Here is a 57671-nt window from a genome sequence, read left to right as displayed (position 1 = left end):
ATCGCGAACGGCTCCGCCAGATGGAACATCCGAACCCCTGCCGAAAGCGGCTCCCACGTATTGTGCTGAACCCGAAACGCGTCGCCCGCCGGGGCCGGGCAATCGTCGAGGAAATGACCGATCATTTCGTTAAAGCATGCCGCGTAAATTTCGTCGCCCGTCAGGGCGTAAGCGCGGGACAAAAACTTCGCGTACGCAAATCTCGTCAAATGCAGCTGGTACTGCGAGCTGTCGTAAAGCCAGCCGTTCCAGTCGAACGCGCCGCGGGGGAAAACCGCCCTTTTTCCCTTGAACAGCGGAATGTCGCCCGAAACGATCCGGTCCGCTTCCGCAATGACCGCCAGCGCCTCTTCCCCGCCGCCGTAAGCTTCGCGAGCCGCCTTCATCAGCTTCGGCACGTCCCGAAAGGCGAAATAATACCGCCCTCCCTCGTCGGACCCGATCAGCCGCAAGTAGGCGTCCCGCGCTCCCGCCGCGTCCCCTTCGGCCGCAAGCCGCCGAACCTCGGCAAGCTCCGGCCGGTCAAGATCGAGCTCCCGCGCGAAAAAATCCCCGTCGGCCGGCAACGGCACCGTAAAGCGCGGATCCTTCCGCAGTTCCTTGTAACCCAGCGTCTTCGTTTGCGTCATCCCAGACTTGCTCCTTTATGCATGCTCACGGGCGCAAAGCCCGCTCTATTCCTTGATCGAGCCCAGCATGGCTCCTTTGGCGAAATACTTTTGCAAAAACGGGTAGACGATAACGATCGGCAGCATGGCCAGCAGGATCGCGGCGTTTTGCACGTTGGGGCCGAGATTGGCCGCAAGCTGCGCGTCGACCGCGGCTTCCGCCGAAATGTTCGAGGACCCGATCGCCACCATCTGCCGCAGCAAAGGCTGAATCGGCCACTGCGTCGTATCGTTCAGATAGATGATCGCCGAGAAAAACTCGTTCCAGTATTGCACCATGAAAAACAGGGTGAACGTCGCGATAATCGGCTTGGATAGCGGAATGACGATCGAAAACAAAATGCGGAATTCCCCCGCTCCGTCGATTCGCGCCGCCTCGTCGAGACTTTCCGGCAAGCTCTGAAAAAACGTCCGGATGACCATGATGTTGAAGGCGCTCGTCGCGGCCGGCAGCACGATCGCCCAAAGCGAATCGATCAGTCCCAGGCTTTTGACGACGAGATAGTTCGGGATGAGCCCTCCGTGAAAAATCATCGTGAAAAAGATGAACAGCAGCAGAAACCGCCGGCCCGGCACGAATTTTTTCGACAACGCGTAAGCGAGCGTAATCGACACGACGAGATTGACGCACGTTCCCAGCACCGTGATGACGACCGAGTTTTGCAGCGACTTCAGAAAGGTCGGCGCCTGCAGCAAATAGTCGTAAGCGGCGAGCGTCCACGTTTTCGGCCACAAGTAGAAATTGCCGGCAAGCGATTCGGACGGAGGGCTGAACGAGACGGCGATAATGTACAGGAACGGCAGGATCACCGTTAAGCAAAACAGAACAACGAGCAGCGCGTTCAAGCTGTCGAACCATGGAATTTTGATTTTCATCCGGCGCCCCTCCTAGAAAATCCCGTCTTCGCCGAGCCATCTGGCCGCATAATTCGCCGCAACCACCAGAATCAGGCTGACGACCGATTTGAACATGCCGACCGTGATCCCGAAGCTGTAGTCGAACTGCTCCAGGCCGACGTGATAGACGTACAAGTCGAATACGTTGGAGACGTCCAGATTCAGGCTGTTCGTCATCAGGAAAATTTGCATGAAGTTCGAATCGAGCGACGATCCGAGCCGCAGCAGCAGCAGGATGACAATCGTCGATTTCAGGCTCGGCAGCGTAATGTGCCAAATATTTTGAAAGCGGTTCGCACCGTCGACCTTGGCCGCCTCGTACAGCTCCGGGTTAATGCCGGCCAGCGCCGCGAGGAAAATGATCGTTCCCCACCCCGCGTCCTTCCAGATCGCCTGGAACACGACGAGCGGACGGAACCATTCGTTGCTGACGAGGAACATTGCGCTCGTCCCGAACCAATCCTCGAGCAGGTTGTTGATGACTCCGGAAGGACCGAAGAAGGAGATCGTCATCCCGTAGATGACGACCCAGGACAAAAAGTGGGGAAGATAAACGACCGTTTGCGAAACGCGCTTGAACGGACCGAATTTAATTTCGCTCAGCATGATGGCCAGAATGATCGTCACCGGAAAGAACACGATCAAATTGTAAAAGCTCAGCAGCAGCGTGTTTCGGAGCAGCATGAAAAAATCGTCCGTACTGAAAAAATCCCGGAAATGCTGAAGCCCGACCCAGGGGCTGTCCCATATGCCGATAAACGGGCTGTAATCCTTGAACGCGAGCAGCAGTCCCCACATCGGGGCGTAATGAAAGACGACGAAATAAAGAATTCCGGGAGCGGCCAGCAAATAAAAGGGCCACAACCGCTTCATATGGCTCAGACGAAACGCTCCTGTCACGCTCGTTCCCCTCCTGTCCGGATCAAAAAAAGGGGCTTGAAACCCCTCTTTTCGATCTCTCTTTTCTAAAAACTATTGTTGGTCCGCATTGTATTGGTCGAGCAGCTCCTGCTTGATTTGCGCGCCGACTCCGCCGGCCCAGGCGTCGATTTCGGCCTGAACGGCCGGCCATTCGGCTTCGCCTAGCACGTACTGCGTCATGACCGCGCTCATCTTCTTGAAGCTGTCCGGATTTTTGGCCGCGGTCGGCGAGTTGTACGGCAGGAACGGGTTGGCAATGCCGAACTGGCTGATCGTATCCAGCGACTTCTTCTGCATTTCCAAAATTTCCGGCACCTTCGAGTTCGCGTACACGTACGGGTCGACCCGGTTTTCCAAAATGAACTGCGACGGCTTGTCGAGGTCGTACTGCTTCTTCTGTTCCTCCGTCTGCACGGCGATGCCGTCCTTGAATTCGCTCGAATGCACGCCGATGATGCCTGCCTTCGAGAAGGCGACGTTCTCCTCCGAGGCGGTGAAATCGAGGAAGTCGACGATTTTCTGCACCTTCTCCTCCGGCACGGAGCTCGGAATCGCCCACAGGCCGTAATAGCCGCCGAGAACCGCTACCCCTTTGTCGCCGTTCGGGCCTTCGAGCACGTCAATGATCGCGACTTCCGCGTTCGGGTCGGCTTGCTTGAGCTTTTCCATGTTCGTTTCCAGCATGTCGGAGACGTTTCCGGCGAACACGCCCGCGACGCCGGCCAAAAACTTGTTTCTGGACTGCTGCTGGTTTTTCAGCACGGGAGCGTCTTTGTCGATCAGGCCCTTGCTCCAGGCCTCCCGCAGCCAATCCAGGTACGCCTTTTGCTCCGGCGTTTCCGCGTCGCGGACCGCCTGGCCGTTCTCGACCGCCCAATCGTACGGCATGCCGAGCGCGAACTTGATCGGCAGCGTGCCGGCGAACGGTCCCGGGGCGCTTGCGCCTTCCGCTCCGAACAGGGCGAGCGGGACGGTTTTGCCGCCGCCGGCCGGATCGTTCTCCTTGAACACCTCGAGCGCATGGGTCAGTTCGTCCAGCGTCTTCGGAACGGCCAGATTGTATTTGTCCAACCAGTCCTTGCGGATCAGGAAGCTCGCCTCGCCGCCGCCGTACAGGCCGCGCGGGCGGGGAATGCCGTATACCTTGCCTTCCACCCTGACGTTGTTCCATACCTTTTCGTCGATCAGCTTGATGTTTTCGGTATTTTCCAAATAAGGGGTCAAATCGTGGAACGCGCCCATTTGCACCAGATTGACGAATTTGTCGTCCTTCCCGCCCTCCATCAGCAGAAGATCGTACGAATCGCCCGCCGACACGGCTACGGACAGCTTATCCTTGTAGGCTTCGGAAGGAACGAACGAGATGTCCAGCTTGACGTTCGCGCGCTTTTCCAGATCTTCCTTCGCCTTGTTGCCTTCCGTCACGGGCGGATCCCCGAACAAAATCGTCATCGCCTTGATTTCGGTCGGCGCCGCTCCTGCCTGCTGGGACGAACCCGGCTGCGCGGACGAACCGCCCGCGGAAGAATTGCCGGCCGCTCCTCCGTTATTGCCGGAACATCCCGCAAGCGCGGCTCCGGCCAGCGTAAACGCCGCCAAAGAGAGCAAAAGCTTTTTTTTCCCTTTCATGTTGTTCCCCCGTTTCAATGTAGTTCGGTTCGGTTGACTTCGGCTTACATATCGGATTATAAAAAAAGCGGTAAAGCGTTTACATGACAGATCCGAGCGAAAGTGTCGCCGTTTTTAACATTTGCTCGGCAGACTATACCCCGGCAATGGGCAGTGTACTATAATCGAATTACTTAAACCAACCTCCCAAAACGGAAGGGGTCCGCAAATGGCATCCCCGTTTTTTCATTTTTTGACCAAAAGCTTTTACGCAAAAATGATTGCCGTCATGTTCGCCGTGTCTATCGTACCGTTAATCGTATTGTCCGTCATCTCCATCTCGGTATCCAGCACGACCGTCGAAAGCCAGGTCAACCGGCTGAACGCGCAGCTGGTCAACCAGATCGTCGACCGGGTCGAGCTGACGATGACGAGGCTCCGCGAGCTCAGCGGCCAATACTCGTCGATCTCGTCCATCCAAAGCGCGCTCGTCGCGCCTTCCGCCCAATATTTCGACGACGTCGTGCGAAAGAGGGATCTGATCTCCGTCCTGGGCACGGCGTCCGCCGTCATCGGCAACGTGGAAGGGCTGCAGGTGTATTCCGCCGTGACGGGCGAGGTGCTGTCTTCGGCGGACGCCCCGAGCGCGCTCGGGGATTCGCCCTACAAGCCGGTGTTCGATCTTTTTCTCGCTTCGGGCGAAAACAACCTGTTCCTCGACAAGGAGTCGTTTCCCGGCCTCGAATTGCTCGACAATTCGACGTATTACGTCAGCCGCCTCCCGATCGAGCCCTACGAGGACATGAAAGGCGCGCTGCTCATTTCCATGAGCAATGCGGAATTTTTGCGCCAGATTCAAAATATCCAGCTGGGGTCCCGGGGCTCGGTGTCCTTGCTGACGCAAAACGGGGCCACGGTCGCCACGACAAGCAAGCTCGGCGCGGAAGAGGATGCCGAGCGCATCCGGCATATTTTGCGGCAATGGCAGGACGCCGGGAAGCCGGACCAATTCGCGATGGACGCTTCGATCATCTCGGTCAAGCAGACGTCCACCTACGACAAATGGATCGTCGTTTCGGAAATTCCGTCCGGGGAGCTGAATCGAAGCTCGGACATCATTCGCAAAACCGTGACGTATTTCCTCGTCGTTCTCATTCTGGTCGGCCTGCTCGCCATCGTCGGCTTCGGCTACCAGCTGTACCGGCCGCTGCAGGCGATCAAGCGCCAGGTGGCCGCCTTCAAAAAAGGGCGCTTCGACGCCCGCGTCACCCGGTTCGCGAATAACGAGATCGGGGAGCTCGGACGGATGCTGAACGCGATGGCCGGCCGGATCCAGGAATTGCTTGCGGACCTGCAGCAATCGGAGGATTTGAAGCGGAGGCTGGAAATCCGGGCGCTCCAGTCCCAGATCAACCCGCACTTTATGTACAACACGCTGAACACGATCCGCATGTTCGCCATGCTGAAGGATTACGACAAGATCAATGCGATCATGGGGCGGCTCGTCTCGATGCTTCGCTACTCGATGGAAAATGTCGACCAGACCGTTCCGCTGCGGCAGGAGCTGGATTACGTCCGCGACTACATCGAGCTGCTCAATACGCGCTACAAGTGCCGGTTGACGCTTCGCGACGAAATCGAGCCGGAGCTTGCGGACATGGAAGTTCCGAAGCTGAGCCTGCAGCCGCTCGTCGAAAATTCGGTATTTCACGGGATTTTGCCCAGGAAGGCGGAGGACGGCCATATCGACGTCCGGGTACGCGCGGTTCCGGAAGAAGGGAGCATCCTGCTGGAAATCGAGGACGACGGGATCGGCATGGAGAAAAACAGCCTGGAAAAGCTGAAGCTGCATTTGCTGCGCGAGCAACTGGGGGAAAATATCGGACTGCTGAACGTCTGGTTGCGGCTGCGGCTCCTGTTCGGCAAGGGGACGCATTTCGAGCTGGACGGCGCGGAGGGAGAAGGAATGCGCATCCGCTTCCTGCTTCCCGCCGAGGCGGTTCACGTAAAGGAGGTTGCCGATGAACAAGGCTAAAGTCATTCTCGTGGAAGACGAACTTCCGGCCAGAACCGTGTTCCGGCAAATGATCGGGGAACGGGACGATTTGTTCGAGCTCGTCGGCGAAGCGGAGGACGGCCGCGACGGCTTGGACCTGTTTTGGGCGCACAGGCCCCACGTCATCGTGACCGACATTACGATGCCCGGCATGAACGGTCTCGACATGCTGCGCGAAATCGAAAACAGCGGGGAGCCCCAGCCGCAAAAAATCATTTTGACCTGCCATCAGGATTTTCATTACGCGAAGCAGGCCATTCAGCTCAAGGCCGCTTCCTATCTGCTCAAGGACGACTGTCTGTCCGATCCGAAGCTGCTGACCCGGACGATGGAGGAGCTGACGTCCCGGTTGGCGTCTATCGACCGGAACCGGCAAAAGCAGCTTCAGCTGGAGCGGCAGGTCAGATCCAACGAGATCGAAATCGAGCGGAATCTTTTTCTCGATATGCTGCGCAGTCCCGCCGCCGAGGAAAAATGGCTGGAAAACCTCGAGTCGTCCGGCTTTCCGCAGCGCGGCGGGCGGCTTCACGCCATCCTGCTCGAGCTCGACAGCGGCTCCCTGCGCTTCTCGCTCGACCAGCTCGAAGAACTGAAGCTGTGGCAGTTTGCCGGAGTGAACGTGCTCAGGGAGCTGCTCGGCGGCTTTCCGGCGCGCAAGGTGATTTCGCTGGACAAGGGACGGTTTCTGGCGTTATACGCGGCGGGTCCGGAGCTTCAGGCGTTTCCGGTCGCGATCGACCAGGTGATCCGTTCGTTTCATGCGTTTTTGAAAATGAACGCCTTCGCCCTGCATATCGCGTCGGATAAGGGGCTTGCGGAGTGGACGGCGGCGCTTCGAAAGCTCGCGGCGGCCCCCTACCCGTTTTTTTACGGCGGCAGCCGGACGGCCGGGATCGGGGAATGCGACGGCTTGAACCGGTTCGAGCGGGTGCCGGAGCCGTACGGCAGGCACTGGAACAAGCTGCTGAAGCAGGCGCTGCTGGAATCGCGCCTGACCGAAGCGCCGCTGGAGAAGGAGCGGGCCTCCTTTTTCCGTCAGGCGAAGGAGCAAAACTGGGAACCGGAGCAAATTAAATCGCTGTACGGGAGGGTTTTTCTGGAATTGAGCCGGTTTGCGCCGGAAGCCGGGCAAAGATCGGGACTGGAGGCCGAATTCCGCAAAAAGCTCGACCAGAGCCAGACGTTCCAGGCCGTGCACGATACGACCGTCGCCTGCTTCCGCCAGCTGCAGCAGCAGCAGGGCGACGCGAAAAAAATCGACGCCTCCATTGCGGCGCTCGTTCAAAAAATGCACGAGGATTTGAGCTACCCCTACAAGCTGGAGGAGCTCGCCGCGTCGATCAATTACAGCGTCCCTTACTTCAGCGCCATGTTCAAAAAAACGACCGGGGAAAGCTTCATCCACTATTTGACTCGCCTGCGGATCGAAAAGGCGAAGCTGCTGCTGCTGACGACCGACCAGAAAACGTTCGAAATCGCCGAGGCGGTCGGCTTCGAAAACTACCGGTCGTTCAACCGCATTTTCAAGAAAGAAACCGGGATGTCCCCGTCGGATTTTCGGAAAGGGTAAGGCTCGGCCGATCGAAAAAAGCCGGCCCGCCGGGCAGCGTTTCATCTGCTTGACGGGTCGGCTTATTCGCGGGTTCTGCCCGATGAGTCTCGCTTGCGTTACAGCGCGCTGCCGCCGTAAAGGAAGCGGTATTCCCAGTGCTTGCCGGCGATCGAATCGACGCGCACGCCGCCCGATTCGTTCGAGTAGGTTTGCAAAATCTGCCCGTTGCCGAGGTAAATGCCGACGTGCGTAATGCGCGTGCCGAACGGGCTTTTGGACGTATAGTTCGAGGCGCTTGTCCCTTTGTAGGACATGAAAAACATCAGATCGCCGCGCTTCAGCTTCGTCCAGTCGGTCGTCACCTGCGACTTGCTTCGCACGTATTCCCCTTGGCCCCGGGAATCGGCCGGCAGCGTAATGCCGAGCGCGTCCTTGAACGCCTGCCTCACGAAATCGGAGCAGTCGAACGTCGCCGTGTTGCTCCGGCTCGAGCCGTACTCGTACGGCGTGCCCAAATACTTCATCCCCGCGGCGATGACGGCTTCGACCTGCGCGGATACCGAGTCTCCGCCCGCCGAAGGAGCCGAAGGCGTAGCCGGTGCGGACGGCGTAGACGGCGCGGGCACGCTGCCGGTCAGCTTGATGTATTTGGAGTTCGTGCTGACGTAGCCCGACACGCCGCTCGCATCCTTCACGGCATACCAGTAGGAATTGACCTTCGAGGTGACGGCGACCTGCTCGCCTTTTTTCAAATAGCGCATGAATGCGCCGGAAGTCGACGGTGACTTGCGGAACGAAACGCCGGACACGATGACGGCATTGCTCCCGTCGACCGCGCCGGTTGACGAGCCCCCGCCAATAAGATTGACGTATTTGGCTTGCGAGGAAACGTAGCCGACCTGGCCGGAAGCGTCCTGCACCTTATACCAGTAGCTGTTCGTCTTCTCCAGAAGCGTCAGCGACTCGCCCGATTTCAAATACCGCATGACGGTAGACGACGTCGACGGCGCCGTACGGAAGCTCACCGACGCCACAATATGGACCGACTGCGGCTCGGCGGCGGCGGCCATCCCCGCCGGCGCGATCGCGGCCATAAGCAAAGTTCCCGACAGTAACAACGTGATTCGTCTCATGAGTATAGGATCCTCCCGTGATGTCGACGTTGCGAAGCGCTCGTTCGGCTTCGGGGATTATTATAGGCAGCCCCTCTCAACGCCTTCTATCGGACCTGAATCACGGGAACTTGTCGCGGAATAGGAAAATAGAATTAAAAAAAACAAGGAAAAAAGAAGGAAGTTCCCCGCAGTGCAATGATGAGAGCGCCTCAAGGGAACCACCAATTACCAATCCTTATTCCAGGCGCTTGTCCTAAAAACTAGAAAAAACAGTTCTCTATGAGTATTTTTTAATGTCGCTAGGGAATGACGATCGAGAACGTTTCGTTCGTTTCGTCCTTGTTCGCTCCGCATGCCGCCAGGCGGTATTCCGTGCCTTCGTCCGTCTTTGTTTCCGTCACGCTGCCGCAAAAATCGACGAGCTTCTGCGGGTTCCCAAACGCATCGTGCGCATTGTCGAACCGATACTGGATCGTCTCCCCGTCGAAGATCAGGTTGTAAAAGATCGGATCGCCTTCGATCGTATAGGCGGTGACCTGCACATCGTCCGGTTTCTTGCTTTCGACATTGTCCGCAAACCCGGTCCAGCGCTCCGCGTTCGCCACTCCGCGAAGCCCGATGACGACATCGCCGTTCCGCTCGGCGGCTTCGGACGTATATTCGAGCCCGTGAATCAGCTCGTACAGCTCCTTGGTCGCTTCCTCCGTCAGGTTGTAGCCGGTTCCGGTATCGCTGGCATCCATGTACATGCCTTTGGAGCCTTTCGCTCCCGCCTCGTCGACCCACAGATGAATCGCTTGCGGGACGCCGTCGCGCTCGATGACGACGTCGTAATCGGCAAACGCGACGTCCAGCAAGCCCGGAATTCGCTCCGCCGACGAGATTGCGCTTTCGAACGCCCGGATTTGCCCGGGCTCGGTAAACGAGCCGTACTCCGCTTCATTGATCAATCCGAAATTGACGAACCGGCTGACCGTTACTTTCGGCTCCGCGTTCGTTTCGGCGTACACGTCGCCCGGCACCGTCGTTTCTTCCGCCGAACGTCCGCATGCCGTCGCCAGAAGCAGCACGGCAGCCATCAGAAAAGCTGAAATTTTTCTCATCTCGAATTCCTCCCCCGGTTTAAGACGTTTTCGTTCCGAAAAAGTTTCAGAGCGCTTGGAGAAATTCGTCTCGCGAGCGACTCGAATCGGCCATCTGGCGACAAAAAACCTCCAGCCGTCGGCTGGAGGTTGAAGGCGCAGCGGCTTACGCTTGCTGCATGCGTTCCCGAAGCTTCTCGATTTCGGGATTTTCGAGATATTCGTCGTATGTCGTCATCCGGTCGATCAGGCCGTTCGGCGTAATTTCGATAATGCGGTTGGCGATCGTCTGGATGAACTGATGGTCATGCGACGTGAAAATCATCGTCTCGTCGGTTTCGATCAAGCCGTTGTTGAGCGCCGTGATCGATTCCAGGTCGAGGTGGTTCGTCGGCTCGTCGAACATCAGCATGTTCGCGCCGCTCAGCATCATTTTCGACAGCATGCAGCGCACCTTCTCGCCCCCGGACAGCACCGACGCCTTCTTCAGCGCTTCGTCGCCCGAGAACAGCATGCGGCCGAGGAAGCCGCGCACGAACGATTCGTCCTGGTCCTTCGAGTATTGGCGCAGCCAGTCGACGAGCGAAAGGTCGACGCCGTCAAAGTACGCCGAGTTGTCTTTCGGAAAATAAGCCGGCGTAATCGTGACGCCCCACGTCACCGAGCCGGAATCCGGCTGCACTTCGCCCGCCAGCACCTGGAACAGCGCCGTCTTCGCCTGGCCGCGAGGGCCGACGAGGGCGATTTTGTCGCCTTTGTTGACGACGAAGGACACGCCGTCGAGCAGCTTCTCCCCGTCTACCGTAAGCGACACGTTGTCGACCGTTACGATCTGCTTGCCCGCTTCGCGTTCCGGCTTGAACTGGATGAACGGATATTTGCGGTTGGAAGGCCGGATATCGTCGAGCGAAATTTTGTCGAGCATCTTGCGGCGGCTCGTCGCCTGCTTCGCCTTCGATTTGTTGGCGGAGAAGCGCTGGATGAACTCCTGCAGCTCCTTGATTTTGTCTTCCTTTTTCTTGTTTTGCTCCCGCATCAGCTTGAGCGCCAATTGGCTGGACTCGTACCAGAAGTCGTAGTTGCCCACGTAGAGCTGGATTTTGCCGAAATCGATGTCCGCGATATGCGTACAAACCTGGTTCAGGAAGTGCCGGTCGTGGGATACGACGATGACGGTGCCCTGATAACGGGCCAAAAACTCTTCCAGCCAGTTGATCGATTCGATATCCAGGTGGTTGGTCGGTTCGTCCAGCAGCAGGATGTTCGGATTGCCGAACAACGCTTGCGCGAGCAGCACGCGAACCTTCTCGTTGCCGCCGAGCTCCGCCATCTTCTTGTCGTGCAGATCGGTCGTGATGCCGAGGCCGTTCAGCAGCTCCGCCGCCTCGCTTTCCGCCTCCCAGCCGTTCATTTCGGCGAATTCCGCTTCCAGCTCGCCCGCCCGCATGCCGTCTTCATCCGAGAAATCCGCCTTCGCGTAGATGGCGTCTTTCTCTTTCATGACCGCATAGAGCCGCTCGTGGCCCATAATGACGGTTTCCAGCACGCCGAACTCGTCGTAGGCGAAGTGATCCTGCTTGAGCACCGCCAGCCGTTCTCCCGGCGTAATGTGCACTTCGCCGGACGTCTGCTCGACCTCGCCGGATAAAATTTTCAGAAACGTCGACTTCCCCGCGCCGTTCGCTCCGATCAAGCCGTAGCAGTTGCCGGGGGTAAACTTGATGTTGACGTCTTCGAACAAAGCGCGCTTTCCGTAACGCAGACTAACGCCGCTAACCGAAATCATGACTTCACTCCATTCTTGTTATCGAAAAACCGAATTGCCTATGGCGAATCGCATCGTTTCGCCGTGATGAAGCATGAAAATCCGATCTTCCGCAATATTCAAACGGCATCGTTCAGCTTCCAGCCGCTCCAGGGCGTCCCGGGGCGTGTCGTCCGCAAGCTTGAACGAACCGTAGTGCATCGGCACGAAATAATCCGCCCGGACGTCCCGGTAAGCTCTAAGGGCGTCTTCCGGGCTGATGTGCTGCGGAGCCATGAACCATTCCGGCTCGTAGGCGCCGATCGGCATGAGCGCCACGTCGATTTTGCTGAAGCGGCGGCCGATTTCCGAAAATCCGCGAAAATACCCGCTGTCCCCGGCAAAGTACACCGTCGGGCCCGCATGGCTTTCCATCACCCAACCGCCCCAATGCGAGTCGTTCGTATCCCACAGCGTCCGGCGCGTCCAATGCTGGGCGGGAACGAAGGTAAACTTGACGCCGTGCAGCGACACCTCTTCCCACCAGTTCAATTCTTCCACGAGGGGAAAGCCTTTGTCCAGCATTTTGTGGCGGAGACCCGCGGGAACGATCAGCCGCTTCGTTCCTCTCAACCTGCGCAAGGATGCCAGGTGCAGATGATCGTAATGCGAGTGGGACACCAGCACGACGTCGACGGGGGGCATGTCCGACAATTCCACGCCGGGCGGGGCGAGGCGCTTCTGAAGCGCCATTCGGCGCGCCCATACGGGATCGGTCACGATGTTAAGGCCGCACATTTGAATGAGAAACGTCGAATGCCCGATCCATGTAATCGAAGGCTCGGAACGGTTCGTTTGCAAATACCGCAAATCCGGAACGACGTTCGGAACGCATTCGCTGTAATCTCGGCTAAGGAAGTTCTGGAGACGGTCCTGACTCCACCGGAACAACTGGCGTCTGGCCGCGCTGTTCGCAGGGGCAGAATCCATGTTGACGAAGCGGTGTTTGCGCATGTAACCCCTCCGATGATGTGCTCATTCATACTATAGCAGGAATCGGGGGAATGTACCAACGGGGTCCCAAATATCCGGACATTTTTCCTCTGTAAATTTCATAGGAGCGGAACGCCTGCTCCAAATTTCCGGGCGTCACGAAGCAGGGGGACTTGTCAAACGTATAAAGGCTGGAGCGCATCAGCACCGAAGCGACGAAATGGGAACAAAAATACGTGTTTTTGCGGTGCAGCTCCTTTTTGAGCAGGACGCCGGCAAGCCCGAGCAAGCTGTAGCCGTAGCGGTCGCAATCGGCCATCATCGTTTCGACGTACTCGCGCATCCGATGATATTCCTCTGCGGGAACCGGACAGCGGAAAACGGCGCAATCCGCGTTTCCGTAAAAGGAATCGCGGAAATTTTCGCGGATGAGGCCCGCGAACAGCGGGTTGCGAAGCTTTTTTCTACCGAAGCTGTATACTTCGTGCAAATCGGGATCAAAAGCGATGGAAGCATGATTCAAATCGTCTTTCGTAAACCATTTGATCGTATTGCTGAACATCGTCCCGGTTGCCGAAAGCACGATATAAATATTCGCCGAGCGCGAATTCAAGTTTTCAATCGGCATGACGACCTCTCCTTACGAGCATCAAATACAATTTTATGCTAATGTAAAACGTGCGGGAAGAATACGTACGCCGGTTGTGTTTGCGGCTAGGACTCGAGACGAGTCTCGAACCCCGACTTAAGACCGGGAAACTCGTCGATTCCCGCATTCATGAACGTTGACGATTGGGAGGCGAACGAAAATGAAATTGCTGTCGATCGAACCGACGCCCAGCCCGAATTCCATGAAGCTGAACGTGGACGAAAAGCTGGCCCCCGGCGAACGCCACACGTATACATTGGACAAAAGAGACCAAGTTCCTCCTTTTTATTTGCGTCTTCTTGCGATTGACGGCGTCAAGAGCGTATTCCGCACGGCCGACTTCATCGCGGTCGACCGGCGTCCGAGCGCCGATTGGGCGGAAATTTTAGGCGCCGTTCGCGAGCTGTTCGGAGCGGGCGGCGTCGCGGCGGAAGCGCTGGGCGGACCGGAAGCGGGAGGCTTTGGGGAAGCGCACGTGCTGGTGCAAATGTATCGCGGCATCCCGATGCAGATCCGGGTTCGGCACGGAGGACAGGAGGCAAGAGCGGCGCTGCCCGAACGATTTGCCGCGGCGGTGTCGGAAGCCGCCGGCGCGACGATGATCCGCGAGCGGAAGCTGGAGGAGATCGGCGTCCGCTACGGGGAGCCGCAGGACATTTTGGAGGAGATCGGACGCGAGCTCGACGCGGCCTATCCGGACGAGCGGCTGCGCGAGCTGATCGCGCAGGCGCAAGCCGCCGGCGCGGGCGGCGCGGAGGCGGCGCAGCCGGAGCCTCCCGCGGAGCTGCCGCGGGAGGAGCTGGAGCGGCGCTTGTCCGCTCCGGACTGGCAGACGCGGTACGCGGCGCTCTCCCGCGTCAAGCCGGATGCCTCGCTGCTGCCGCTGCTCGCCGCGGCCGTGCGCGACGCGCACGTCTCGGTGCGCAGGCTCGCCGTCGTTTACCTCGGCGACCTGCGCAGTCCGGAGGCGCTTCCGCATTTGTTCGAAGCGCTCCAGGACTCTTCCGTCGCCGTGCGGCGGACGGCCGGCGACACGCTGTCCGATCTGGGCGACCCCGCCGCGATCGGACCGATGACGGCGGCGCTCGCGGACGCGAACAAGCTCGTTCGCTGGCGCGCGGCGCGGTTCCTGTACGAAGCCGGCGACGAGACGGCTTTGGAGGCGCTCGAGCGCGTCGCCGCGATCGAGCCCGAATTCGAAGTGCGCCTGCAGGCCGAAATGGCCGTCGCGCGTATCAAGAGCGGCGAGGAAGCCGCCGGCTCCGTGTGGCAGCAGATGACGCGGGCGCGCGAGGGCAAGCAGGAGTGACGGCAGGCTGCACAAAAGGGACGGGACGGATCGGAGCCTCGCTCCGGCCGTCCCTTTTTGAACGCCTTGATTCAACCCAACGGGGTTGCCGCGCCATCTTCAACCTTTAGCCGTTATCGCCGCCGTCCCCCCTTCGCCCCGCCTCGCCGCCGTCAACGTGCCCGATCATTCCGACCTCCGGTCGCGCCTCGTCGAAATCAATCATGTCGAATATCCGACGATGATCCGCCTTGCCGGTATCAACCGCCCTGAACAGCCGACTCCCTACCGCATTTCCGACACTAACCGTCTGAAGAGCCAACCCTTGACCCGGTTCCATTTTCCGGTTCACTTAAATCCTGTTCCCTCCGACCCGCTCTCCCCGCAAAAATAGTTCAATTTAATACGCGGCAACCGTTTTGTAATGAAACCGTAATATCGCTTTCACCTGTCCTTCACATTCAGGGGATACAATACAGACATGACCCCCCTTTTCATTTATATATCTCTCCACTGACCTGCGGCCTGAAGCTGCAGGTTCTTTTTTTACCGCGAACGGCACTATCCCCTTTACTCAGCACTATTCGTTACATCACCCTAACCTCGATATCCTTTCCTTTTTCTACCGAACCCTGATTCCGGTATCCCCTTTGCTCAGTATCCTTCGCTAGGCGAACCCTAGTTCCGATATCCCTTTCGCTCAGCACCTTCCAGCCAGCAAATATAGACTCATTTGACGTTGAGAAAGCTAGGGTGCGTTTTGGCGAACTGGCCCGACTGACCCGACGGGATATCGAGACTAAGGTGCGTTTTGGCGAACTGGTCTCTGCTGAGCCAACGGGATATCGAGACTAGGCTGCGATTTCGCAAACTGCCCCGGCTGACCCGACGGGATATCGAGACTAAGGTGTGTTTTGGCAAACTGGCCCCGACTGACCCGACGGGATACCTTACAGCCTGATTTCGCGGCCTTCCTTCGAAGATCGGTAGATCGTTTCGATCAACCGGACCGCCCTGTAGCCGTCTTCCCCGGTAACGGCGGGATCGCGGTCCTGTTCGATCGCCTCGATCATATCGGCCAGCTGCATCCGATGGTACGCGGAAGAAATCGCCTTCGGGTCGGCCGCGCCCCCGAAGTCGCCCGCTTTCGCAAGCTCCGGGCGTTCCATTCCTTCCGCCGTCCAATGCTCGATCGTATATCCTTGGACGCGAATCGTTCCTTTTTCGCCATACAATCGCAGCGTCGAAGGAAATCCGGGCTGAAAGCTGGTAGATGCCATGATGGTGCCGAAAGCGCCGCTTTTGAATTGCAAAATCGCCAACCCCAAATCCTCCGCCTCCATCCGGTGCGTTTGCGTCGCCGTTTTGCCGAATACCGTCGTCACGTCTCCGCCGAACCAAAGAAGCAGGTCGATCGGATGAATGCCCTGGTTCATGAGAGCGCCGCCGTCTTCTCGGACGGTTCCGCGCCAGTCGGCGCTGTCGTAATAAGCTTGGGTGCGATAAAAAGGCAGCGAAACCTCCGCAAGCAGCAGCCGGCCGATCGCGTTTTGGTCGATCGCTTTGCGAACCGCCTGATAGTCCTCCGCGAAACGAGACTGGGAAATCACGGCCAGTTTTACTCCTTTCGTCCGGGCGGCCTGAACCAGCTCCCAGGCGGATTCTGCCGTCATCGCGATCGGCTTTTCGACGATCACATGTTTGCCGGCTTTAACGGCATCCAATCCGATCGCGGCGTGACTTCCGCTGGATGTCGTAATGCAAATGACGTCGATGTCCGGACGGGCCAGCAGTTCCTTGTAATCCGTCGTCCAGAAGCAGCCCTCGCGCTCGCCCGTTTCAGCCGCCCGTTCTTCTCCCCTGCTGGAGACGCCGACCAGCTTCGCCCCCGGAATGTCCTTCAACGCGGCAATATGCGTATCGGCAATCGAACCGCAGCCGACGATGCCAAATCCCCATTTTTTAGCCACTTTCGATCATCCTCCCAAAAATAATCGATCATAACCCGATGCCCAATGCCGAATTCCTTATCCCGCGATAAATTTTATGTATGCGATTACGATTATAACCGAAGATGCGCCGTGATGGATATCGGATGAACCCCGAATAGGCACCTGCGGATAGGCATTCGCATATGGTGCAGTATCGCTTGCCGGCCTAAAGACGAAGGAGGAACCCAACATGCCGAAACAACGGTCGACCCGCGTTCGGCCGATCGCTCGCCAAGCTTCCGGAAAACATGTGGCGAAACTTGCATCGAATACACAAAAGATCAAAACGAAAGAACCCGACCAAAAGACGTCCGCCAAAAAAGTTAGACTGCATCAAAGCGGCCTTGAAACGAAGCCGTCCGTCCGCAAAATTCCGTGGTGGGTGCTGCCCGAAGAAGAACGCGCCCTGCTTCCCGGCGGGGGAGGAAGTCCCGGCGGTCCGGGGCTTTTGCCGCCGCCCCCGGGTCCGAGTCCGGGCCCCGGTCCCGGACCTGGACTGTTTCCGCCCGGGCCTGGTCCATTTCCCCCGGGGCCTGGTCCGGGCCCGTTCCCGCCCGGACCGGGGCCATTCCCGCCCGGACCGTTGCCACCGGGGCCAGGGCCTGGTCCGTTTCCGCCGGGGCCCGGGCCTGGTCCGTTCCCGCCGGGACCCGGTCCCTTCCCGCCCGGACCGTTCCCGCTTCCGATCCCGCTTCCCATTCCGGGTCCCGGACCGTTTCCGCCCCCGCCTTTTCCGGGTCCGGCGTTTATCAACGTTCGCGTCATCGGCGGATTCGCGTTTCCGGGAGCGACCAGTTCGACATTCGTGCCGTTTTATCCCGGAATCACGCTTCGCCAGGCCCTGATTTCCTCGGGCTTGGTCAGCTTCGGACCGCTGGGCCGCATTACATCCGTAGCCGGCATCCGCATTTTCGGCAGCGTCGGCGTCGGCATTTTTTATAACGGACGGCTTATTCCGGAATCCCTGTTGAACGCCCCCGCTCAACCGAACAGCACGATCGCGCTTCAATTGTTTTATCAATAAGGAGAAAAAAGCAAGGAGAAAAAAGCCGGATCGAAGAGCATGTTCTTCGTTCGGCTTTCTTCCCGGTTGGCTTAATTTGCCGCAGAACCGCAGCATTTTTTGAATTTTTTTCCGCTGCCGCAAGGGCACGGATCGTTGCGTCCGATCTTTTGACCGGTTTTGAAGCTGATGACGTCCCCTTGCCGCGCGGACGGCGGCGCCGCGAGCACGTTCGCCGGGACCGACTTGGCCCTGGCGGCGGACAGTTCGCTCGGACTGTATCCCTTCAGCACCCATTGCCGGGTGCTGTTGTTCATGGCAACGAGAATATCCACGACAGCCGATACATCCGCTTCGTCGCGGAATTCGAAATGATGTTGCACAATGCCGAAGGCGTCGCTGAGCGATTTGCCGCTCTTGAATTCGTCAGCGCACAGATCGGCGATCAAATCCGCTTCGCCGCGTTCGATCTTGTAGTTTCGGGTAAAAAACCGAACCAGATCAAGGTAAGCCTGGGTACGCTCGACAAATCCGGGTTCGCTTGCCTCCAGCAGCTGAGCCCGGGTAAACGGCCGATAGTCCAGCCCCGACCGCATCTCCTGTTCCGAAAGAACCGCTTCCGGGTCCTCGACATCGCGAAATCTAAAAATGCCGTCGTCGTCCACGACAAACGCGTCATAGCAACCGATCGCATCGACAATCATCTCGAAAAGGTCCCGTTCTTCGTCGTAGGGTCCCGCAAGCTCTTCGAGCATGCGCTCCAGCTCGGTTTCCGGCAATACGCCATAGTAATAAAGCAAGCCCTGCGTCAATTTGATCCGCTCGGTGTTCTTTCGCACGAGGTCGGGAATCCCCGCCAGGCCTTCCATCTCCTTCAGCCGCTCCACCAGCTCGACCGGCATGACAAGGACCGGCTTTCCCTTCACCTCCGCGGGAAACGCCAGCGCCCGTTCTCTCATATATTCGACGATGAGAGGGGAGAACTTCGGGCTGCTGATCAGCCCATCGTTTCGAATAAACGTTCTCAGCAGTTCCCAGCGGGACGAATCCCATAACTGGGTCAACCTCGCGGCCCCTTCGGGGAGTTCCGCCGCCACCGACTCGACGACCGCCTGACGGTTCCCGCCGGTTTTTGCTTCCCGCATATCGAGAAGCCTCTTTACCCTCCGCATTTCTTCAACCGTCAACAGCTTTAAGGCATCGCGCAGCCGGAGCGGCAATTCCGGCTCGATCAACCTCTTGCTGGCAAAGCCGTTTCCTTCGTTCGGCATCCTTGTCTTCATCCTTCCGCTTCGTACATGGGTCGGCTGCGAAAGTTATTTTCACCGCCCGGATTTTTCCGCTTTCTTTCACTTTATACTTTACGAACGCAATAGGGCAAGCCTGCACCCTCGCAAGTCCGCCCCCAAAATCGACCATTTTCGCGGACGACTGCCGTCTCGGCCCGCAAAAAGCCTCCATCCCGGCCGCAAAGCAAGCCGCCGTCTTTTCGGCCGAGGAGAGAAAAAACGCCGCCCGCAGCTCCCCTTGGGAACTCGCGGGCGGCGCTCAGGCCGTTCGCCTCTGCCTATTTGGCAAACGTCAGCTTGTCCAGATTTCCGACGTACCGCAGGGATGAGTCGGTCGATCCCTTGAAGACGACGCAGATGGTCTGCGTTCCGGACAACGTCCGAAGCAAATCTGCGCTTGCCGTCCTGTACGTGCCCCAGCCGCTGCCGGTATTCGGCAGGCTGACGGTGCCGACAAGCTCGCCGTCCTTGTCGTTCAACCGGATCTCCGCGACGACGTCGGCAGGCGTGCGGCTGGTCGGCGCGTCGTAGACGATTTCGACGCGGTTTTTGCCGGACGTGCCGAAGTCGAGGTTCGCGTAGGTCATCCATGCGCCGGTGAACGTGTTGCCGACGGTGGTGCCTCCGTTGTTGCTTTCGGTTTTCAACGGTTGGTTGTTAAACGTATTGACCGCCGTCGTCCACTCGGTGCGGTCCTCGAACTCGACGACGAGGTCGGGCTCGCTGAGCGCGAACGCCGCGTTGTCGTAGTTGCCGATGTACGGATGGTTCGTATCCGTCGTGCCGGTCAGCACGAGGTAGATGTCCTGAACGCCGGTCAGCGGCTCCGTCAGCTTGCCCGTCGCCGTCGCGTACGTGCCCCAAGAGCTTGCGGTCGGCGGCGTGCTCACCATGCCGACCCGCTCGCCGTCCGGGCTGCCGAGACGGACTTCGACCGCCGCGTCCGCCGCGACTCTGCCGCTGTTGCCGGAGTATTCGATCGCCAGCGTGTCGACGCCTTCGCCGCCGAAGTCCATCCGCTCGTAGGCGAGCCATGCGCCGTCGTACGTACCGGCGATCTGCAGCCCGCTTTTGCCTCCCTCGGTCTTCAGCGCGCCGCCCGACCATTCGTCGTAGCTCTCCAGCTCCAGCTTGGCATAATCGGTGCGAACCGGCTCGCTCAGCGAAAAGGAAGCATTGTCGAAGTTTCCGATGTACGGGTACGCCGAATCCGTCGTGCCGGTCAGCACGAGATAAATATCCTGGACGCCCGTCAGCGTCTGCGCAAGATCGATTTCCGCCGTTGCGTAGGTGCCCCAGGAGCTTGCGGTGGCCGGCGTATTCACCTTGCCGACGAGCATGCCTTCCGGGCTTCCGAGGCGAACTTCAACCGCCGCGTCCGCCGCGACTCTGCCGCTGTTGCCGGAATACTCGATCGCGAACTTGTTGACGCCCTCGCGGCCGAAATCCATATGCATGTAGGCCAGCCATGCGCCGGTGTACGTATTGGCGATTTGCTGTCCGTTCTTGCCGCCTTCGGTCTTGAGCGGCTGATTGTTGTATTGATTTACGCCCGTCGACCATTCGTCATAGGTTTCCAGTTCCAGCTTGGCGTAGTCGGTCCGAATTTCCCGATAGCTCAGCGTCATCCGGTCGAAGTTGCCGATATACGGAAGCGCGCCGGTCGTCGAGCCTTTCAGGACGACGTACAGCGTCTGGGTTCCGGTCAAAGTTCTGGACAGCTGAACCCCGGCCGTCTTGTACGTGTTCCAGTCGCTGCCCGTAGCCGGCAGTTCGACCGTGCCGACCCCTTCGCCGTCCGGACTGCCCAGCCGCAGTTCGAGCGCGGCGTCCGCGGGCACTCTCGTCGAATTTCCGACGTATTCGACTTCAAAATAATTCGCGCCCTCGTCCCCGAGATCGACGTCCGCATAAGCAAGCCAAGCTCCGTCGAACGTGTTGGCGACGACGGTGCCGCCGTTGCCGCCTTCCGTCTTGAGCGGGTTGTTGTTAAAGCCGTTGACGGCCGAAGTCCATTCCGTATAGCTTTCGAACTCCAGCGTTCCGGGCGTTCCGCTGCCCGGCTCTTCGGGTTCTTCGGGGTCGACCGGATCTTCCGGATCGATCGGACCGAGCGGCGGCAGCGGCTCCTTCTCCGGAACCGGCAGCGGTTCGGGCAGCGGCTCCTCCTTGACCGGAGGCTTCTCTCCCGGCGCCGGCTCGGTCTCGGGCTCCGTCACGACCGGCTCCGCGAGCCAAAGGGAGTCGTAGACGTTGCCGTTGAAGGCGTCGACCAGATAGATATTGACCTTGAACTTGTCCGCGTTGACGTTGTAAATTTGCGTCAGCTCGAAGCCGCCTTTTTCCACTGGGAAGGACGTCGTCATCCAGGCGCGGTTTCCGCCGTCCATCAGTTGGAAAACGGCATAAGCCGAATCGGCATAGTCGCCCTTCAGCGTTCCCGTGACGCTGACTTCCATGTTGCCGGTCCGATCGACGTCTGCCTTCAAATCATAGACGTCCCACTGAATATCGGAGGTGTACGCGACATCGGAGGCCAGCGCCCGGCCGAAGGTCCGCCCCCGGCTCTCGTCCGCCTTGACGCGCACCTGCACCTGGCCGGCCTCGAAATCGAGCGGCCCAACCGTTTGGGGATTCGCCGCGACGGGCTTCCACGTCTTGCCGCCGTCCGTGCTGAACTCGTAGTCGGCCGGCTGCTCGAAGCCCGGGACCGCCGTCCAGCCGAACGTATTCGCTTTGTCGTCGACGACCGGCCCCGTCGGAGCGTCCGGTTTCTCCATCGGTTTGACTGCTTCGAGACGGAGGTCGAAGGCGATATCCGAACTGGTTGCATTCGCCTGGTGAACTTCGACGGCCAGCACGTTGGTGCCTTCGACCAGATAGGAAGGATCGATTTGGTAAGCGACCGCGTTCCTTTCGTCGTTTACGGTGACGTTAGCCAACGTATCGTAGCCGATCGTGCCGGAAGGCAGATTGGACCGGATGACTTCGTTCCCGTTCAAGTAAACGACCGCGCCGTCGTCGCGAACGAGTTCCGCTTCAAGCTGAAGCAATCCTTCCGTATCGGACGCCTCGAACGTTTTGCGGAAATAGGTGGTCGGGTACTTGTTGTTCGCGTTCGCCCCGAAGCTCACCCTCGTTTTCGCATAACCCGTATTGTCGTACCCGAGCGGCGCGGCGCCGGAAGCCCAGGCGCTGTCGTCGAACGACGGGCTCGTCCAGCCGTCGCCGGCATATTGCCCCTTGTCGTAATACTTCCAGGTCGATTCCGACGCGATCAGCTCTTTGCGTTCGAGCGAGCCGTCGATGTCGTCCGCGTATTCCGTCGTCGGCGGCGCCGCGCTTTCGGCTGCGCCCCAGCTCGTATTCGGCGTATCGCCCATTTCGAACGCCAGCGTGCCGCCTGCCATGATGTCGGCGTAGGAAATCCAGGCCTGATCGAAGTTTTGGCCGTTCAGCGAGGCGGACTGGATAAAGCGGTTGTCCGAGGACACGTTGTTCGCCTTGATCGTAAACGTTTTGCCGCCGTCCAGATGAAGCGTCAACTCGTCGAAGATCGGGGAACCGATCAGGAAAATCGGGGTGCCCGGATTGCCCGGATACAGCCCCATGGCGCCGTACACGAACCAGGAAGCCATCGCCCCGGCATCGTCGTCCATCGACGGCAGGTAGCCTTCCGGATCCGCCCGGTAGACGCGGGCTTCGATCGGATACGCGTATGCCCCGTGGTTGTGGTATTTTTGCGTCACGACTTCCGTCGTATATTCCCTGACGTAATACTGGGTCAGATAAGGATAACCCAAGTAGTTGAACAAATAGGGCACATGCAGATCGGGCTCGTTAATGGCTACATATTCCCCGATATCGAAGAAGTGCTGCAATTCCTTCGCCATTTCCGTTTTGCCGCCCATCAGCTCGGCCAGCCCGTCGATGTCCTGCTGGACGGACCAGCGGTACGTCCACAAGTTGCCTTGATAAGCGTATTTGTCGACCGCGGTCACGTCCGCTTTGGCGACCGTACCGCCGTTCGGCGTGAAAAATCCGCGCTTGGTCCCGTTTTCGTCGACCTGATCCGGGTTCCAGAGCGATTTGTACGATTGGGCGACCGCCATATACTTGTTGTAGGTCTCCTCGTCGCCGAGCATTTCGGCAAGCTTCATCGTGAAGTAGGCGCTGAACGCCCTTTCCAGCTTCCCGGAGATTTCGCCGTCGCTTACGGAGAAGTTGTCCGCGTCGACCGCCATGCCCTGCAGCGCCTTGCGCGCGTCGAAGTCGGTGAATCCCTTCGCGTAGGCGTCCAGGATGACCGCGCCGTTGAACTCGTTCCGCACGGTCGGGCTCGGCCAATAGCCCTCGCCCCATTGGACGTACGAGCCTCTCGTGTCGTACAGGTCGACCAGCGATTTGACCATGTTTTCGTACTTTTTCGGCTCGAGAATGGAGAACAACGGGTATTTGCGATAGTCGTCCCATGTCGTCCAGCCGTTGTAGTATTCGAAGTCCTCGCCGAGCTCCGAAGCCTCGCGCACCGTGTTCTCGTCACGCGCCGCGCGGAACGTGCCGCCGGAGCTGGTGACGTTTTTCGGATGGAGGAAGGAGTGGTAAAGCTGGGTGTAGAACACCCGCTTGTTCTCCTCGTCGGCGCTTTTCACCTCCACCTTGTTCAGCACGTCGCTCCAGGCGCCGCGCGCGCGCTGATGCTGCGCTTCGAAATCCCAATCCGGGATGTCGTGCTCGCGCTCGAATTGCGCCTGCTCGACGCTGATCGGCGAGAGGCCGACTTTCGCCTGAACGACCGGGTTGTCCGCGGTGTCGAAATTCAGCCAAACGCCGCTGTTCGCCCCGGACCGTTCGGATACCTCGCCCGTTTCGTTCCCTGCCCAGGACGTGTACGAAGTAAAGTCGTGATCGAACTGAATGGAGAAGTAAAGCTTGTAATACCCGTGGCCGCAGACGTTTTTCGATTGGACCATGCCCGTAATCTCGTTGCTGCCGACGACCTTGAGATTCGCGTCCACCATTCCCGCGTACGAGTTGGACAAGTCGACGAGAACCGATCCGGTGCCGTTCCCCGGGAACGCATACCGGTGGAAGCCGGCGTTTTCGGACGCCGTCAGCTCGACCTCGACGCCGTTTGCCAGCGTCACGCCGTAATAGCCGGGGGAAGCTGATTCGCTGTTTTTGTCGTACGGCTCCTTGTATTCGTTGCTGTTTTTCGTGAAAGCGCCGGTCTGCGGCATCATCAAAATATTGCCGCCGGCGCCGCTGCAGCCGACGCCGCTGAAGCGCACCTGGGAAAAGCCTTTCAGGTTCTTGTCCTGATAGTAGTAGCCGCTGAACGCGCCGCCGTCGCTGTCCGGCCCCACGTGAACGAGGCCGAACGGCAGCGTCGGTCCCGGATTGGTCTGCCCGTTGTCGCCCAGCGTGTTAATGAACGGGTCGACATAATCGATCGGCTGCAGATTAACTGCCGGTTCCGCCGGTGTCTGGCCGGGCTCCACTCCGTACAGCTCCACTTCGTAAATTCTCGTCGCATTGTTGTCGTAAGACGCCCGGTCGAAATAAATCATGACGTAACGGGCCGTGAACGCCGGGACTTGACGGTCGACGATCGTATGCGCGTTGTTCCGCACGACGTCGACTTCGACCCAGTTCTCGCCGTCGTCGCTTTTCGCAAGCCGATAATCCTTCGAATTCCAGAATGGGCTGTTGGACGACTCCCCGATGGCCGCGTGCTGCACGATCCACTGGTTGATTTTGTATTCCTTGCCCAAATCAAGCTTGAGCCATTTCTTGGCGACGCCCGAATTGTCGCACCACTTGGTCGTCGTCTTGCCGTCGACCGCGTTGGCCGCCGCTTCGTTCGCATTGCACTGCCCCGAAGCCGTCGCCGTCGCGTTCAGCGCGACGTTCCAGGTCTTCGTCGTATCCGCGGCCGCGGACGATGCCGGTACGGTTTCCGCCGCGAATGCCGCGGACGGATTCATCGCGCCCAGCAGCAGCACTACCGTCATGACGGCCGCAATCAAGTTTTTAAACATGGCGATCGGGTCCTCCCGCTTTCGTATTAGTTCGTGACGTTCGGCAGCAGGCGATGGATCATCATGGCGACTTCGGCGCGCGTGACGGGGTTTTTCGGATAGAATCGTTCGCCGTCTCCCTGAATGAGGCCGAGGGACCGCGCCTCGTCGACAGAGGCCGCCGCCCAGGAGGAGATCCGATCTCCGTCGGCAAAGTCCGCCTTGCCCGCGCCGCTTTCGGCGAGGTCGAAATGCCCCGCCGCGCGGGCGAGCGCCACGACTGCTTCCTCGCGCGTAATTTCGTCGTCCGGCCGGAACAGGCCGTCATAGCCTTCGACGATGCCGAGCGAAGCCGCCTGCGCGACCTGTTCGGCGTAGTACTTGCCGGACGCCACGTCGCGGAACGGATTCGCCGCGTCCGCCGGAACCGCCGTTTCGTCCTGCCAGCCGACGGCGCGCATCAGCATCGTGGCGAACTCCCCGCGCGTAATGCTGCGGGCCGGCTCGTAGCGCGTCGCGTCGACGCCGGTGACGATATGCTTCGCGGCCAGCGACTTGACCGCCGTTTCGGCCCAATGCGCGGACAGATCCGCGAAGCTTTTGTCGTATTCGAGAATCGCGTACAGCGAGAAGTGATCGGCTTTGAACGTGAAAACGCCGTCCTTGAGCGAGCCTTTGATATATTCCGGCAACCCGCCGTTCACGTAGTAGACGCCCGCGAGGTCGGCCGCGATGGCGCTCGCCTGCTCCGGCGTCAATCGGATCGTCACGTAAGCGGGCTTGTCCAGATTGCCGATGTCCGTAACGCTCCCTCCGGCGACGTACTGAATGACGACCGAAAGCACGACGCCCGTCGGCTTGTAGGCCGGGTCCGCTTGAATCGACCGGCCGATCGTTTGGTTCGCTTCCGACGTCAGCGTCGCGTTGAGCACAAACCGTACTCTAGACGACGCGTCGTCGGAGCCGGCCAGCGCGCCGACCGAATAGCGGATCGAAACGGCCCCGGCGTTCAGGACCAATTCGAGATTTTTGTCCTTCAGCGCCTTGACCGAAGGTCCGGGCAGCTCGAGCGCGTCTCCGGACCGGATCGCTCCTTCGGGGAGCTCGATCGTCACCTCGCCGTCCGATTGTCGGATGGCCTCGTCCATCGCGCTTTGGCCGACGAGATACCGTCCGTCCGCCGCGAGCTGCGGCTTGACGACGGAGCCCGCCGCCGTCCCCGCGCTCTGCGGGATCGCGTCCGGATTCGCCGGAATCGGGATACCCGGGGTTGGCTCGGGATCCGGCGTTCCGGTCGGCGGTTCTTCGGGGTCCGGGTTGCCGCCCCCGCCGTCTCCGATCGTCCGAACGACGGAAAACGTCCCGCTGTCGACGGCCCCGCCGAACCCGGCGATCACCTCGTACGCTCCGTACGGCGCCAGATCGGCATCCGCCGGAATCGTTACGCTCGTCTCGTAGCGGCCCTCGTTTACCGCGATCTCGTCGATATAAAATACGGTCCGCGCGGGGCTTACGATTTTCACCGTAACTTCGCCCGTCTCGGCCGGAGTTGTGCCCGACATCGTGATCGTGCCGCCCCGCAGCACTTCCTTCGCGCTGATGCCCAGCTCGAAAGAAACGGCCGCGAACGCCGATACCGGCATTAGCGCGAATAGGGCGGCCAGAACGGCTGCTGCAACTTTTTTCACCGCGTTTGCTCCTCTCGTTCCGTCCATCACCGGTACACCTGCGCCCTGGCCAGCTGATCCGGCACGCTCGGATCGTTGTCGAACCGGTTCAGCACGAACACCTTGACGCTGTATTCGGTCCCGCTGACGTCAAAATATTGGGTTACGCTCAGCTCGTCGCGCGGGATCGGCACGGCATTGATCAATTGGGGCGTGTCCCCCTTGAGCAGTTGGAAGACGGCATAGGCCTCTCCGTCGTATTCCTCGAGCTTTTCGACCGTCGCATCCAGTTTGAGCCGCTCTCCCCGGGCAAGCTCGCCCTTGATTTGGTAAACGTCTCGCGCTCCGTTCAGCGTGTAAGGCTTGTCTGAGGCAAGGCTCGCGCCCGCCGGCCTTCCTTCGGCTTCGCTGGCCGCGACGCGCACCCGCACGTCGCCCGCCGCGTAAAGCCCGTCTCCGATCGGCTGCGGGTTTGCCGTCACGGGCGACCACGTCGCGCCGCCGTCCGTGCTGAATTCGTAGTCGGACAAATCGGCGTAGCCCGGCACGTTCGTCCAGCCGAACGTGTTGCGGCCGTCGTCCACGACCGGAGCCGTCGGCGCGGCGATTCCGCTGCCCGTCCATTCGACCGTGGCGGGAGCCGAGTTGTCGCGTTCGTCTACCGCCGTCACCGCGAATCGGTAGGTCGTCACTTCGTTCGTTCCCTCGATCGTGAAGCGATAGTCGGCCGCGCCCTCCGCAGCCGGCACGAAGGCGCTCCAATTCGCGCCCAGCCTTCCGCTCGTCTCGTAAATCCGGAAGCCCCGAACCGCATCGTTCTCGGCCGAATCCGCGGGTTTCGTCCACGACAATTCCGGCTTGCCGTCTTCCGTTTCCGATACCGACAGCCCTTGAACCGGCTCAGGCCGCCCGTCCGTCCGGACGATCGTATACGTATCGAACGGCTGTTCTTCGCCCGATCTGTACGATTCGATCGTGAAGCTGTCCTCCGTCATCCGGATGCCCGAGTAAATCGCCTTGTACGGCTGCTCGTATACCGCCGCATAATACCGGTCGACGCCGTTTTTCAAATCGTAAAACTTGGTCCCGGACGCATTGTTGATCATGTACAGCGTGCCGTCCGGGTTCAGCGCGTTGCCGTTTTCGTCCGTATCGACGCTTTCGACCGCCTTGTCGCCGTACATCTGGTGCGAGCGCATGTACGTATGGTCGTGGCCCTGAAGGACGACATCGATTCCAAGCTCGTCGAAGATGGGGTAAAGCGTTTTGCGCAGCTCCAAAATGTCGGCGTCCAGCGAATGTCCGCCCAGCGAATAGATCGCTTTGTGAATCGCGACGACCTTCCACTTTTTGTCGGTCTCCGCCACTTCCCTCTTCAACCATTCGATCTGCTGCCTGAACGACTCTTTCTGCCGGTCGTCCCAGCCGATATCCATCGTATTGAGGACCATGAAGTGCGCATCGCCATAGTCGAAGGAGTACACGGTTCCCTCGGGAAGCTCGTCATCGATCGCACCGGTCGGGTAATTGAAATGATAAGAAAAATTGGAGTTATAAGGCCCTTCATGATTGCCGATCAGCGCCATCAGCGGGAGATCCATCAGCAAGTGCTGCGGTTTGCCGAAGTAGTCAAGCCACTGGGATTCCAGCGCTCCGGCATCCACCTGGTCGCCCGTCATCAACAAAAACTTGGCGTCCGGGTAGTCGGCCACGGCGTTCCCTAACGTTTCCGCCCACACTTCATAATCGTGCGTGTTCGAGCCCTGGGAGTCCGTCAAATAAAGAAAATCGTACGACGTCTCGCCGTCGGCCTCGGTCGTGAACGTCCCGGTCTCGCTCCAATTGCCGTCGCTGCCGACCCGATACTTGTAAGCCGTGCCCGGCGTCAGGCCCTCGGCCAGCACCTTGTGGCTGATAAAAGAGCCGGTAGCGGAGCCGGTGATCCGCAGCGTCAGTGCCTGCGTCTCCTCCGGCTTGCCGACGAAACGCTTCGTCTGCGGCGAGCCGAACTCGGCGTCGGCCGGCACGATCTCGACGATGCTGTCCATGATGTTGGCCGGCGCCCTGTCCGGCCGGTCGTACCGCGTATACCAGGCGAACGCGCGGTTCGTCTTCGGACTGCCGTTAAACGACATCGCGATCGCGATCGGGGAATAGTCTACCGGTTCCGTTTCGTTCGACAGGTTGACCGGGCTGAACCGGAAGGCCGCCACCGGCGTGCCGTCCGCCTGCAGCAGGCCGGCTTGTCCGTCGTATGTAACGTTCAGCAGTTGGCCCGTCCTGACGGCCGTCTCCAGATGGAGCTTCAGCTCGGACGGAGCGCTGCCCGGCTCGACGCTTTCCAGCGCGATCGGCGAACCGTTTGCCGTCACGGCCAAATGATCCTTCAGTCCGTCCGGCAGCGTTCCCAGATCGGCATAGGTCGTCATCGCGACGCTAAGTCCGTCCGGCGCCGCGCTTGCCGCCACCGGGCCGTTGTAGGACGCCGGCAGGGTGAAGGCCGAAGCGGGCACGATCTCTTTGGCGAGCGTCGGCGTGGACCACCGCAAATACAGGTTCGATCCGCCGTAGTCTTCGAAGTACTCGACCTTGAAGTCGTACTTCTTCCCGCCTTCGAGGGCAACGGGCGCGCTCGTCTGCTCGACGTCCCAATCGTTCACCCAATGGTCAATGACCAATTGTCCGTCGATCCAGAGCCGGAAGCCGTTGTCTCCGATCATATAAAACGTATATTCGCCGGTCTCGGGCGGCGTGATTCGGCCCGTCCACCGTACGTTGGCGTCGTCCGAACGGCCTGTCCACGTTTGCAGCGGCTCTTCGAGATTCGAGAAGTTGATCTGCGTATCGATGACCGTCGCTTTATGTTCGCCGAAATCGAACGTCTCCGTTCCGGCGTAATACTCGCCCAGCAAGCCTTGATCCTTGCCGGCAATCGCGCTTGCGGCCAGCTCGACAGCCGGTTCGTTTCCGGCCGTTTCCAGGGTTTGCCCGCTCGCGGCCGTTTCCGCAGCCGTCTCGGCTCCCGCCGGTCCGCTTTCCGCCGCCTGCGCGAAATAGTAGCCCGAGCAAACGGAAGTCCACAGCATGACGGCAGCCAGCAAACGGCTGGTCCGCGCGGATAATTTTTTCACTTTTCGTTCCCTCCCGGTTGTGATGTAATGAATCGTTACAATGAGTAAGCATAGTTTTGTAGACGCCGCTCTTCAATTCATGCTCTATTAACGCAACGTTATCTTTTTGTTAAACTTCATAGAACGACAAAAAAACGCAGAACGAAAAGACCGTTCCCGGTCTCGTTCGTTTTGCGTTTCCGCGCAGCTTTTTGATTCCGTCTCTCGTTTGCAGACATTGTTCGGGAAATGAGCCGCTAGTCCCGATATCCCCTTCGCTCAGCAGCAACTATTCCCTATCGGCGGCTTCCGTCCCCTGCCAACGGCTTTTTATCCCCTATCGACGGCATCCGTACCGTTCCAGGAAACCCGGCTCTCATTCTCCTTCTCGGTTGCACGCTGCGGGTCGGACATTTTTTGCCCGTTCGGCCGGATTTGCGGACGATATCAACCCGAACGGAGAGGGAGATCTTATCGAGGAGCGCGGTACGGCTTATCTACAGTGGATTTTGTCCAATCAAATCCGGTTTTTTCGCGAAGCCCTCGGGCTTGGTTGGATTTTGTCCAATCGAGCGAGGCCATTTTGTCCATTCCGACCGAAATCGCCGCTCCTCGTTGGATAAAATCCACTCTAGGTCGGATTTTCCGCGTTTTTCGCTTCTCCGATTGGATAAAATCCAACATAAGTTTCCGGACACGGGTATTCCGCCGCTTAAGCGATGCCCAAAGCAGGTTGTCTCGCCGACATCGGTTTCCTCTGCAGGCTTTCCGCCTCCATCGACCACCCAACCAAACTTCGTCGTCCTGAAGGACAGAGCATGCCGTTTTAGAAACTTGAACTTTCCGAATCGCGCAAAAAAAACTACGACGGCACAATTAACTAACTCACATAATTTGATCCCATTGTGCCTCCAGTTTCTCTAGAAAAGCGATGGGCTGGCGGTTAAATCTTCTACGCTGAACGCTTTCGGATAGCCGCCGGTCCCATCGTGCTTTGCGCGTTGCATATTTTTCATAGCCCACCGTTCTTAAACGGGCGATGATGTGTTTTTGTCGAAGTGCATCGTCTACAAGTACAATCATTTCTCCATTACGCACAATGTAGCTGTTCCAATTGCGTAGCCCAGTAATTCGGCGATGAACAGCCTTCATTCGGCGGAAAAACTGTTCCAGATCGTTGTTCGTACGAGGGATGTGGTAGTGATCGTAACTAGTGAACAGTCCCTTCCAGAAGCCGCGAGAGTAGTAGTACAGTGGTCACCATAGGGGCATCCTGTTCATCGATGTAAGTCTGTTCAGCCACCCGAGCAATTGGGTCATTTCCCACTCAACCGTTTCGCTCGTCTTGTCTTCGTCTGGCGCCAAGGTAGCCGCGATATGGGCTAGCGGTGTAGCCCAGCGAACGACAGACGCATATCTGGTAGCCTGCTCATCAAGTTTGCTGAAAATTCTGACCAGACCTTGGAGGAGATGAGGCTCTTTTTTTAGTCAAGCACCGCGCAAGCGACGCCTGTATGGCTTGAGCTCGTTCATAAATAAGCATCCCGGGCAATTTGAGCGGCGGTTCCCCGTCCTCCAGAAGCAGAGCGCGAACCGCAGCGACATAACCTTTTGCAACCTGCGCTTCGCTTGCAATGGTTTCCGCCCTAACACATGAAGTGTCTGTGGCTACGCCTTCGTTTGCTTGAGCAGCTTCCACGGCATTCTTCTCAACTTGCTCGATCTTCCTTTCGACTTCCCGCAAGCCGCGCATGCTCTTCTTTAGCTCCATCTTGAGTTTGCGATCCGCATCTACAACAGGTTTGGCAATATCTTTAAGGTAGTGGTACTGGGATACGGCACATCCGGCAGAAGCGTTTCGAATGCCTGACGAATGGAAACTTGTCCGTCACTGACGATTCCGACGACGGGGAAGCCCAACTCAATAATTGGCTCGATGAGGCTGCGTAATTCGCCAGCGGCTCCGCTTTTCATGTTCTGAGCCGCCAAAACTGTGCCACTGAACACCTCTCGAATGACATAGAGCATCTCATTTCCTTTTTCCGGCTGGACGCCGTCCATGGAGAGAATGATGCCGCCATTTTGTGCCGTGGTTTCCGCCAAGCTTTGTCTTACATGCTCGTCAAGACTGGCCGCCAGCAGGGTTTGATAGCGTTCATAGAGTGTTTGCGCATATCGCTCACTAGCTACAATCCCGCGCTCGTTTAGCAACTCTGCAATCTCTTTACACGTGCGGTGCTGCTTAAAACGCAACTCCCCAACGAGGCCGAGCACATCGTAGCCATAAGAAGAATACTTCATGCTCAGCATTTCGGCTTCCGCTGATTTATAGGCTACGCCTGTGTGAACGCAGCTTGCATTAGGACACATGTAGGCCATGCTCCAGGCATGAATAACACCAGTTAGTGTAGTGATTTTTTTGTTCCAGGCGGTATGGGATCGCTTAAGCTTGACCCCGCAATGCGGGCAGTTAGTCAACTCGGGTCGGAAATAGATTTTCGGCGCGGCGCCGAGGCGATTTTTCGAAAGCATAAGGGCACACTCCAACTTATTTTGTGTCCCTTATGTATTCGACATCCTCCAGGAAAATCCTGTTAGTTAATTATGCTGTCGTAGAAAAAAAACGTCCCCGCCGCGAAACGCTTGCCTCGCGCCGGGGACGTTTTTTTAGTAGAGGACGTCGGCCGCTCCCGCCTGCCTGAACAAGGCGTCGTTCCGTTCGACGGAACCGCCGTCCGCCACCAGCAGCATTTTGCCCTCGTCGATCGCTTCGGCGCACCGGTCCGCCCAGTCCGCCGGGATGCCCATGCGCTCCAGCGTTGCGTCGAATCCCGGCTCGTCCCGGTTCCAGTTCAAAAACCCGAGAACCGGAAACGCGGCCGCATTGCCGGACGAGCCGCCTCCTTGCAGGGTTCCGACAAAGGCCGCGGTCGGAACGCCGGCGTCTTCCTCGGCATAGCCGGCTCCGACGCCGTCCCTGCGCTCCTCTTCGCCCCGGATGCCGACCGCTTCTTCCATCGGAACGGTCAGCCCCCCGCTTAGCAGCGGCGAGTTTTCCGCATTTTTGACAATAACCCTTACCTGCGCTTCGTCCCTGCCGGCCGCGCGAAACCGCTCCACTGCGTCCATCACCTGCTGCTCCCGATCGAAAATGCCGATTGTCGTTGCCATCTGGCGTCTCCTCCTCGCGGCGCTTGCGAGAACCGCGATCGATTCGAGATCCGGTCCCGCAAACCCATTTGTTATCCTGCCTAGCGTTCCCCATTCGGGACGGCGTCATCGCCCGATCGAAAAAGGTTTTCGCGGCGCGGTGCCGATTACGGCTTCGGGATCGATCCGGTGGACGAGCGCCCTGGCGCGGGTCTCCTCCAGGCGATGGACGGTGCACAGCACGACCGGCGAAGCGGCGGCAATGCGGCTGCTTTTGTCCGGCAATTTCGTCACTTTGCGGTTCAATCCTTTAAGCAGGGCGTCTCCGATTTCATCGCTCCGGCTGCTGGCAATCCACAGCGTCCGCGTCATCGGGGAGCTTTTGAAGCCGACGCCCATTCCCCAAAACGCCAACGCGTATGCGACAAGGGAATGAAACGCCTCCGCCCACCCGATCAGCCATCCCGTGCAAAGCAGCAGCAGCGCGTTGAAGCCGTACAAAGCGTACACCGTCCAGTTGCGGGAAAAACGTTCGAGAAAATAGTCCGACAAGTCCAGGAATCCTCCGTACCGGATCACCCAGCCGATCCCGATCCCGAGGCACGAGCCGCCCGCGATCGACGCCAGCATCGGATTGACGGTCAGCACCGGAGCCGGATGAAGCAAAAACACCCCCGCGGAAAAAAGCAAAATGGAGAAAACCGCCGAGGGGCCGAAGCGCTTGACGACTTTCCGATAGCCCAGCAGCACGAAAGGAAGATTGAACAAAAACAGAAACAAGCCGAGCCGCATACCGGTAAAATGGGAAAATAAAGCCGACATTCCGGTCAATCCGCCCACGACCATCCGGTGCGGCATGAGAAACAGTTCCAACCCGACCGATGCCAGAATGGCGCCCGCCGCAACTCCCGTCCATTTTCGGACCGATCCTTCGGAAGACGGAACCGCGAAACGTTTCATCATGCAGCCTGCCCCCTTCCTTTATATCGTTCTCAGCCGGAGGGGCTGTTTTCCTTTACACTCCTTTTGCTGAAATGAAACACTTTGTCGAGAAGCTTGTAGATCGCCTTCGTTTCTTTCGTCAAAAGCGGGCCGAGTACGGCCAGAATCAATACGTAGAGTGCGGCAAAAGGCTGCAGGATCGCCATTAATCCCCCCGCTTTGCCCAGGTTGGCGACGATAATCGAAAATTCGCCGCGGGATACGATCGTAAGCCCGATGTTGGTCGAAGATTTGGGCGACAGTCCGGCGGACCGCCCGGCCAGCATGCCCGCGGCGAAATTCCCGATCAGCGTAACGATCACGGCTCCGACCGCAAGCACGATCGTCCTGCCTTCGATCAGCGTCGCCGGATCGATCGACAGCCCGAAGCTGAAGAAAAACAACGCGCCGAAAAAGTCGCGAAACGGCACGATCAAATGCTCGATCCGCTGCCTGTGCACCGTTTCCGCCAGCACGAGACCGACCAGCAGCGCCCCGATCGCTTCCGCCACGTGCAGCGTTTCGGAAAAACCGGCCACGATAAACAATACCGCGAAAATAATGAGCAAAAACACTTCGTTGGAACGGATATTCAGCGCCTTGTTCAGCAGCGGAACGGCTTTTCTTCCGATGATGAGCAGCGCCAGCATGAATCCGAGCGCGATGCCTGCCGACACCAGAACGCCGCCGAGCGAAGCCGAACCGCTCAGCACGAGACCGGAGAGAATCGATAAATAGACGGCGAGAAACACGTCTTCGAACATGATGATGCCCAGAATCATTTCGGTTTCCGGATTGGCCGTCCGCTTCAAATCGACGAGCACCTTCGCCACGATCGCGGACGAAGAAATCGTCGTGACCCCCGCGATGATCAGCACTTCCTTGAGCGGAAAGCCCATCGCGAAACCGAATGCCAGTCCGAGCGTGAAATTGATCGCGATATAAATGCTTCCGCCGACGACGATGCTTTTCCCCGCTTTGATCAGCCGGCCGACGGAAAACTCGAGTCCGAGATAGAACAACAGGAACAGGACGCCGATCCGCCCCATGACTTCGATCAGCGGGGCGCTGTTAATAAAGCGCAAGTCGAAGTGGCCCCAATGAAAGGCGTGCGGGCCGACGGCCATCCCGATCAAAATGTAAAACGGAATGACCGAAAACCTTAGTTTGGTGGCCAGCAGACCTACCGCCGCAACCAGGGCGATGGCGATTCCGATTTCGAGTACGATGTGCGTCAGATCCATTTAGCCGCCCCCGTTCGCGAGAATTTCCTTGAACTTTTTCTGCTGATGTCTCTCGCCCATGACGACGATGGTCGCTTCCGGGGTCAGCACGTAATCGGGGCCGGGGTTCGTTTGTTTTTGCTGGTTTTTGGCCACGACCGCGATGACGGTGACGCCGGAATTTTTGCGGATGTTCAATTCGCCGATCGTTTTGCCGACGCATTTGCTCGCGGGCTCCAGTTTGTACCACTCGATCACGAGCTCGTCGAAAGCCATCTCGATATTTTCCAGCGATTTCGGCTTGTACGAGAGGCCACCGATAATGCCGGCCACCTGGCGAGACTCCTCGTCCGTCAGCGTAACCATGGAGATGGAGTCGTCCGGATCGTCGTGATCGAAGTGGTAAATCTCCCTTCGCCCGTCGTCGTGAACGATAATGACCAGCTTGTCTCCGCTGTCCGCAACCATTTGGAACTTTCTTCCGATTGCGGGAAGCTCGGATTCGCGAATGTTCATGGTTTGAAACCTCCACTATATTCATTTTTTAGGTTTGGCGAGCACAGAACGGCCGCGCCGCCGTTTCCGCGCCCTTCTCATCGGTGCTCCGGCCGCTTATCGGCTTAAATGGGTACGCGAAAACAAGCGTACGGCCGTGCCGAAAAAAAACGAACGCACCTACGTTGCGAAAACTTCGAAATGGAGAATGCCTTAAAATCGCGCTTCGTTTGAAATCAAAGCGAGCGCCAACGCAAATCGAATATTTGAAAAGGGGGTTAAAAATCAAGACACGAAATTGGAAGTAAATTTAAGAGGAATTAAATAAAGCCGTTTAAGACGGAGGGAAATCGCGGGATACGCGTACGACAAACAAACCCTCGGGCGATCGATTGCGCGCTCGGGCTTGACGAGTCTGAACAGCAGGACGAGCAAAGCGCCCGCGGCCGCCAACGCTTTCTTCGCGAAGGACGTTTGCGAAGCTCCGACGGCGTTCGAGTTGGAAACCATCAGCTGCCCCATCGTCACGCGGTTGTTCTCGCTTTTCAAGCTTTCGGACTCGGGAAACGGGATGAAGGGAATCGACAAAAAAAGCATAAAAAACAGCAGCAGCCATTTCGTCGTCGAGCGGGTCTGTTTTGTCCGTGTCATTTCGCTCACCTCCTCGTCCGCTCAAGATTTGCATCAACCGATAAGTCAAGGATACCACAAGACGGGCTTTCGGGCCAAACCCGGTCACCCTATTTTTATCATATTCCCGGCGTTTTAGCCGTATCCATTTTACATCAAGCGGTTTGCAGCCGCGCTTCGGAGGTGTGCAATGAGCAACCAGGCGCTTCAAATCGGTTATGTCAGCACTTACGTGCCGAAAAAATGCGGTTTGGCCACCTACACCCATCATCTAAGGGAAGCGGTGGGTGCGGTCAAAAACGCCTCCTCGCCCGATCCCGTCATCGCCCTGTGCGATCCGGAGGAAGCGGGCCTTTACGACGAACAATTTCATTTTCCGCTGCGGCGGCACGAACCCGCGGATTACGTCGAAATGGCCGATATTGTCAATCGCAGCCCCATTCGGATTTTATCGCTTCAGCATGAATTCGGCATTTTCGGCGGCGAGGCGGGGGCGTACGTGCTGGAATTTCTGGAGCGGGTTAAAAAGCCGGTCGTCACCACTTTCCATACCGTGTTCGAGCATCCGAGCGAGCCTTACGCTTCGGTTCAGGCGAAAATCGCGGCCCGAAGCGAGCATATCCATGTCATGAACCGCAGGGCCATCGGTTATCTCCACGACAGCTTCGACATTCCGTTGGACAAAATCTCCTTTATTCCGCACGGGAGCCCGGTTCCGGACCGGAAAGAACAAAAGTCGACGCGCCTGAAATACGGATGGGAAAATCGCAAGGTGCTGTTCCAATTCGGCCTGCTCAGCCGGAGCAAAGGCGTGGAATCGCTTTTGCGGGCGGTCGCCCAAGCGGTGAAGGCCGTCCCCGACCTTCTCTATATCATCGCCGGCCAGACGCATCCCGAGGTCCGCAAGCGCGAGGGCGAAGCGTACCGGGAGGAGCTGTCCTCGCTCGTCGAGCAGCTCGGCCTGACGCATCATGTGCGGATGATCAACCGCTATTTGCCGGAAGACGAGCTGACGGCGCTCATTTCCGCTTGCGACCTCTACGTTACGCCGTATCCCGGCTTGCAGCAGATTACGAGCGGAACGCTCGCTTACGCCGCCGGCCTCGGGCGCCCGATTTTGAGCACCCCGTACAGCTACGCGAAGGATCTTGTGCAGGGCTACGAGGGACTCCTGCTTCCCTACGGAGACACGGAAGCCTGGAGCGGAAAAATCATCGAGCTGTTTACGTATCCCGAGCTGCTCGCCCATTGCGAAAAATGGATGGCCGACATCGGCAGCAGCATGCAGTGGCCCCAGGTAGGAGCGCAGTACCTGGGGCTGCTCGAGCGCGTGGCGGCGAAAACGTCCTGGAGCATGGCGGATGTCGGCTAATGCCGCTTATCGGCGGCCCGGTGCGCCCTCCTTCCGTCATCTGCGCCGTTTGACGGACGACACCGGGTTGCTCGAGCATGCGCTCGGACGCATTCCGAGACGCAAGGAAGGCTATACGACCGACGACAACGCGCGCGCGCTGTGGGCGGTATCCGAGTGGCTGGCTCCGGAACGCGCGGAGCGGCTCGCTCCCGGCGAGCGGGAACGGCTGGCTTCGCTTGCCGACGTTTACCTGGCCTTCCTGCTCTGGAGCCAGCGCGAAGACGGATGGTTTCACAACAACGTCGCCTATACCCGGATTCCGGAACCGGAGTCGGCATCCCACGATTGCCAGGGCCGATCCCTGTACGGATGCGCTGTCGCCTGGGTCCGGCTCGAAGCCGGCCAGAGGGAAACGGCCTTCGTCATGCTTCAACAGGCGATGGGGACGATCGGCCGGATCGGTTCGCTGCGCGGGCGGGCGTTCGCCCTCGCCGCGTGCGCCGAGCTGCTCGATGCCGCCCGGCTCGGAATGATCGTTCTGCCGGACGGCTGGCGGGAGGAGCTCCGCGACCATCTGTTTCGCCTGGAGGAGCTGCTGCTGGACGCATACCGGGAAGGGTCGCGCGGCGACTGGCATTGGTTCGAGCCGATCATGACCTACGGCAACGGCGTTCTCCCGTGGGCGCTGCTCCGGGCGTACCGCGTCACGCGGCGAACCGAAGCGCTGGAGGTCGGACTCGACAGCCTGTCCTTCCTGCAGCAGGCGATGACGACCGAAGGCGGATGGTTCAGGCCGATCGGGAACGAGCAGTGGCGAACCCGCGAGGTTGCGAGCCGCTGGGACCAGCAGCCGCTGGAAATCTTCAAGCTCGCGCTCGCTTTCGAGGAAGCGGCGACGGCGCTGGAAGCGGCGCGGAAAGACGGCGTCTTCCTCGTCGTTTCGCCGGATCTCGCCAACGGCGGGAGCGGCCGGCGCCGGGAGACCGGCGCGCTGGCGGCGGCTCGCCCCGCGATCGGATCCGCCGCTTCGGCCGGCAAGACCGCGTCCGAAGCCGTCCTGGCGGCGCCTGGCGATATGGGCGGCTTGGCCGGATTGGAAGGAACGGTCGCCGAAATCGGCGAGTTTATCGCGACGCTGCGGCAGCTGCGCAACCGCTGTCTCGACTGGTTTTTCGGGGGGAACGATTTGCGGGTGCAAATGGTCGATCCCCGGGACGGGTCGTGCTGCGACGGCCTGCAAAAAAACGGGCCCAACATGAACTGCGGGGCCGAGGCCGCGCTTTCGTATTTGATGACCGAGGCGCTGTGCGCCCGGCGTTGATCGGGAATGTTTAGAATTTGTTCAGAGGGGGGAGATACACTGGAAAAAAAAGCGAGATTTTCGCCGCCGGAGGTAGACATACATGACGATGTCCAGAAGAAACGAGCCGTTTCGCTACGCATTCCATCCCGGACAGCCTTGCTTGATTCGGCCGTACGAGATCAACGGAAATCGCGTCGCGAGCGGCAAACAAGCCGAAGCCACCATGCTGGACCTCAGCCAAGGCGGCGGCAAACTCGAAACCGCGTTGAATTTCCGGCTTTCCCATAACGAATGCAAAATCGTGCTGTCGCTGAACCTGACCCGGACCCTCGAATTGCGCGGAACGCTCGTCTGGGAGGAACGGAGGGCTCACGACTACCAGTACGGCGTCCGCTTCGACGATGCTCATCGGCAGGAAATCACCGACGAGTTGAAAGCATTCGCGAAGCTCAAGCATCAGCAGGCGGAAGAAGCCAAATTGGCCCACGTTTGACCCGAGGGGGCCGGCAGCGGAAATCGCGCTCCCGGACACCCTCGTTCGTTCACCGCTCGCGAAGCCGTTTGAGCGCTTCCCCGAAATCGTCCGGCAGCGGCGCGCTTACGGACAGCTTCTCCCCGGTCCACGGATGGAACCAGAGAAGCCGCTCCCCGTGCAGCGCTTGCCGGGAAATGAGGCCGCGCTTGCCGCCGTACAAGCCGTCTCCGGCCAGCGGGTGGCCGATGGCCGACAGATGGACGCGAATCTGATGCGTCCTGCCCGTTTCCAGCCGCAGCCGGACAAGCGTGTGGTCCCCGAATCTCTCCACCACCTCGTAATGCGTAACCGCCGGATCTCCCGTTTCGCTTACCCTTCTCCGCGTGGAATGATGGCGGTCCTGCCCGATCGGCTTGTCGATTTTCCCCTTGTCCTGGGAGATGACGCCTTCCGCCAAAGCCAAATAAATCCGCTCGATCTTTTTCTCCCGCATCGCCTTGTCGTACTGGTAGTGGGCGAATTCGTTTTTCGCGTAGAGAACCGGTCCCGTCGTTTCCTTGTCGATACGGTGGATATGCCGGATTCTGACGTTCTGGTTCGACATTTCGTAATAGGACGATACCGCGTGGGCAAGCGTCCGACGCTGCCCCTTCTCGCTCGGATGCACCTCGATGCCGGACGGCTTGTTCACGACGAGCGTAAAGTCGTCTTCGTACAACACGTTCAGCTCCATCCAGTCCGGCGGAAAATCCCGCTCTTCGTCCGGAAACAGCTGCAGCCGGAGCGTCGATCCCTGCAGCTGCGCGCCCTTGGATTGAAGCAGCTTCGCGATGAGCTTCGGCGGAAGGGGCGTAAGCTTCATGGCCTGCGGCAGCGGCGCGCCTGCGGCTCCGTCCGGAAGCTTGACGTCCACCCAATCGCCCCGCCGTCTTCCCAGCTTCGGCGGCGCGCCCGCCGCCGCGCCGGCGGGGAGCCTGCGGCCGCTTGCCGCCGCGCCGCCGCCGACCGTCGCGCTAAATTTGCCGCCGGCCGCGGCGGACCTGCCGGCGCCGGCGGTTCTGCCGCGCGCTTCGGCGAACCTCGCCCCCGCCGCGGCCGATCTGCCTCCCGCGCGGGCGATTTTGCCGCCCGATTCGGCCCGCCGGCTGCCGGACCCGGCTCCCCGGCCCGCCGCCGCGGACGCTTTTGCCCCCGGCTTCCCGCCGCCGGCCTTCGCGGTTCTTGCGCCCGCCCTGTCCGTTCTGTGATTCCGTTCTTGATTTCGCTGCCGGTTCCTGCCGGATCCGCTCATGTTTTATCCACTCCGATCGCCGGTTTCGCACAAAATATACGGGAAGGGAACGCAATTGTCAAATTGCGCCTTGCCGATTCCGCAGCCAGCTTCGAAGCGCCCATTTCCGTTCCCTGCGTTTCATGTATTTGGGCAGCGTACGGTAAATATCCAGGCATTCCCGGTTCGCCTGGCGGGCTTGCTCCTCCCGGCCAAGCCTCGCATAGACGCTTCCCAGCCGAAAGTAGGCTTCGCAGGAGGACGAATGAATTTCCTGGAACTGGCGCAAATAATCCAGCGCTTTTTCCGCGTCCCGGTCCGCGTACGCTTCCGCAAGCCGCAAATAAGGCAGCCCGTATTTAACGCGGGGGCTGATGTCCAGCGCCTTCAGCATCGCCTTTTCCCCTTGCTCGATTTGGCCGAGTCCGAGCTCGGCAAGTCCCAAATCGCTCCAATACTCCGCCGAATGTTCCATTTGGCGCTCGATGCCGAGCAGCACCTCGCGGGCTTCGCGGAACTTTTTCGCCTCGATATGCAGGTGCGCGAGCTCGGATTTGGCGGAAACGTCATGCGGATTGACCGCCAGCTGCCGCTTCAGCTTCGCGGCGGCGCTGCGGCGGCGGAACGGGCGGACGAGACTCGGCGTCAAGCCGATGAAGCGCCGCTCCAATAAATAGAGAACGATCAACAGGACGAGCAGCGCCACGAATGGATTGCCCAGCAGCGCCCACAGCAAACCGAAAAGAAAAAAAGTTTTCATTTCGTCTTTTCCTCCCTCTGCTTTCTCGTTGCCGATTTTCCCCGGATCGTTTCCCGCTATGGCGTAACCGGCCTGACCCTGCGCGTGGCCGGGGCTTCCAACGGATTGTCGGGCCAAAAGTGCTTCGGATAGCGTCCTTTCAAATCTTTTCGCACTTCGAAATACCCGGTCCGCCAAAAGCTCGCCAAATCTTTCGTCACCTGGACCGGGCGCTGGGCGGGAGACAGCAGGTGCAGCGTCAGCGGCACCCGCCCTCCGGCGATGCGCGGCGTCTCCGGCTGGCCGAACATCTCCTGAAGCCGGACCGCGAGCGCCGGAGCTTCCGGATCCGAATAGTCGATCGGCAGGCGCGAGCCGCTCGGAACGACGACGTGCGTCGGAGCGGCTTCGTCCAGCTTGCGGCGCCGTTCCCAGTCAAGCGACGCTTCCAGCGCGCTCGCCAGCTGCAGCCGCTGCAGGTCGGCCCGGCTTTTCATGCCGTGGACGTGCGGGGCGAGCCATTCCGGAGCGGAAGCGGCAAGCGCCTCGTCCGACCAGTCCGGCCAGGTTTCGTCATGGCGCCGCAGGAACCGAACCCGTTCCTGAAGCTGCCTCGCGGAGCGGGTCCAAGGCAGCAGGCGCAGCCCTTCCGTTCGGACGCCCTCCAGCAAAGCCGCCGTCACCGCTTCCGGATCCGGCCGGGAAAGCGGACGCTCCGCCAACGTGATCGCCCCCAGCTTGCGAACGCTTCTGGCGCGCACCGCCTGGGCGCCGGCATCCCATGCGACCGATTCGGTTTCCTGAACCCAGCCGGCAAAATGCCGCTCCAGCTCCGCTTCCTCCAAAGCCGCGGCGAGCTGGATGCGCCCCTCCTGGCCCTGGTCGTCGAGCTCCGCGACGACGACGAATTCCGCTTGGGCGAGCGGCGCGTTTTCGGACATGACCGCCCCCCTGCCGCCGCTTAGCGTATAGCGCCCGGGACCGCGCCGGCGGCCGATCCGGTCGGGATAGGCGAAGCCGAGCAGAACGCCGATCGCGGAGACGGACCGGCCGCCGGCCGCCGGTGCCGGTCCCGCCGGAGCGTTCGCCCCGCTCGCGGACGGGCGGTTCGCGCCCGCCTTATACGGGGCGGGCAAAGCCGGCGCGGCGAGCGAGCGGCGAAGCTCCCTCGCCTCGGCAAGCAGCCGTTCGCGCGCGCGCTCGTCGACGGCCGCCGCGGCGGCCCCGCCCCGCAGCGCTTCGACGCGCAAGCCGATGTCCGGGCTGCGGCCGGCTTCGCCCCGCAGCGGATCGCGGTCGCCGAGCAGCGCCGCCAGCTCGCTCGCGAGCACGGTATGGCCGAGCACTTCGGCCATGAGCAGCATGTGCGCGAGCCGCGGATGCGCGCCGAGCGCAGCCATGCGGCGGCCGTGCGGCGTCAGCGCGCCGCCCGCCGTCAAGGCGCCGAGCGAGCGCAGCAGCTCGACCGCTTGCGCGTAAGCCGCTGCCGGCGGCGGGTCGAGCCAGGCCAGCTCGAGCGGATCGGCGACGCCCCAAACCGCCAGATCGAGCGCGAGCGCCGCCAGGTCGGTTTCGCGAATTTCCGGCGCGCCGGCCGGCGCGAGCTGCCGGTCCTCCTCCTCCGTCCACAGCCGCCAGCACGCGCCGGGGGCGACGCGTCCCGCGCGCCCTCGCCGCTGGTCCGCGGACGCCCGCGACACCCGGATCGTCTCCAGGCGGGACATGCCGGTGCGCGGCGAAAACCGCGGCACCCGCATGAGTCCGCTGTCGACGACGATGCGAACCCCCGGCACGGTCAGGCTCGATTCCGCCACCGACGTGGACAGCACGACCTTGCGCCGTCCCTCCGGACTCGGCGCGACGGCCCGGTCCTGCGCCTCCTGCGGCAAACTGCCGTGCAGCGGCGCCACGTCCACCGGCCGGCCCGCGAGCGCCGGCCGCAGCCGCGCCTCCGCGCGCCGGATTTCCCCGGCGCCGGGCAAAAACACGAGCGCGTCGCCCTCGGGATAGAGGGCTAGCGCCTCGAGGACGGCCGCCGCGACGGCGTCCTCGATCGGCCCCTCCGCCCGCCGCGCCGCGTACCGCGTCTCGACGGGATGCATGCGGCCGGGGCACTCGATGACCGGCGCCCCGCCCAGCAGCTCCGCGACCGGCTCCGTCGCCAGCGTCGCGGACATGACGAGCAGCCGCAAGTCGTCCCGGAACAGCTCGCGCGACTGCAGGCACAGCGCGAGCCCCAGATCGGCTTGCAAGCTCCGTTCGTGGAATTCGTCGAAAATGACGATTCCGACCTCCTCCAGCGCCGGATCGGCCTGCAGCATCCGCGTCAGTACGCCTTCCGTTACCACCTCGATCCGGGTGCGCGGCCCGATCCGCGTGTCCATGCGCACGCGGTAGCCTACCGTTTCGCCGACCGTCTCGCCCAGCGAGGCCGCCATAAAACGCGCGGCGCTGCGGGCCGCGAGCCTCCGCGGCTCCAGCAGCACGATTTTCCTTCCCTGCAGCCACTCTTCCCGCAGCAGCGCGATCGGCACGCGCGTCGTTTTGCCCGCGCCCGGAGCCGCCGCCAGCACCGCCATCCGCTCGGTTCGCAGCGCCTCCGCCAAGTCCGGGATCGACCGGTCGATCGGCATCGATGACATTCCCGTCTCCTCCCCGCAATCCGTTTCTCTCTTCAGCTTATCATGTTTGCCTTTCGCCGATAAATTCGGCCGCTTGGGCCAGCCCCGCTGCCGGCTCTCCGACGCCGAAATATTCGAGGCCGACGTAACCGCCGTAACCCGCTTCCCGCAACGCCTTGAAGACGTACGGGTAGTTGATTTCCCCGATGTGAAGCTCATGGCGGCCCGGGTGCCCGGCCGCGTGAAGATGCCCGATCAGCGGGAGATTGGCGGTCATCCGCCGGATCAGGTCGCCTTCCGTGATCTGCTGGTGATAAATATCGTAAAGCGCTTTAACGTTCGGGCTGCCGACCTCCCGCAGCAGCGCGAACGTTTCCTCGGACGAGGACAAAAAATAACCGGGGTGATTGACCGCCGTGTTGAGCGGCTCGACAAGCAGGGTGATGTCGGATGCCTCCAGCAAAGGCGCGCACTCCCGCAGCCCGTCGATCATATGCTGAGTTTGAACGGCCCGCTCGACGCCCCGGCGGTCCGCTCCCGTCTGGGTAATCAAGCGTTTGCAGCCGAGCCGGCCGGCCGCCTCGATCGATTCCTTGAGTCCCCGGATATAATCGCCGCGGGCTTCCGGATCGAGAAGCGTGACGAATTTCGTGCAAAACGCCGCCACCTCCAGCCCGTGCTCATCTTTCGCTTTCCGGATGGCGTCCAGATCCTTGTCCCACCACGACCAAAATTCGACCGCGCCGATTCCCGCTTCGCGCGTTTGCCTCATCGCCTCCGCGCTGTCCGTTCCGCGGAACACCGCGTCGATACATACCGACAATTTCATGAAAAAAGCACCCCCGACGTTTAAAAAGGCGGCCGCCGGCGAACCCTATCCGATCGCGGCCGCCGTGCACGTTCATTGTACACCGCCGGGCCGGCCGGCGTAACCCGTCCTTTTCCCGAAATGGGCGAACGGTCCTTGACAGAAGGCGGGCAAAAGGATAATTTTATATTGACATATCAGTAGGTCAAAAAACGGCAATGGAGGTCCCGAGCATGTCTCCCCGCACGAAAGAGCAAAACGAGGAAATCCGGTCGGCCCGCGTCAAGCAAATGATCGCCGCCGCGGCGGAAGTGTATTTGGAAAAAGGAATGGCGTTCGAGATGCGGGACGTGGCGTTCAAGGCCGGCGTCGGGTACGGAACCGCCTATCACTACTACTCCAACAAGCATCGGCTCGTTCGCGACATGCTCGACCAGGCCCTGGAGCGCGCGGCGGCACTGACGGCGGAATCCATGCGGACGGAAGCGCCTCCCCGACAGCGGCTGAACGATCTGGGCAAGCGTTTGGCGCGGCTGTGGAGCGCCGATCCGGCTTGTCTGATTTTGTACCGGATGGCTTCCGAAAAATTCCACCAGCTTCCGCCCGAGGATGCGGCCTCGCTCGGCAAAGCGTTTCAGACCGGATTGTTCGAGCCGATCGAACGGGCGCTGCTCGAAGAGTCGGGGCCGAAGGAAGCCGAACGGTCCGCCAACGTCTGGCTGGGAGCGCTTGTCGGCTGCGCCAATCTGTGGCTGTACCACGATCGCTCGCGAATCGGCGAGCCGGATTGGATCGAGCTTTTATATGAAGGACTTAAACGGAAGGAGAAACAATTATGATTACGTTAAAATCCGCCCAGGAGATCGAAAAGCTGAAGGCGGTCGGTGCGCTCGTGGCGGAATGCCATAAGGAAATCGCGAGAATGATCCGGCCGGGCGTTTCGACCTGGGACATCGAGGAGCTCGTCGACGACAAGCTGACCCGCGCCGGGGCGCGAGCCTACACGAAAGGGTACAAGGGCTACAAGTACGCCACGTGCGCGTCGGTCAACGACGTGATCGCGCACGGATTCCCGAACAAGACGCCGCTCAAAAACGGCGACCTCGTCAAAATCGACATCGTTGCCCAGCTCGACGGCTGGGTCGGCGATTCGGCGTGGTGCTACGGCGTCGGCGAGCTCTCGCCGGAAGCGCAAAAATTGATGCGGGTGACGAAGGAATGCCTCGACATCGGCATCTCCCAAGCGGTCGTCGGCAACCGGATCGGCGACGCGATGAACGCGCTGCAGAAGCACGCGGAAGCGCAAGGCTTTTCGTTGGTTCGCGACCTGGCCGCCCACGGGGTCGGTCAAGAGCTGCACGAGGAGCCGAGCTTCATTCACGTCGGCACGCCGGGCAAAGGCTTCCGCTTCAAGGAAGGCATGGTGTTCACGATCGAACCGATGGTCAACGCCGGAACGTGGCGGATGACGATCGATCCCGACGGCTGGACGTGCCGGACGGCCGACGGCAAGCTGTCGGCGCAATTCGAACACACGATCGCGATCACCAAGGACGGCCCCCTTATTTTGACGGATCAGGGCATTTGACCTCGCCTTTCGTTACTTGACGACGAGCAGCAGACGGTTGCGGGAAGGATCCTCCACCAGCCAGCCGCCGTCCTGCTCGGCGACCGCGATCCCGGCTTCGCGGATGCTCGCGAGCGTCGGCTCCAGCGCTTCACGCGAAGCGAAAGCGATCGTGTAGAAGTCAAGGCCCGGCGCATTATCCGGCGCCGGAGGGGCGCCGACTCCCGCCCAAACGTTCAGGCCGATATGATGGTGATAGCCGCCGGCCGAAACGAACAGCGCGGAGCCACCGTAATTCGCCATCAGGCCGAAGCCGAGCACGTCGCAATAAAATTCGCGCGCCTCGGACAAATGGCTGACATGCAGGTGGATGTGCCCGATCTTGGTTCCGGCGGGAAGACCCGCCCATTCGTCGTCCCCCGCTAGAGCGAGCAAGCCGCGAATGTCGACCGCTTCGGTTCCCATCGCCACTTCACCGCTCGCCGTGTAGTTCCATGTTTCCCGCGGACGGTCCGCGTAAATTTCGATGCCGTTGCCGTCCGGATCGTTCAAATAAATCGCCTCGCTGACGAAATGATCGCCCTGGCCGATCGGAACGTTCCGCCTGGCCAGATTGCGCACCGACAAGCCGAGCGCTTTCCGCGTCGGGACAAGAATGGCGAAATGGTACAGGCCGGCCGTTCTTCTCCGTTCGGTCGCGACGGCGCCCGAAAGCTCTTCGATGATCAGAAGCGGCTCCGTGCCCCCTTCCGCCGTCAGTTGCGCGACGCTGCCCTCCCGTTTCAACAGCTTGAATCCGATGACTTCCTCGTAATATTGAATCGACCGCTGCAGATGGCTTACTCTCAAATGCACGTTGCCGATTTCCGTTTCCGGATGAATGCGGTTCGCCATTTCGAACATCCTCCTGTCGATCCGCACTCCGAGTCGATGGCGGATCTTACGATAAGTAGATTACTTTTCGTAAGTATCATACCGTATTCAAGCATGAAGGTCAACGAGGCGAACGAATTCCTTTTAAAAAAGTGTCCACCAGCAGCCGAAACGTAACGTCCAGTTCGAGCGGCAACCCGAAGGCGCCCTGGCGTTCGAGCGTCACGAAGCCGTGCAGCATGCTGCGGACGACTCTTACGGCATGAAGGGCTTCATCCGCTTCGATATCGTAATCCTTCATCGCCTCGACGAATCGACCGACCAAGTCGCCGCCCGCTCGCGCCAGCTCCTCGTCGCCCGGCTCCGGAGCGCGTTGCAGCGCTTCGTACAGTCCCGGGTGCAAGCGGGCAAAGGAAACATAACTTTCCGCTATGGCGCGAATCCGCTCGTCGCCCGCAGTGCCGGAAGCCAAGGCGTCGATCTCCCCGGTCAGCAATTCGATCCCCTTTAGCGCCAGCTGACGCCGCAAATCGGCCAGCCCGTTCACGTGGTTGTATAGCGAAGGAGAGCGGATTTGCAGCTTTTGGGCGACGGAAGCGAGCGTCACCGCCTCAAGCCCTTGCGCGTCGGCAAGTTCGGCCGCGGCGCGAACCAAAGTAGGCAAATCAAGTCCGATTCTTGGCATCATTATGACCTCCGAAACTTTGTTTCAAGTAACGATCCGCTCCATCGCCCGCTGCGGATGCTTCAGCATTCGGCCGTGCCCGACGGCAAGCAATGCCGGCCGAAGCCCGGTCAGCTTTCGCGCGCTGGCCAGCGCCGTTTCCTTGTTCCAGGTGGCGAACGCCGGAAACGGAAAGCCCGCCTTCAACTGGCCGGAAACAGCCAGGCCGCCGCGCGTCTGCAACGCGTCGCCCGCGACGAGCGCGCGGTTGCGCGTGTCCAGAAACGCCATCGAACCCGGCGTATGTCCCGGCGCGGCGACGGCGAGCAGCGACCCGACGCGGTCCCCGTCCCGCAGCAGCACATCCGGACGCGTCCGCACCTTTTTCGGGACGCCTCCGCGAATCGGGGTTTGCGGTTCGCCCGCGTCCAGCGACACGTCGCCGGCGAGCAGTCTCGCATCCCGCTCCGAAATGCAGACCGGAACATCCGGAAGCGCGGCTTTCAGCGCATCTAGCGCCCCGACATGGTCGTCGTGGGCATGGGTAAGCACGATCCGCGCGATCGGCTTGCCGATTCGCTCGGCCGTTTTCAGAATGCCCTTGACGCTGAAAGGCATACCCGCATCGATCAGCGTAAGCCCGTCATCCTCCTCGACCAGATAAACGTTCACCGGAAAAAAACGAGGCATAAACGTCAACTGCCAAATCGTATCCTCGCGAATCACTCTCATCGAAATCGCTCCCCCGCTAAAACTATCAGCATTAGTTTCGTTGTTGGTCTCATTATAAACTAATACCATTAGTTTTGGCAACCGCCTATCGCAGTTTCGGGCCTCGCCTTCCGGCATTCCTCATGTATCGAGCCGGGCTTGAGCTTGATATTGTTCGACGCAAGCTCGGCAAATGCATGCTTTTGCCCGCTTTTCCGGAGGGATGCGGTCGCGAAGCGCTTTCGGTATCGAAACCTTTTTGCACCAGCAGTCTTCGATCGGTTTTCCGGCATGGACGGCGCATCGGTTCTGCTGCCCGCAAAGCGGACATTCGGCTGGATTTATCAACACCGGCTTCCCTCCCCCGAAAATATACGGAACCATTTCCGTTCGCCCGTCTATTATAGCAAATCCAGGCGAAGAGCAAAGGGAGAATCGCGGTCGCCGCCTTCGTTCGGCGGAATTTCGCCCGCGCTATCCCGATCGCTCAGAGGAGCCGACTTTTTTCGAGGCTTGAGTCCGTTTTGCTCGACAAATCCCGCGCTTTCGCTCGTTTCGAAAAACTCTTCCCCTCGGCCGATCTACTCCGATTTTCTCCCTTATACGACGATATCCCGTTGACTCAGCCAGTTAACTCCGCCAGTCGACTCGGCCAGTTGACCCGGCCAGTTGACTCGGCCAGTTGACTCCGGCTAACTCAGCCAGTTGACTCAGCCGGCGAAGTCCCCCCTCTGCGCCTAACATACGAGATTTTTCTCCCTTTTATTTGGAATTTCAGCATTCACAAAGGAACAAATGTTTGGTATAATAAAGCAGAACAAACGTTCCCTTTCGATCGGAGGAATGCGCCGTGATCGAGCTGATGTCCTTTGAGGAGTTTTGCGAGTTGGTTCGCGATGAAAGCCACTGTATCCGGATCTTGTTTCAGGCAAAATGGCCCCATGGCTTCCGCTGTCCTCGCTGCGCGCATCCTCACGCTTCCGTCACTTCCACCCGCCGGCTTCCTTTATACGACTGCCGCGCTTGCGGCAAGCAAACATCGCTTACGGTCGGCACGATTATGGAGGGCAGCCGCACGCCGCTTCGGCTCTGGTTTCAGGCTCTTTTTCTGCATGCCCAGCCCGACGATATCAATGCCGTGCAATTGTCCGAACGGATCGGCGTTACCTATAAAACAAGCTGGCTCATGTGCCACAAAATTCGTCATGCCATGCGGCAAGCGGAGGACGGACAGCTGCTCACCGGCACCGTCTGCATGATCAACGCGATATACAGCGAAAAATTCCGCGCCTCCGCAGAAGGGCACAAGCAGGAACAGCCCGTGATCGTCGGCGCCAGCGTGGGCCTCTGCGAGGAGATGTCCCGGATCAAAATCAAAAAGCAGCCCAAAACGCCCCGCAGCCGGGCGCCCGAAATATCCGATCGGGATCGGTTCGAGGAGGAATGGGTAGACGAGGAGGCCGATGTCGATCTTCGTTGGCGCCTCATGCGCTATCGTTCCGGAAAGCTGAAGCGGATTTTCAAAACCGCCGAAAACTGGCTGGCGGACTTATTTCGCGGCATCGGCAGCAAGCATCTGCAGGCGTATCTGGAGCATTTTTGCTATTTGTGGAACCGGCAAGCGGGGATGATTTTCATCGAGCTGTTAATCGACTGCGCAACGCGATCCACCATCACCTATCCGGCTTTGACGGGGACGCCCGGCAAGAGCAAGCACGTTCGCTCGCTTGCCGCTATTCCTCCCGCCTACTTCCCATCTGCAAGTTGAGTTGAATTGAATGAAACTCTATTTGACGATTCTTGCCCACGATTCGGCCTATTTACGGGTCAGCTTCCTAATGATTTATTCTGATTTGATTCCATCCATGCGACGTTCGATGTTCATGCTGGTGCCGATTACCGTTTATGTCCGTTCCGGTTTCATGCCGCCGAATGTCTTTTATATGCCGCTACGGTTTTACGCCACCAATTGCTGCCAAGCCACTGCGATTCCACGCTATCGATTATCTTCTATAAACCATTCCGCTTTCATACCGTGGATTATCTTTTATAAGCCACTACGGTTCCACGCTGCCGATTGACCTTTCAGTTCCATGCCATGGATTATCATCTTTTATAAGCCATTACGGTCTCATGCTGCCGTTGCCCTTAACGGTTTCACACCCAATTTCAAAAAGCTATTCCGATTCCATATTACAGCTAATTACCGTCTACGGTTGTTCCGTTTCTTTTGCGATTATCGGGTTTCTGCTTACCGTGGGGGATTGCCTCAGGCACAATAATAACGCAGTTTCATTTCCTGAGCGAACGGGATTTCGTAACTAGCGGTTTTTTTCGGCAATGTGTCCTGGCGGGAATTTCGCGACTAGCGAATTCTTGTACTAGTTGGTCCTTGGCGGGATGATTGTGACTAGCGAATTTTTTGCGGCAATTTGTCCCGATGATTTTGTGACTAGCCAATCTTTTACGGCGATTTGTCCCTGATGAGGATTTCGCGGCTAGCGAAAATTCTTGCGGTAATTCGTTTTGGTGAGGGTGATCGTGACTAGCGAATTTTTGCGGCAATTCGTTTTGGCGAGCTTCTGAGCGAACGGGATATCGTCGTAAGGGAAAAATAAATGGATAGTCTCCCCCAACCCGCCGTCCCCAAAGAAAACGGCCTCCCGAATCGAGAGATCCGGAAAGCCGAAAAGTTTATGCCGAACAATATTTGAATCGAAGAGGATGCCGCTGCCAACGGGTTAAGCCCGCGCCTCTTTCAACCGGAACGTCACGCTGCGGAAATCGCCGCGCATATTCGGTACCGGCAGGCCGGCGTACATCAGCTCGTCGCCGCCGTAAACGCGATCCGTTCCGAGAAGCGAGTAGCTTTTGTCGGGGTCGAGGCCTTTGAAGCGAAGCCGGCTCAGCGGACCGTTCGGCACCGCGAGCGTCCGGACGTATACGGCGTAGGCCTCGGACTTGTCCTGGGATACGAACTGCCAGGCGGTTTCGTTGCCTTCGAACGGGCTCAGCAACCGGTAAAAATCGCCCTGCTGAACCAGGCCGCGGATTTCTTTGTATTCCTCGACCTGGGCTCGGATGGCGGTTTTCTCGTCTTCCTCCAGCTTGGACAGGTCCAACTCGTAGCCGAAATTGCCGGACATGGCGACGTGTCCCCTGATTTCGATCGACGTGAAGCGGTGCACCTGATGATTCGGGACGGCCGACACGTGACTCCCCATCGCGCTGACCGGATAGACGAGACTCGTGCCGAATTGGATTTTCAGCCGTTCGATCGCGTCGGTGTCGTCGCTCGTCCACGTTTGCGGCATGTAGTACAGCATACCCGGGTCGAAACGTCCGCCTCCCCCGGCGCAGCTTTCGAACAGGATGTGGGGGAACGCCTTCGTGATCCGCTCCAGCAGTTCGTATAAGCCAAGCATGTACCGGTGGGCCGTTTCCCGCTGCCGCTCGGGCGGCAGGGCGGCGGAGCCGATTTCCGTCATATTGCGGTTCATGTCCCATTTGACGTAAGCGATCGGCGCGCTCGAAAACACGTTTTCCAATTGCTCGTAGATGGCGTCCCGCACTTCCCGGCGGGAGAAGTCGAGCACCAGCTGGTTGCGCCCCGTGGTCCGCCGCCGATCCGGCACGTGCAGGCACCAGTCCGGGTGCGCGCGGTACAAGTCGCTGTCCGGAGAAATCATCTCCGGCTCGACCCACAGGCCGAATTGAAGCCCTTGATCGTTGACCTGAGCGGCCAACCCCTCGAGCCCGCCCGGCAGCTTCTCCTTGTTGACGAACCAGTCTCCGAGCGAGCGCTTGTCGTCGTTGCGGCGGCCGAACCAGCCGTCGTCCAGCACGAACAGCTCGATGCCCAATGGTTTGGCCGCCCGAACGATCCGCATCAGCTTTTCGGCATCGAAGTCGAAATACGTGGCCTCCCAGTTGTTGATCAGGATCGGACGCTCTTTGTCCCGGAAAGCGCCGCGGCACAATCGGGTGCGATACAGCCTGTGGAACGTCCGGGACATGCCGCCCAGGCCTTCGGGCGAATAAACGAGCACGGCCTCGGGCGATTGAAGCGACTCCCCGGCTTCCAGCAGCCATTCGAAGTCGAACGGGTTCAGCCCGATCGCAACCCGGGTCGTCGCAAACTGATCGACCTCGGCATACGCCGTAAAGTTGCCGCTGTATACCAGGTTGAAGCCGTACGCGTCGCCCTGGTCCTCGGTCGTATCCGGAGAAACGACGGCCAGAAACGGGTTATGCTGGTGGCCGCTTGCGCCCCTGCGGCTCTCGATCGACAGCATCCCCGGCGCGAGCCCTCGCCGCTCGATATGCCGCTCGCGCGTCCAGGTTCCCGACAAATGCAGCCCGTCGAACCGGGCATGCGAGAAATCGACGTTTGCGCTCAGCAGCCGCAGGACGCGTACCGGCCGTCCGCTTTCGTTCACGATGCGAACGGATCGCGCGATCGCGTCGTGGTCGCGGAACGCGGTGTAGCTTGCGATCAGCCGCAGCCCGGCTGCGGCGTCCGCGAGCTCGATTTCCAGCGTTTCGGCTTCGCCCTCGCTTTCGGCGTATACCGAAGGAAGCCCCTCCAGCGCCGGCTTGCCCGCCATAATCCGGTGCCCGGCGTATTTGAACTCGCTGATCGTCGTGCCGTCGGCGAGGCGCACTTGGTAAGCCGGAGCGCGAAAATCGCTCGTGCCGTACCCCGGATACTCCTGAGGCAGCGTGTCCAGCGAAAAGGTTTCATCCTCCGGAAACGGGTTGGGCTGGAAGGAAGGCCTTGACGTCGACGGAATCGGGTCCCCGAACGCCGGGGCTTTGACTTTGCGGCCCCAGTAAACGTGGGCGAGATAGCCGTCTTTTACGATTCGCAGCGCATAGCTGATATTTCCCGATTGCAAATGAAAGGTACGGGTCGACGCTTCAAACTCGATCGGCAAATTGTTCACACCCTCTGCTAATTCGCTTTGGAAAGCTTAGTTGTCGAACAGCTTCAAATATTTTCCGTACCCTGCCCCTTCCATTTCTTCCTTCGGAACGAAGCGCAGCGCGGCCGAGTTGATGCAGTATCGAAGCCCCGTCGGTTGGGGACCGTCCGGAAAGACATGGCCCAAATGGGAGTCGGCGTCCGTACTGCGCACCTCCGTGCGGATCATGAAATGGCTGTAGTCTTCTTTTTCCCGGACGTTCTGCGGTTCCAAAGGCTTCGTGAAGCTCGGCCAGCCGCAGCCGGAGTCGTATTTGTCCGTCGAACTGAACAGCGGTTCTCCCGACACGATATCCACGTAAATGCCTTCCCGGTGATTATCCCAAAATTCGTTGCGGAAAGGAGGCTCCGTCGCGTTGTTTTGCGTAACTTCGTACTGCAGATCGGTAAGCCTCTCCTTCAGCCGCCGCTTGTCTTCCGGCGTATTCCAATGGGCGGCGATAAAAGCGTCCCGGCCGGACCCTTTGCGGTACATCCGGTAACGGAGCGGATTTTTCTTATGGTAGTCCTGATGGTATTCCTCGGCGGGATAAAACGGCTGCGCAGGCACGATTTCCGTGACGATCGGCCTGCCGAAGCGTCCGCTCGCCGCAAGCTCCTTTTTGGATCGCTCGGCTTCCCGACGCTGCTCCTCGCTGTGATAAAAAATGGCAGTGCGGTACGACGACCCCCGATCATGGAATTGTCCGCCCTCGTCGGTCGGATCGATTTGGCGCCAGAACAGGCCGAGCAGCTTCCCGTACGGCATCAGCTCCGGATCGAACGTGATTTGGACCGCTTCGGCGTGGCCGGTCGTCTCGGAGCAGACCTCTTCATACGTCGGATCGGGAACGTGGCCTCCCGTATAACCCGACACGACCCGAATGATTCCGGGCAGCTCCTCGAACGGAGTCACCATGCACCAGAAGCAGCCTCCCGCGAACGTTGCCAGCTCATAAGCGTTATCTTGACGACTCGTATCGCTCATCGTCGAACCTCCCCGTAATGTTTATGCCTGAATGTTTTTGTTCCTGCCTCTATTTTAACAGAGTCCGGCCGCAAATTCATGAAACGGGAACGATCGGGAACACTAGCGGCAATCGGCCGAAAAGGAGGAAGAACGTTGTCCAAGCAGCAAGGGCACGGCGCCAAAAACACCCAAACGAAAACGTCCGACAAAAAAGGCAACAGCTCCGGCAACAACCACTGATCAGTTCAGCTTGATCCAGCTGTGATAATCATGGATGGCGATCCCCGCGAAGGCGTTATGCTTTTTGTCGATCAACGCGCTCGCTTTCGCCAGCTGCTCGTCCATGAAAGCCGCGCTTTTTCCGGAAAAGGTTACCGCCGCGCCTTCGTCGATCCCCTTCGTTTCCACCGCGACGGTCGCGGGGACGCCGAGATCGGCCGCCTCGGACAGCTCCTTCGCCGCCATGGCGGCAATGGACTCGGCCGAGTTCCGGTAGGCCAGTATCGTCACCGCGTCCAGCTTGCGGATCATCCAGAAGCTGAGCGACTCGTCGCTGGTCGCGGAACGGTACTGATGCAGCCAGAACGGCAGGTCGGCCGCAAGCGGCAAGCCGATCTCGCCGGCGCGTCGGGCCAAATAGGAGACGTTTTTTTGCCATTGCGCGATCAGCGTCTCGTCTTCCATGTTCCAGGAAGCCATGGCATAAGGCTCGATGTCGACATGAAGGCCGGAAAAGCGCTCCTCCGGGGCGGCTGCGGCCTGGTACGTCTCGACCCAGTCCAGAAACGCGTCGATTCCCGCGCGCCCGCTCAGGAGCCCCCAGGAGGCTCGTCCGTCGAGCGCCTCGACCGCGATCCCCCGCGCCCCCGCTTCGCGAATGAATGCTCCGTACTCCGCCGGCTTCACGTCGCGGTTGATTTGCAGGTAGACGACGTTAATGCCTTTCCGTTCCAAAAAGTCGAGCATCTCGGCGCCGGATTCGCGAATTTGCGGCGTATCCCACAGCCAGGTCGCCTTGATCGCGGGTTGAGTTGCTTGGGCTTGGCCATCTTGATCCGCTTGATCCGCTTGCGCCGTTTCGGCGGCTTGCGCTTGCGGCAGCTGCCACCCGAATCCGATCATCGCCGCGACGGCCAGCAGAAAGGACGCTCGTCCCATGAAGTTTCGCAAATTTGATCATCCCTTCGCGTAATGTTAAAATGACCGCCATGAGAAAAAAACGCATTGCCATTGCCGCTGCGGCGGCAGCCTTGCTGTTGATTGCCGGCTTGGTGAAGTGGTGCGGCCCGTCCACGGAAAATATAAACCGCAATTCCGCAACCTGGGTCTGGGATTTGAAATCGCTGCTCGACGAAAACGGCGGCAGCGCGGACGGCATCGTCTCTTTCATGCGGGAACGCGACGTCCGATACGCGTACGTGCATACGACCGACGATATGGGCGCAGGCGAAACGAACGAAATGTTCCGTTCCTTCATCCGAAAAGCCGCCGAAGCCGGAATCGAGGTCCACGCGCTCGGCGGGGAACGCGATTGGGTACTGCCCGGCAAGCGCGGCGGGATGAGCGATTTTCTCGCCCGCGTCGCCGAATACAATGAAACGGCGGAGGAGGCGGAAAAATTCGCCGGCATCCATCTGGACGTCGAGCCCTATTTGCTGGACGAGTGGGAAGCGGACGAAGCGCTCGTCGCAAGCCGCTGGATCGAAATGATGGAGGAATTCGTCTCCTTCGCCCGGCTCCGCGGCCTCGAGACCGGCGTGGACCTGCCGTTCTGGCTCGACCGCATTCCCGCCAAGGCCGGCAACGGCGATTCCGTTACGCTGGACCAATGGATGATGTCCTCCGTCGATTCGGTCGCGCTCATGTCCTACAGGGACGAAGCCGAAGGAAACAACGGCGTCCTCTCGCTCGTCCGGGGCGAAATGGACCACGCCGCCGAAACCGGCCGCACCGTGTGGATCGGCCTCAACGTCGCGAAGGACAGCGACAACCTCCTGACGTTTTACGAGGAGGGTCCCGACAGCTTCCGCGGCGTCGCCGACCGCATCCGACGGGAATACGGAGACTCCCCGGCCTTCGGCGGCATCGCCGTGCACGATCTCGCCAATTGGATGCGAATCGAAAGTTGAAAAAAACGCCGGCCCCTTTGTCGAAAGGGCCGGCGTTTTTTTGCCGTTTGCGCTTATGCCGCATCCCTCCCGGCTCAGCCCGCGGACGGCTGAACGACCGGAAGCTGCTGCTCCACGGGAGCGCCCAAGCGATGAATATGAGGCAGGTCGAACTCTTTCAGCGCATTGCGCGTATCGACGATCGGCACGCCGAGCGCGGCCAGTTCGCCGTAAGCGAAGGCGTCGTGATCGGTCACGAGCACGAAGCAATCGTAAGCGCGGAATTTATCGAGATGATAGGCGACCGAACGGACGGTTTCGCCCTCCTGGTCCTTGAACGACGTCGCGAACGGATCGTAATACTCGACGAGGGCGCCGCCCTTGCGGAACAGCTCGTACAGCTCCAGCCCGGGCGATTCGCGCAAATCGTCCACGTTCGGCTTGTACGCCATGCCGAGAATCAATATTTTCGAGTTTCGCAGCGACTTGGCGTCGCGGTTCAATATGTTCGCCGTCTTGTTCATCACGTAATAAGGCATGTTCGTGTTGACCGATTGGGCCAGCTCGATAAAGCTGCTGTAGAAACGGTAGCCCTTCGCTTTCCACGACAAATACATCGGATCGAGCGGAATGCAGTGTCCGCCGATGCCCGGGCCCGGGTAAAACGGCATGAAGCCGAACGGCTTCGTGCTCGCCGCCTTGATCACTTCCCAAATGTCGATCGACATCCGCTCGCACATCATCGCCATCTCATTAATGAACGCGATGTTGACGCTGCGGAACGTGTTTTCGAGCAGCTTGGACATCTCCGCCACTTTGGGCGAGGAGACGGGGACGACGGTTTGCACGATATTTTCGTAAAGCAGGACGCCGAGCTGCGAGCAGGCGGGCGTCGTGCCGCCGAGCACTTTGGGCGTATTGTAAGTAGCGAACTTTTCGTTGGACGGATCGACCCGCTCGGGAGAAAAGCACAGGAAATAGTCTCGCCCGACCTGAAGCCCGAGCCGGCGCAGCTCGGTCTCGATCAATTCTTCGGTCGTTCCCGGATAGGTCGTGCTTTCCAAAATAATGAGAAGCCCTTTTCGCATATGCTGCTTGATCCGGTCGACGACA

47 protein-coding genes (2 of these 47 only partly in view) are annotated in these 57671 nt (G+C 59.6%); 13 read left to right on the top strand and 34 right to left on the bottom strand.

The window, feature by feature from the left end; translation table 11 throughout:
- From B7E11_RS14950 to B7E11_RS14935, 4 genes are all read right to left on the bottom strand, one after another.
- Positions 1–629, bottom strand: partial view of an alginate lyase family protein gene (locus B7E11_RS14950; protein WP_080836040.1) — the 5' portion only. The gene continues 1639 nt to the left of window position 1, outside the view; the window shows 629 of its 2268 coding nt (coding positions 1–629); its start codon is at positions 627–629; its stop codon lies off the left edge, out of view.
- A gap of 45 nt (positions 630–674) precedes the next feature.
- Positions 675–1544, bottom strand: coding sequence for a carbohydrate ABC transporter permease (locus B7E11_RS14945; protein WP_080836039.1), 870 nt, complete (start codon positions 1542–1544; stop codon positions 675–677).
- A gap of 12 nt (positions 1545–1556) precedes the next feature.
- Positions 1557–2438, bottom strand: a complete 882-nt coding sequence (locus B7E11_RS14940) for an ABC transporter permease (RefSeq protein WP_080840837.1) — start codon at positions 2436–2438, stop codon at positions 1557–1559.
- A gap of 99 nt (positions 2439–2537) precedes the next feature.
- A complete protein-coding gene (locus B7E11_RS14935; RefSeq protein ID WP_080836037.1) occupies positions 2538–4115 on the bottom strand; it encodes an extracellular solute-binding protein in 1578 nt (525 codons plus the stop codon).
- 208 nt (positions 4116–4323) lie between these two features.
- On the opposite strand from B7E11_RS14935, the gene B7E11_RS14930 reads away from it, so the two are divergent.
- Together B7E11_RS14930 and B7E11_RS14925 are read left to right on the top strand one after the other, a co-directional pair.
- The gene (locus B7E11_RS14930; RefSeq protein WP_080836036.1) at positions 4324–6129 is read left to right on the top strand and encodes a sensor histidine kinase; all 1806 of its coding nucleotides are present in this window, start codon (positions 4324–4326) and stop codon (positions 6127–6129) included.
- The gene (locus tag B7E11_RS14925; protein WP_080836034.1) at positions 6116–7720 is read left to right on the top strand and encodes a response regulator transcription factor; all 1605 of its coding nucleotides are present in this window, start codon (positions 6116–6118) and stop codon (positions 7718–7720) included. The genes B7E11_RS14930 and B7E11_RS14925 overlap by 14 nt, the downstream gene beginning before the upstream one ends.
- 98 nt (positions 7721–7818) lie before the next feature.
- Here B7E11_RS14925 and B7E11_RS14920 read toward each other — a convergent pair whose 3' ends face one another.
- The 5 genes from B7E11_RS14920 to B7E11_RS14900 form a co-directional block, all read right to left on the bottom strand.
- A complete protein-coding gene (locus B7E11_RS14920) occupies positions 7819–8835 on the bottom strand; it encodes a C40 family peptidase (RefSeq protein ID WP_080836032.1) in 1017 nt (338 codons plus the stop codon).
- A gap of 281 nt (positions 8836–9116) precedes the next feature.
- Entirely contained in the window at positions 9117–9920 is an 804-nt protein-coding gene (locus tag B7E11_RS14915) for a DUF4362 domain-containing protein (RefSeq protein WP_080836030.1), read from the bottom strand.
- Between the two features lie 145 nt (positions 9921–10065).
- A complete protein-coding gene (locus B7E11_RS14910; RefSeq protein ID WP_080836028.1) occupies positions 10066–11685 on the bottom strand; it encodes an ABC-F family ATP-binding cassette domain-containing protein in 1620 nt (539 codons plus the stop codon).
- A gap of 18 nt (positions 11686–11703) precedes the next feature.
- Positions 11704–12657, bottom strand: a complete 954-nt coding sequence (locus tag B7E11_RS14905; RefSeq protein ID WP_080836026.1) for an MBL fold metallo-hydrolase — start codon at positions 12655–12657, stop codon at positions 11704–11706.
- Between the two features lie 25 nt (positions 12658–12682).
- Entirely contained in the window at positions 12683–13264 is a 582-nt protein-coding gene (locus B7E11_RS14900; protein ID WP_080836024.1) for a hypothetical protein, read from the bottom strand.
- 181 nt (positions 13265–13445) lie between these two features.
- On the opposite strand from B7E11_RS14900, the gene B7E11_RS14895 reads away from it, so the two are divergent.
- Positions 13446–14594, top strand: a complete 1149-nt coding sequence (locus B7E11_RS14895) for a conserved virulence factor C family protein (protein WP_080836022.1) — start codon at positions 13446–13448, stop codon at positions 14592–14594.
- A gap of 106 nt (positions 14595–14700) precedes the next feature.
- On the opposite strand, the gene B7E11_RS14890 is transcribed toward B7E11_RS14895, so the two are convergent.
- Positions 14701–14925 (bottom strand): hypothetical protein, encoded by a 225-nt coding sequence (locus B7E11_RS14890; protein WP_139787211.1) that lies wholly within the window; start codon positions 14923–14925, stop codon positions 14701–14703.
- A gap of 598 nt (positions 14926–15523) precedes the next feature.
- On the bottom strand, positions 15524–16543 hold the full coding sequence (locus tag B7E11_RS14885) for a Gfo/Idh/MocA family protein (protein ID WP_080836018.1): 1020 nt from the start codon (positions 16541–16543) through the stop codon (positions 15524–15526).
- Between the two features lie 826 nt (positions 16544–17369).
- Between B7E11_RS14885 and B7E11_RS29600 the strand changes: the two genes are divergently transcribed.
- Positions 17370–17588, top strand: coding sequence for a hypothetical protein (locus tag B7E11_RS29600; RefSeq protein ID WP_176220769.1), 219 nt, complete (start codon positions 17370–17372; stop codon positions 17586–17588).
- Between the two features lie 71 nt (positions 17589–17659).
- On the opposite strand, the gene B7E11_RS14875 is transcribed toward B7E11_RS29600, so the two are convergent.
- The 11 genes from B7E11_RS14875 to B7E11_RS14830 all read right to left on the bottom strand — a co-directional run bounded on the left by B7E11_RS14875 (position 17660) and on the right by B7E11_RS14830 (position 36153).
- A complete protein-coding gene (locus tag B7E11_RS14875) occupies positions 17660–18838 on the bottom strand; it encodes a YecA family protein (RefSeq protein WP_176220768.1) in 1179 nt (392 codons plus the stop codon).
- Positions 18839–19134: 296 nt separating this feature from the next.
- On the bottom strand, positions 19135–24897 hold the full coding sequence (locus B7E11_RS14870; RefSeq protein ID WP_080836014.1) for a glycoside hydrolase domain-containing protein: 5763 nt from the start codon (positions 24895–24897) through the stop codon (positions 19135–19137).
- Positions 24898–24923: 26 nt separating this feature from the next.
- A complete protein-coding gene (locus B7E11_RS14865) occupies positions 24924–26564 on the bottom strand; it encodes an S-layer homology domain-containing protein (RefSeq protein WP_176220767.1) in 1641 nt (546 codons plus the stop codon).
- Positions 26565–26590: 26 nt separating this feature from the next.
- A complete protein-coding gene (locus tag B7E11_RS14860) occupies positions 26591–29674 on the bottom strand; it encodes a PA14 domain-containing protein (protein WP_245809735.1) in 3084 nt (1027 codons plus the stop codon).
- 1411 nt (positions 29675–31085) lie between these two features.
- Entirely contained in the window at positions 31086–31424 is a 339-nt protein-coding gene (locus tag B7E11_RS30290; RefSeq protein ID WP_240353220.1) for a hypothetical protein, read from the bottom strand.
- 20 nt (positions 31425–31444) lie between these two features.
- Positions 31445–32185, bottom strand: a complete 741-nt coding sequence (locus tag B7E11_RS14855; RefSeq protein ID WP_240353221.1) for a transposase — start codon at positions 32183–32185, stop codon at positions 31445–31447.
- 135 nt (positions 32186–32320) lie between these two features.
- Positions 32321–32824 carry a hypothetical protein gene (locus tag B7E11_RS14850; protein WP_080836010.1) on the bottom strand — a complete coding sequence of 168 codons (504 nt, stop codon included), beginning with the start codon at positions 32822–32824 and terminating at the stop codon, positions 32321–32323.
- A 105-nt stretch (positions 32825–32929) separates the two neighbouring features.
- The gene (locus tag B7E11_RS14845) at positions 32930–33766 is read right to left on the bottom strand and encodes a YitT family protein (protein ID WP_080836008.1); all 837 of its coding nucleotides are present in this window, start codon (positions 33764–33766) and stop codon (positions 32930–32932) included.
- Positions 33767–33795: 29 nt separating this feature from the next.
- Positions 33796–35022: a cation:proton antiporter gene (locus tag B7E11_RS14840; RefSeq protein ID WP_080840835.1), complete on the bottom strand. Its 1227-nt coding sequence runs from the start codon at positions 35020–35022 to the stop codon at positions 33796–33798.
- Positions 35023–35028: 6 nt separating this feature from the next.
- Entirely contained in the window at positions 35029–35523 is a 495-nt protein-coding gene (locus tag B7E11_RS14835) for a cation:proton antiporter regulatory subunit (protein WP_080836006.1), read from the bottom strand.
- 264 nt (positions 35524–35787) lie between these two features.
- On the bottom strand, positions 35788–36153 hold the full coding sequence (locus B7E11_RS14830) for a hypothetical protein (RefSeq protein WP_080836004.1): 366 nt from the start codon (positions 36151–36153) through the stop codon (positions 35788–35790).
- Between the two features lie 169 nt (positions 36154–36322).
- Here B7E11_RS14830 and B7E11_RS14825 point away from each other — a divergent pair, with 169 nt between their 5' ends.
- The 3 genes from B7E11_RS14825 (at position 36323) to B7E11_RS14815 (ending at position 39282) form a co-directional block, all read left to right on the top strand.
- A complete protein-coding gene (locus B7E11_RS14825) occupies positions 36323–37504 on the top strand; it encodes a glycosyltransferase family 4 protein (RefSeq protein WP_080836002.1) in 1182 nt (393 codons plus the stop codon).
- Positions 37494–38807 (top strand): hypothetical protein, encoded by a 1314-nt coding sequence (locus B7E11_RS14820; RefSeq protein WP_080836001.1) that lies wholly within the window; start codon positions 37494–37496, stop codon positions 38805–38807. Before B7E11_RS14825 ends, B7E11_RS14820 begins: the two co-directional genes overlap by 11 nt.
- An 82-nt stretch (positions 38808–38889) precedes the next feature.
- Positions 38890–39282 (top strand): PilZ domain-containing protein, encoded by a 393-nt coding sequence (locus B7E11_RS14815; protein WP_080835999.1) that lies wholly within the window; start codon positions 38890–38892, stop codon positions 39280–39282.
- A gap of 49 nt (positions 39283–39331) precedes the next feature.
- On the opposite strand, the gene B7E11_RS30665 is transcribed toward B7E11_RS14815, so the two are convergent.
- Genes B7E11_RS30665 through B7E11_RS14795 form a run of 4 tightly spaced genes read right to left on the bottom strand, consistent with a single transcriptional unit; the run spans position 39332 to position 44723 of the window.
- On the bottom strand, positions 39332–40555 hold the full coding sequence (locus B7E11_RS30665; protein WP_281256505.1) for an RluA family pseudouridine synthase: 1224 nt from the start codon (positions 40553–40555) through the stop codon (positions 39332–39334).
- A gap of 58 nt (positions 40556–40613) precedes the next feature.
- Positions 40614–41294 carry a tetratricopeptide repeat protein gene (locus tag B7E11_RS14805; protein WP_080835998.1) on the bottom strand — a complete coding sequence of 227 codons (681 nt, stop codon included), beginning with the start codon at positions 41292–41294 and terminating at the stop codon, positions 40614–40616.
- A gap of 56 nt (positions 41295–41350) precedes the next feature.
- Positions 41351–43915 (bottom strand): ATP-dependent helicase HrpB, encoded by a 2565-nt coding sequence (gene hrpB / locus B7E11_RS14800; RefSeq protein ID WP_080835997.1) that lies wholly within the window; start codon positions 43913–43915, stop codon positions 41351–41353.
- Between the two features lie 40 nt (positions 43916–43955).
- Positions 43956–44723, bottom strand: coding sequence for a hydroxypyruvate isomerase family protein (locus tag B7E11_RS14795; RefSeq protein WP_080835995.1), 768 nt, complete (start codon positions 44721–44723; stop codon positions 43956–43958).
- A gap of 212 nt (positions 44724–44935) precedes the next feature.
- Between B7E11_RS14795 and B7E11_RS14790 the strand changes: the two genes are divergently transcribed.
- Both B7E11_RS14790 and map read left to right on the top strand, forming a co-directional pair.
- The gene (locus tag B7E11_RS14790; RefSeq protein ID WP_080835993.1) at positions 44936–45541 is read left to right on the top strand and encodes a TetR/AcrR family transcriptional regulator; all 606 of its coding nucleotides are present in this window, start codon (positions 44936–44938) and stop codon (positions 45539–45541) included.
- Positions 45538–46290: a type I methionyl aminopeptidase gene (gene map / locus B7E11_RS14785; RefSeq protein ID WP_080835990.1), complete on the top strand. Its 753-nt coding sequence runs from the start codon at positions 45538–45540 to the stop codon at positions 46288–46290. Before B7E11_RS14790 ends, map begins: the two co-directional genes overlap by 4 nt.
- A 12-nt stretch (positions 46291–46302) precedes the next feature.
- On the opposite strand, the gene B7E11_RS14780 is transcribed toward map, so the two are convergent.
- The 4 genes from B7E11_RS14780 to B7E11_RS14765 all read right to left on the bottom strand — a co-directional run bounded on the left by B7E11_RS14780 (position 46303) and on the right by B7E11_RS14765 (position 48901).
- The gene (locus B7E11_RS14780; RefSeq protein ID WP_080835988.1) at positions 46303–47163 is read right to left on the bottom strand and encodes a VOC family protein; all 861 of its coding nucleotides are present in this window, start codon (positions 47161–47163) and stop codon (positions 46303–46305) included.
- Between the two features lie 100 nt (positions 47164–47263).
- The gene (locus B7E11_RS14775; protein WP_080835986.1) at positions 47264–47830 is read right to left on the bottom strand and encodes a TetR-like C-terminal domain-containing protein; all 567 of its coding nucleotides are present in this window, start codon (positions 47828–47830) and stop codon (positions 47264–47266) included.
- Positions 47831–47851: 21 nt separating this feature from the next.
- A complete protein-coding gene (locus tag B7E11_RS14770) occupies positions 47852–48538 on the bottom strand; it encodes an MBL fold metallo-hydrolase (protein WP_080835984.1) in 687 nt (228 codons plus the stop codon).
- Positions 48539–48658: 120 nt separating this feature from the next.
- Entirely contained in the window at positions 48659–48901 is a 243-nt protein-coding gene (locus B7E11_RS14765) for a cysteine-rich CWC family protein (RefSeq protein ID WP_080835982.1), read from the bottom strand.
- Between the two features lie 466 nt (positions 48902–49367).
- On the opposite strand from B7E11_RS14765, the gene B7E11_RS14760 reads away from it, so the two are divergent.
- Positions 49368–50285, top strand: coding sequence for a transposase (locus B7E11_RS14760; RefSeq protein ID WP_139787209.1), 918 nt, complete (start codon positions 49368–49370; stop codon positions 50283–50285).
- A 10-nt stretch (positions 50286–50295) separates the two neighbouring features.
- A complete protein-coding gene (locus B7E11_RS29015) occupies positions 50296–50598 on the top strand; it encodes a hypothetical protein (protein ID WP_139787208.1) in 303 nt (100 codons plus the stop codon).
- 660 nt (positions 50599–51258) lie between these two features.
- Here B7E11_RS29015 and B7E11_RS14755 read toward each other — a convergent pair.
- Complete coding sequence (locus tag B7E11_RS14755) at positions 51259–53454, bottom strand: alpha-galactosidase (RefSeq protein ID WP_080835980.1); 2196 nt, start codon at positions 53452–53454, stop codon at positions 51259–51261.
- Positions 53455–53490: 36 nt separating this feature from the next.
- Positions 53491–54468 carry a peptide-methionine (R)-S-oxide reductase MsrB gene (gene msrB, locus B7E11_RS14750; RefSeq protein ID WP_080835978.1) on the bottom strand — a complete coding sequence of 326 codons (978 nt, stop codon included), beginning with the start codon at positions 54466–54468 and terminating at the stop codon, positions 53491–53493.
- A 78-nt stretch (positions 54469–54546) separates the two neighbouring features.
- Here msrB and B7E11_RS29595 point away from each other — a divergent pair, with 78 nt between their 5' ends.
- On the top strand, positions 54547–54690 hold the full coding sequence (locus B7E11_RS29595) for a hypothetical protein (protein ID WP_176220766.1): 144 nt from the start codon (positions 54547–54549) through the stop codon (positions 54688–54690).
- On the opposite strand, the gene B7E11_RS14745 is transcribed toward B7E11_RS29595, so the two are convergent.
- Positions 54691–55620 carry a hypothetical protein gene (locus tag B7E11_RS14745; RefSeq protein ID WP_080835976.1) on the bottom strand — a complete coding sequence of 310 codons (930 nt, stop codon included), beginning with the start codon at positions 55618–55620 and terminating at the stop codon, positions 54691–54693. It abuts the gene before it with no gap.
- Between the two features lie 38 nt (positions 55621–55658).
- Between B7E11_RS14745 and B7E11_RS14740 the strand changes: the two genes are divergently transcribed.
- The gene (locus B7E11_RS14740; protein WP_139787207.1) at positions 55659–56579 is read left to right on the top strand and encodes a hypothetical protein; all 921 of its coding nucleotides are present in this window, start codon (positions 55659–55661) and stop codon (positions 56577–56579) included.
- A 74-nt stretch (positions 56580–56653) separates the two neighbouring features.
- Here the strand turns inward: B7E11_RS14740 and B7E11_RS14735 are convergent, their stop codons facing one another.
- On the bottom strand, positions 56654–57671 hold the 3' portion of the coding sequence (locus B7E11_RS14735; protein WP_080835972.1) for a nucleotide sugar dehydrogenase. The gene runs 344 nt beyond the window's last position; 1018 of the gene's 1362 nt are visible here — the last part of the coding sequence; the start codon falls outside the window, past its right edge — the gene reads right to left on this strand; it ends in the stop codon at positions 56654–56656.

Source organism: Cohnella massiliensis, assembly GCF_900169535.1.
GTDB lineage: Bacteria > Bacillota > Bacilli > Paenibacillales > Paenibacillaceae > Cohnella > Cohnella algarum.
This window is presented reverse-complemented; position numbering and strand designations above follow the sequence as displayed.

Coding starts and splice junctions, on each gene's coding strand:
- B7E11_RS14945 (WP_080836039.1), bottom strand. CDS start 1,544: ATGAAAATCAAAATTCCATGGTTCGACAGCTTGAACGCGCTGCTCGTT.
- B7E11_RS14940 (WP_080840837.1), bottom strand. CDS start 2,438: ATGAAGCGGTTGTGGCCCTTTTATTTGCTGGCCGCTCCCGGAATTCTT.
- B7E11_RS14935 (WP_080836037.1), bottom strand. CDS start 4,115: ATGAAAGGGAAAAAAAAGCTTTTGCTCTCTTTGGCGGCGTTTACGCTG.
- B7E11_RS14930 (WP_080836036.1), top strand. CDS start 4,324: ATGGCATCCCCGTTTTTTCATTTTTTGACCAAAAGCTTTTACGCAAAA.
- B7E11_RS14925 (WP_080836034.1), top strand. CDS start 6,116: ATGAACAAGGCTAAAGTCATTCTCGTGGAAGACGAACTTCCGGCCAGA.
- B7E11_RS14920 (WP_080836032.1), bottom strand. CDS start 8,835: ATGAGACGAATCACGTTGTTACTGTCGGGAACTTTGCTTATGGCCGCG.
- B7E11_RS14915 (WP_080836030.1), bottom strand. CDS start 9,920: ATGAGAAAAATTTCAGCTTTTCTGATGGCTGCCGTGCTGCTTCTGGCG.
- B7E11_RS14910 (WP_080836028.1), bottom strand. CDS start 11,685: ATGATTTCGGTTAGCGGCGTTAGTCTGCGTTACGGAAAGCGCGCTTTG.
- B7E11_RS14905 (WP_080836026.1), bottom strand. CDS start 12,657: ATGCGCAAACACCGCTTCGTCAACATGGATTCTGCCCCTGCGAACAGC.
- B7E11_RS14900 (WP_080836024.1), bottom strand. CDS start 13,264: ATGCCGATTGAAAACTTGAATTCGCGCTCGGCGAATATTTATATCGTG.
- B7E11_RS14895 (WP_080836022.1), top strand. CDS start 13,446: ATGAAATTGCTGTCGATCGAACCGACGCCCAGCCCGAATTCCATGAAG.
- B7E11_RS14875 (WP_176220768.1), bottom strand. CDS start 18,838: ATGCCGAACGAAGGAAACGGCTTTGCCAGCAAGAGGTTGATCGAGCCG.
- B7E11_RS14870 (WP_080836014.1), bottom strand. CDS start 24,897: ATGTTTAAAAACTTGATTGCGGCCGTCATGACGGTAGTGCTGCTGCTG.
- B7E11_RS30290 (WP_240353220.1), bottom strand. CDS start 31,424: ATGGAGCTAAAGAAGAGCATGCGCGGCTTGCGGGAAGTCGAAAGGAAG.
- B7E11_RS14855 (WP_240353221.1), bottom strand. CDS start 32,185: ATGCTTTCGAAAAATCGCCTCGGCGCCGCGCCGAAAATCTATTTCCGA.
- B7E11_RS14850 (WP_080836010.1), bottom strand. CDS start 32,824: ATGGCAACGACAATCGGCATTTTCGATCGGGAGCAGCAGGTGATGGAC.
- B7E11_RS14845 (WP_080836008.1), bottom strand. CDS start 33,766: ATGATGAAACGTTTCGCGGTTCCGTCTTCCGAAGGATCGGTCCGAAAA.
- B7E11_RS14835 (WP_080836006.1), bottom strand. CDS start 35,523: ATGAACATTCGCGAATCCGAGCTTCCCGCAATCGGAAGAAAGTTCCAA.
- B7E11_RS14830 (WP_080836004.1), bottom strand. CDS start 36,153: ATGACACGGACAAAACAGACCCGCTCGACGACGAAATGGCTGCTGCTG.
- B7E11_RS14825 (WP_080836002.1), top strand. CDS start 36,323: ATGAGCAACCAGGCGCTTCAAATCGGTTATGTCAGCACTTACGTGCCG.
- B7E11_RS14820 (WP_080836001.1), top strand. CDS start 37,494: ATGTCGGCTAATGCCGCTTATCGGCGGCCCGGTGCGCCCTCCTTCCGT.
- B7E11_RS14815 (WP_080835999.1), top strand. CDS start 38,890: ATGACGATGTCCAGAAGAAACGAGCCGTTTCGCTACGCATTCCATCCC.
- B7E11_RS30665 (WP_281256505.1), bottom strand. CDS start 40,555: ATGAGCGGATCCGGCAGGAACCGGCAGCGAAATCAAGAACGGAATCAC.
- B7E11_RS14805 (WP_080835998.1), bottom strand. CDS start 41,294: ATGAAAACTTTTTTTCTTTTCGGTTTGCTGTGGGCGCTGCTGGGCAAT.
- hrpB (WP_080835997.1), bottom strand. CDS start 43,915: ATGTCATCGATGCCGATCGACCGGTCGATCCCGGACTTGGCGGAGGCG.
- B7E11_RS14795 (WP_080835995.1), bottom strand. CDS start 44,723: ATGAAATTGTCGGTATGTATCGACGCGGTGTTCCGCGGAACGGACAGC.
- B7E11_RS14790 (WP_080835993.1), top strand. CDS start 44,936: ATGTCTCCCCGCACGAAAGAGCAAAACGAGGAAATCCGGTCGGCCCGC.
- map (WP_080835990.1), top strand. CDS start 45,538: ATGATTACGTTAAAATCCGCCCAGGAGATCGAAAAGCTGAAGGCGGTC.
- B7E11_RS14780 (WP_080835988.1), bottom strand. CDS start 47,163: ATGGCGAACCGCATTCATCCGGAAACGGAAATCGGCAACGTGCATTTG.
- B7E11_RS14775 (WP_080835986.1), bottom strand. CDS start 47,830: ATGATGCCAAGAATCGGACTTGATTTGCCTACTTTGGTTCGCGCCGCG.
- B7E11_RS14770 (WP_080835984.1), bottom strand. CDS start 48,538: ATGAGAGTGATTCGCGAGGATACGATTTGGCAGTTGACGTTTATGCCT.
- B7E11_RS14765 (WP_080835982.1), bottom strand. CDS start 48,901: ATGGTTCCGTATATTTTCGGGGGAGGGAAGCCGGTGTTGATAAATCCA.
- B7E11_RS29015 (WP_139787208.1), top strand. CDS start 50,296: ATGAAACTCTATTTGACGATTCTTGCCCACGATTCGGCCTATTTACGG.
- msrB (WP_080835978.1), bottom strand. CDS start 54,468: ATGAGCGATACGAGTCGTCAAGATAACGCTTATGAGCTGGCAACGTTC.
- B7E11_RS29595 (WP_176220766.1), top strand. CDS start 54,547: ATGAAACGGGAACGATCGGGAACACTAGCGGCAATCGGCCGAAAAGGA.
- B7E11_RS14740 (WP_139787207.1), top strand. CDS start 55,659: ATGAGAAAAAAACGCATTGCCATTGCCGCTGCGGCGGCAGCCTTGCTG.